Source organism: Suttonella indologenes (genome assembly GCF_900460215.1).
GTDB classification, from domain to species: Bacteria; Pseudomonadota; Gammaproteobacteria; order Cardiobacteriales; family Cardiobacteriaceae; genus Suttonella; species Suttonella indologenes.
The window spans coordinates 1-57,671 of sequence record NZ_UHIA01000004.1 but is presented as its reverse complement, the minus strand read 5'-3'; the positions used below and the strand labels follow the sequence as shown (position 1 = coordinate 57,671).

Below are 57,671 nucleotides of genomic sequence, written 5' to 3'. Positions count from 1 at the left end.
GCCGTAAGCGGCGTACTGACCCAGCCCGACCGCCCCGCAGGACGCGGACGCAAACTCAGTCCCAGCGCCGTCAAAAGCCTTGCGCTAACGCATCAAATTCCGATTGCGCAGCCCGAAAAACTGCAAGCCGATACGCCGCCTTTTCCCGAACTGCCGCGCCCCGATTTAGTAATCGTGGCGGCTTACGGACTACTCCTGCCGCAATGGTTTTTGGATTATCCGCGCTTGGGCTGCATCAATATCCACGCCTCCTTGCTGCCGCGTTGGCGCGGTGCGGCGCCGATTCAGCGCGCGATAGAAGCCGGCGATAAAGAAACGGGCATCGGCATCATGCAAATGGACAAAGGCTTGGATACCGGCGCCGTATGGTTGGAAAAACGCCTTGAGATAGGCGATGACGACGCCGTCGGACTGCACCGCCGCCTGATGCAGCTCGGCGCAGAAGCCCTGTTGGAAGCGCTGCCCCTCGTGTTGACACAAGCGCAGCAGCCGATTGCGCAAAGCGACGAAGGCATCAGCTATGCGCACAAACTCAGCAAAAGCGAAGCCGAGATTAACTGGCAAGACGACGCCCGCCATATCCTGCAAAAAATCCGCGCCTTTAATCTCTTCCCCGTCGCTTACAGCGCCTTGGAAGGGGAAAACATCCGCATCTATGCGGCGGAATTGATCGAGGGCAGCGCCGCCGCTCCTGCCGGCAGCATTATCGCCCACAGCAAAGCAGGAATTGACGTCGTTTGCGGCAAAGGCATCCTGCGCCTGCAATTGCTGCAATTTCCGGGCAAACAAGCGATAAGCGCCGCGCAACTGCGCAACGGCCGCGATTTAAGCGGCAAACAATTTCAAATCAAATCATAATATTGCCGCCTAGCGGCAAGTATTGAAGGAAACAATTCATGAATAAAAAAACTGCTTTTGGTAAAGCGCGCCAATTTGGCGGCAAAAGCAAAGCCGCCCACGGCAAGGGCGGCGCAGGCAATGCAAAACCCGCCCGCCCTTTTAACAGCGAACGTAAACCGCGCCGCGAATTTGACAGCGAACGTCCTGCACGTCCTTTCAACGGCGAACGCAAACCGCGTCGTGAGTTTGATGGCGAACGTCCTGCACGTCCTTTCAACGGCGAACGCAAACCGCGCCGCGAGTTTGATGGCGATCGTCCTGCACGTCCTTTCAACGGCGAACGCAAACCGCGTCGTGAATTTGATGGTGAACGTCCTGCACGTCCGTTTAGCGGGGAACGCAAACCGCGTCGTGAATTTGATGGCGATCGTCCTGTACGTCCTTTCAACGGCGAACGCAAACCGCGTCGTGAATTTGATGGCGATCGTCCTGCGCGTCCGTTTAGCGGCGAACGCAAACCGCGTCGTGAATTTGACGGCGAGCGTCCTGCACGTCCTTTCAATGGCGAACGCAAACCGCGCCGCGAGTTTGATGACGATCGTCCTGCACGTCCTTTCAACGGCGAACGCAAGCCGCGCCGCGAGTTTGATGGCGAGCGTCCTGCGCGTCCGTTTAGCGGCGAACGCAAACCGCGTCGTGAGTTTGATGGCGAACGTCCTGCACGTCCTTTCAACGGCGAACGCAAACCGCGCCGCGAGTTTGATGGCGATCGTCCTGCACGTCCTTTCAACGGCGAACGCAAACCGCGTCGTGAATTTGATGGCGATCGCCCTGCACGTCCTTTTAACAGCGAACGTAAACCGCGTCGTGAATTTGATAGTGAACGTCCTGCACGTCCGTTTAGCGGCGAACGCAAACCGCGTCGTGAATTTGATAGCGATCGTCCTGCGCGTCCGTTTAGCGGCGAACGCAAGCCGCGTCGTGAATTTGATGGCGATCGTCCTGCACGTCCGTTTAGCGGCGAACGCAAACCGCGCCGCGACTTCGATTCAGCACGCAAAGCGCCGCGCGAAACCGTGCGCATTGATTGGAGCGAACCGCTGAACGCCCGCCAAGCGGCGGTGCAAACCTTGCACGCGGTAGTCTTTGAACAGCAATCTTTAAACGGCTTATTGGAAAGCACCAAAGCGCAGGTACGCGAACCCGATCAAGCCTTGTATCAAGCGCTGGTCTACGGCGTATTGCGCGAATATCCCGCGCTGTCCAAGCTGCGCGACAGCTTCTTAAAAGAGCCGCCCAGCGAAGAACAGGCCTTTTTGGGCATTATCTTAAATGTGGGCATTTATCAGCTGCTGCGTCTTTCTTTGGGCGATCACGGCGTCTTAAATGAAACGGTCGAACTGGCGAAAAGCAACGGTATCGGCAATGCCACAGGCTTAATCAATGCGATTTTGCGCAATGTGCAGCGCGAACGCGAAGCCAGCCGCCATTTGTTGGACAAATTCCGCATTTACAATGTGCCGGCATGGCTGGCAAGCGTGCAGCGCAACGCCCTTGTCGCTTTGGCGGAAATTAACCGCTTACAACCGCCGCTGACACTGCGTATTCGCGGCGAGCGCGCGCAATGGCTGGCGGAAAACCCCGAACTAGGCGCGGAAAACCCGCTGCACGCCCAAGCCGTGACCTTGCACAGCGGCATGAATGTGCAAGACATTGCCGGCTTTAATGCAGGGCAAATCAGCGTGCAGGACGCTTCCGCCCAATGCGCCGCCACACTGCTCAATCCGCAAAACGGCGAACGCATTCTCGATGCCTGCGCCGCTCCCGGCGGCAAAACCGGACATCTGCTAGAGCTTGCCCCGCAAGCACAAGTGCTGGCATTGGACGTATCCGAGACGCGCCTGCAGAAAGTACAAAACAATCTGTCGCGCCTAGGTTTGACGGCACAATGCCTTGCCGCCGATGCCGCCGAAATCGAGCAATGGTGGGACGGTGAAGCCTTCGATGCCGTCCTGCTCGACGCGCCTTGCTCCGGCAGCGGCGTCTTGCGCCGCCATCCCGACATCGCCTTTGTCCGCAGCGCGGAAGACCTCAAGCAATTGCCGAAAACGCAAATGCGGCTGCTGCGCCAAATCTGGCAAACCTTGAAACCCAAAGGGCGACTGCTATACACCACCTGCTCGATTCTGCCGCGCGAAAACCAGCAATTAATCGAGCAATTTTTGATGCTGCAAAGCGACGCCCGCCTGCGCCCGACGGAACTGCCGCATTGCCAAGACACGGGCTTCGGCATGCTGCATTTGCCCGATGCGGACGGCGACGGCTTTTTCTACGCCCTGCTTGAGAAAACGGAAGGCTGATGCGTTATTGCACATTGCTCTGCCTATGCCTTGCCGCCTATCCGGCGGCGGCGCAAATCAGCCTGCAAAGCAGCCGCTGCTATGTGCTTGATGCCCAATGGCAGACAGATGCGCAATTTCATATCCGCCTGCCCGAAGAACCGCTGGCGGCATTGCGCAGCGGTATCAGCCTGTTTTTCCGCCTAAGCATCGAAGAAGCCGGCGCACAGTGGTGGCAAAGCCCGCGCCGCCTTGCCGTGCAGGAATGGCATTTGGATTACAACCATCTCAGCCAATCCTATACCCTGCAACAAGGCGCGCAAACGCCGCTGCCCTTCGGCGATGTGGACAGCGCCTTAAAAGCCTTGGGCAGCATCGAACAATTGCCCCTAGACAAAAGAGAAAGAGACACGCCGATTATGCTGCGCATGCAATTATCCCAAGCGCAACTGCCCTTCGCCCTGCGTTTGAATGCCTTATTTTTCGCCCAATGGACGCTGGACAGCGGGAGCCTGCCATGTCAGCTCTAAAACCGCGCAGCCTCGGCAAAGGCTCGACCAAGCGCCTGCTTTTTTTCAGCTTCAGCGGCGCAATCGGCATCTTAACCACCCTCTTTGCCATCTTCCATCTCAGCCAAGCGGCGACCAATCCCGGCTTTTCCACCCCGCATTACACGCGCCTGCTCGTGCTGACCCTCATCGGCATCATCTTGCTGACCGCTGCCGCCATCTGGCAGACCGTCAATCTCGTCAAACGCCTGCGCAAGCACCAAAGCGGCGCACGTCTCTCCCTGTCTTTCGCCCTGCGCATGCTCTTTACCAGTCTGATACCGGTAGGCATTATCGCGGGCTTTACTTGGCTATTCTTATCCTATGATTTGGGACAAATTTTCAACCGCCAAATCAGCGTTGCCCTGCAAGACGCTCTGCAAATCACGCGCTCGGCGGTCGGCATGCGAGCGCGCCAAGCTCTTGCCCAATCGGAAAGTCTCGCGGCATTCATGCAGCCCATGGACTATGCGCAATTGGTAGCGGCAATTGAGCCGATGCGGCGCAATGCCAATGCTTTGGAACTCTCCGTCTTCGATCAACAAGGCAATCTGGTCGCCTTCGCTCACCAAGACTTAGCCGTTATGACCGTCGAAGCGCCCAGCTCGCTCGCCCTCCTGCAAGTGGACAATGCGCAGGAATATTTTGAATTCGCCAATAACGATGCCGACGGCTACACCATCAAAGTCGTCACCGACATCAGCAAAGCCAACCGCGAACCCTACTATCTGCAAGCCATATTCTCCCTGCCCGACAGCTTTAACCGCTTGGCGGAAAACGTACGCGCCAGCTATGAAGAACATCAAAGCTTTCTCTATCTGCAACCGCACATCACCGCCAGCCTGCTCTTTGTATTAGGACTGATTCTGACCCTGACCGTCCTAAGCGCGCTGTGGATCAGCGCTCTCTTCGGCGACACCATGACCCGCCCCGTGCGCCAATTAATCGAAGCCACCAAACAAGTCATCCAAGGCGATTTCTCCACCCCCATCACGGACATGCCGAACAACGACCTCGGCACCTTAGGCAATAACTTCAACGCCATGCTCCTGACCCTGCGCGATGCCGAAAGCATGAATTACCGCATACAAGACGAACTCAGCGACCAAAACAACTTCCTCAACGCCCTCTTGGACAACCTCAGCGCCGGCGTGCTGACGCTGGACTGGCACGGACGCTTGCAACGCTTCAATCCCGTTGCCGCGCAACTCTTAGACAGTCCGCTCAGCGACTATCAGGGACAAAAACCGCCGCGTCACGACACGCAAGCTCATGATGCCTACGGCGAACTCATGCTCGGTCTGCAAGACATCCTGCTCAACTCAAAAGACAGCTGGCGTACGGAAATCACCCTTAGCCGCTTTAGCACGCGCAAGACCCTGATTTGCCATGGTGCGCCGCTGCCTCTGCAAAACCGCAAACAGCGCGGCGGACAAGTCATCGTCTTTGAAGACGTGACCGAATTCCAGCACAACCAACGCAATGCCGCTTGGGAAGAAGTCGCACGCCGCCTCGCCCATGAAATCAAAAATCCGCTGACTCCCATCCGCCTGCAAGGCGAACGCCTGCAACGCAAATTAAACGACAAACTCGCCGATGAAGAACGCCGCATTTTAGAACGCGCCACTTCAACCATCATCAACCAAGTCGATGCCATGCAGCAAATGGTGGCGGACTTCAGCCAATTTGCCAAACCGCTGGAGCTGCGCCGCCAAGCCGTCGATATGAACCATCTGATTCGCGAAATTGCCGACATGTACCCCGAAACGCCGATTTCTCTGGACTTAGACAGCGATTTGCCGCGCATTTTCGCCGACGCCGTGCAAATGCGCCAAGTCTTGCACAACCTGATGAAAAACGCCGTCGAAGCCATGAGCGAAGAAAACATGCCCGCCATCCGCTGGCAAAGCAGCCGCCAAGACAAACAGACCGCTTTCAGCATCGAAGATGCCGGCACAGGTTTTACCAATTTGCACCAAGACCCCTTTGAACCCTATGTAACCGGCAAAAGCAAAGGCACGGGGCTAGGTTTGGCAATCGTGAAAAAAATCATCAACGAACACGGCGGCAGCATCCAAGCAGGACATGCCAAAACCCTAAAAGGTGCTAAAATAAGCTTCATATTACCGATTGAGAACCACAATGAATAAAACATCCGCCACGATTCTCATCGTTGATGATGAAGAAATGATCCGCGAAAGCCTCATCGACATCTTGGAAGACGAAGATTATCGCTGCCTCAGCGCCGAAAATGCCGACAGCGCGCGCCAACAATACAGCGCCCATCTGCCCGATTTGGTCTTGCTCGACATCTGGATGCCCGACACCGACGGCATCAGCCTCCTGCGCGAATGGCAGCAACAAAGTCATTTCAACAGCTCCGTCATTATGATGAGCGGACACGGCAACATCGAAACCGCCGTCGAAGCCACCAAACTCGGCGCCTATTACTTTCTGGAAAAACCCCTCTCCACCTCCAAACTCCTGCTCACGATAGAACGCGCCCTGCAAACCCAGCAACTGCTCAGCCAAAACGCCGCGCTGAAAGCGCAAATCGACCCGCCGGTCGAATGGATAGGCAAAACCGCCGACATGCAGCAATTGCAGGAACAGGCGCGGGAACTTGCCGGCAAAAACGTACCCCTGCTCATTACCGGCAAAGCAGGGGCGGGCAAACAGCATCTGGCGCGCCTCATACATCAGCACAGCCATTGGCGCGACGGCAAATTTATTCACGCGCCGCTTGCCGGCATGGACGAACACGGCATGCTCAACGCCCTCATCGGCAGCGCCCAGCAAATCGGGCTGATTGCCCAAGCCGAGCAAGGCACGCTGTTTTTAGACGAAATCGCCCACATTCCCGCCGCCCTGCAAAACCTGCTGCTCAACCTCATCACCGAGCAGCAATACTTCTCCGGACACAGCGGCACGCAGCAGCATTGCCAAATCCGCATCATCGCCGCCTCGAGAGCGGAAGCCGCGCAACTCAAAGACAGCCTCGACAGCGCTTTGTACGACCAACTCACCGTCGCGCATCTGCACATCCCCGCTCTCAGCGAACACAGCAACGACGTACCCGAATTATTGGAATATTTCAGCAAACATTTTGCCGACTACGAACAACTGCCCTACCGCCACTTCAGCCTCGCCGCGCAAAACACCCTGCGCCAGCACAGTTGGCCGGGCAACGTCCGCGAACTGCGCAACCTCGTCCAACGCCTGCTGATACAAAACGAAGACGCGGAAATCTCCAGCGAAGAAGCACAAACCGCATTGGTGCCGCTCGGCAATGCCGACAATGCCGGCGATTGGCTGCTCGGCAATCTCGGCTATCTGCTGGACTTAAGCCTGCGCGAAGCGCGCGAAGAATTCGAGCGCCAATTTTTCCTCGCGCAATTCCGCCTCTGCGAAGGCAATATCGCCAAATTGGCGGGACGCGTCGGCATGGATCGCACCAATTTATACCGCAAACTGCGCTCCGTCGGCATAGAACCTACTGATAAAGCGCAATAATTATGGCTCTTTTCCTGCATTCCAAACCGCCGCCGCGAACCGATGCCGTCTATCGGGGGGAAATCGTGCATTGGAATGATATGAAAGGCTTCGGCTTTATCAAAACCACAGAAGACGAACCGAATATTTTCTTCCACATCTCGAATTTCGCCTATGAGCAACGCCGCCCGCAAAAAGGCGACCGCATTGCTTTTTTACTGGAAAAAAATAAAAACAAAATCCAAGCCAGTCGCATCGTATTGGAAGGACATGAAGCCACTTTGTTTAAAAACACCACCCACGATGCACGCAAAACAGGACCTTATCTCTTTGAAGCGGCGATTTACGCCATCTTGGTCTGCCTGTTTTACATCAGCCTTTCCACCATCTCCGCCCCTATTGCGGTAGCGTCCTTTATTATCTCTTTGATGACCGTCTCGCTTTACAGTTTGGACAAACACGCCGCCTTGACCGACCAACAGCGGGTGCCGGAAGCCAGTCTGCATATTGCCGCCCTGCTCGGCGGCTGGCCGGGCGCTCTCATCGCCCGTCCGCTCTTGCGCCACAAAACCAGCAAAAACCGTTTTATTATTTTCTTCTGGATGAGCGTAGTGGTGAATTTCGCCTGTCTCTACGTCATCACATGGAAGTTCACACCGATTGTGTTGTATTAACAACAGGCATAAAAAAGGCGGCATTGCAGCCGCCTTTTTGCTGTGCGCGCGCTTAGTTTTGCAAAGCGCGCAGAATGCCTTCAACCGTGGTTTTGGCATCGCCAAAGCACATGAAGGTGTTTTCATTAAAGAACAGCGGGTTTTGCACGCCGGCATAGCCTGCGTTCATCGAGCGTTTAAAGCCCACGACTTGACGCGCCTTCCACACTTCCAAGACCGGCATGCCGGCAATCGGGCTGTTAGGGTCGGTTTGCGCGGATGGATTGACAGTGTCGTTCGCACCAATGACTAAGACAACATCCGTATCAGGGAAATCTTCATTGATTTCTTCCATTTCCAGCACGATGTCATAAGGCACTTTGGCTTCTGCCAAGAGGACGTTCATATGCCCCGGCAGGCGTCCTGCCACCGGATGAATACCGAAGCGGACGTTTTTACCTTTGGCACGTAGAATGCGCGTGATTTCCGCTACAGGATATTGCGCCTGTGCCACCGCCATACCGTATCCCGGTGTGATGATGATGGAATCCGCCTCGTTCAGCGCTTCGGCGACCTCTTCCACCGTCCATTCGCGGTATTCGCCGCCGCTTTCTTCTGCCGCCGCCGCGGTATTGCCGAAGCCGCCCAAAATCACGGATAAGAAGGAGCGGTTCATGGCTTTACACATAATGTAAGACAATATCGCACCGCTTGAGCCGACCAAGGCACCGGTAACAATCAGCAAATCATTATTGAGCATAAAGCCTGCCGCCGCCGCCGCCCAACCGGAGTAGGAATTGAGCATGGAGACCACTACCGGCATATCCGCGCCGCCGATAGACATGACCAAATGCCAGCCGAAAGCAAAGGCAATCAGCGTCATCAGAATCAGCAGGAACATCGAGCCGTCTTTGGCGATAAAAATCAGCATCAATAAGAAAGATACGGCAACGGCGGCAATATTCCATTTATGTTTATGCGGCAGCACTAAGGCGGCGGATTTGACCTTGCCTTCGAGTTTTCCCCAAGCCACCAGCGAGCCGGTAAAGGTAATCGCGCCGATAAAGACGCCTAAAAATACTTCCGCCAAATGAATGGTGTGCATTTCCGCAGGCAGGTCGGCATGCAACAGCAGGCTGTTGTAGCCCACAAAGACCGCCGCCAAGCCGACAAAGCTGTGCAAGAGCGCAATCAACTGCGGCATGCCGGTCATCTCGACTTTTTTCGCGCGTTGCAAACCGATGACCGCACCAATCGCCATTGCCAGCAACAGCCAGAATTTGCCATGCACTTCGGAATTAAACAAAGTGGCGACTAAGGCAATACTCATACCGATAATGCCGAAGAGATTACCGCGTTTTGCGCTTTCCTGCTTGGAAAGCCCTGCCAAACTCAAGATAAATAAAACCGCCGCAGCGATATAAGCAACTGTGGTAAAACCTGTCATGACATTCTCCTTAATCTTTGCGGAACATAGCGAGCATACGGCGCGTTACCGCAAAGCCGCCAAAAATATTGATGCTTACCAGCAAAATCGCCACAAAGGCTAAAAAGCTCGCCATCGCGCTGCCATGCCCGATTTGCAGCATCGCCCCGACCACGATAATTCCCGAAATGGCATTAGTTACCGACATCAGCGGCGTATGCAGAGAATGGCTCACATTCCACACCACATAATAGCCAATCACAATCGAGAGCACGAAGACCATCATATTGGCAAGGAAAGGCGCAGGCGCACCGCCGATAAATAGAAACGCCATAAACGCCAAACAAGCCAGCGTCACTTGGCGGAAAATTTTCGGCGAAGCCGGTTTTTCGACAGCCGCCGTTTCAGGTGCTTTTGCCGCCTCGGCTTTTGCCTGCGGCACAGCGGAAACGGAAATCTCCGGCGGCGGGAAAGTCAGCTCGCCATCGCGGATAACCGTCATATTGCGCAAAATCGAGTCTTCAAAATTGACATGAATCTGCCCGTCTTTCTGCGGCGATAACAGTTTGCTTAAATTGACTAAATTCGTGGCATACAACTGGGAAGACTGCCCCGCCAAGCGGTTCGCCAAATCGGTATAACCCAGCACAATCACGCCGTTTTCTGTGACATGACGTTTGCCGGCAACTGTCGCCTCGCAATTGCCGCCGGTCGCTGCCGCCAAATCGACAATCACAGAGCCGCGCTTCATGCTCGCCACCATCTCATTGGTAATCAATTTAGGCGCGGGTTTGCCGGGAATTGCCGCCGTCGTAATAATAATATCCACCTGCTTGGCCTGCTCGGCAAAGAGTTTCATCTCCGCCTCGATAAACTCCTTGCTCATCACTTTGGCATAGCCCGTATTGACGCTGCCGCCGTCCTTTTCCTCGAAATCCACGCGCAGAAACTCGCCGCCCATCGACTCGATTTGCTCGGCAACCTCCTCGCGCGTATCAAAAGCACGCACAATCGCGCCTAAAGACTTCGCCGCACCAATCGCCGCTAAACCGGCAACACCGGCACCAATCACCAAGACCTGCGCAGGCGGTACTTTGCCCGCCGCCGTAATCTGACCGGTAAAGAAACGCCCGAACTCATGCGCCGCTTCCACCACCGCACGATAACCGCTGATATTCGCCATAGAAGACAAAGCGTCCATCGACTGCGCACGCGAAATCCGCGGCACCATATCCATTGCCAAGACCGTAATCTTGCGCTGCGCCAGCTTATCGACCAAAGCCTGATCTTGGCGCGGCCACACAAAGCTCACTAAAGTCGTGCCGTCCTTAATCTTGGCAAGCTCGGCATCAGTCGGCGGATTAATCTGATAAATCAAATCGCTGTTATACACCGCATCGCCCTGAACAATCTCCGCACCCGCCTCGCGATAAGCCGCATCATCAAACTGCGAAGCCAAGCCCGCATTAGCCTCCACCGCTACGGCAAAACCTAATTTTTTTAATTCCTTCACTGTTTTCGGCGTTGCGGCGACACGCGCCTCGCCTGCCAGCGACTCTTTTGGGATACCAATTTGCATAAGTATTCTTCTCCAATATGTCAATCAAGCGAACCGCCCAAAGACGATTCGACATAGCCGCTCTGATTCAAAGCAAAACCGCAGCGCTAAACCGATACGGTGGCATAATCTATCGCTTTGAAATAAAACGGCTATACTCCTTCTTAAAGAGGTTGCCCTCCCCGTGCCTTTACCCTTGGCTCGCCTAAGCGGCACAGTAATTGCCGCCGGCTGCTCAAAGGAAAAACAGCACGCTAACATGACAGCTTTTTAAAAATATTGCAATCATTGCTAGCATTTTTTTGCAATTATCTGCTAAACTCATGAAATAACATGAAAAAGGATTTCTTTTGGAGAATTGCTTTTGAGGGTAAAAAAGATTGGCAGGTATAGGCAGAAAAAGCGGTAAAGATGCTGCAACATTTCTTTATTTTCTCCTGCTTTGGACTAAATATAGAGTGAATATGAGATAAACCAAAAGCTTCTTAAAAATTTTGGGACTGACGTAGATTAGCAATCGGTTTATACTCAAAAAATGAAGATAACTCATTGCAAATTAAGTAAATCTACACAGAAAAAATTACTTCAATTTTTTGTACTGGAAGTAACAGTTCGTGCAGCCGCCGATATCCTCGATATTCAGCCTAATTCTGCTATGCTGTTCTATCGCAAAATCCGACAGGTTATTGCTTACTGTTTAGAACAGCAAGCTGATGAATTCTTCGACGGCTCTATCGAATTGGATGAAAGCTACTTTGGCGGACAACGCAAAGGCAAACGCGGTCGTGGTGCAGCAAGTAAAGTGGCTGTTTTCGGTATTTTAAAACGACATGGTAAGATTTATATCCTTATTGTTGAAAACACCAAGCAAGATACATTACTTCCTGTTATTAGAAGAAAAATCATGCCTGACAGTATGGTTTATACCGATTGCTGCAAAAGCTGCGACGTGTTTGATGTGAGTGAGTGAGTTTGCCCATCATCGTATCAACCACAGTACGTATTTTGCACAACGGCAAAACCATATTAATGGGATTGAAAACTGAAAATTTTTGGAATCAGGCAAAACGTGTTCTGAGAAAATACAATGGAATTGAGCGTAAATCTTTTCCGTTATTCTTGAAGGAATGCGAATTCCGGTTTAACTTTGGTACACCAAAAGAGCAGCTGAGAATCTTGCGAATTTGGTGTGGTATTTAGGGCTAATCTACGTCAGCCCCGATAAAAATATATTCAAAGCAAGAGTGAGTTATCATCAGATAAATCAAATTTTTTTACCATTTTTAAAAGACCATATCAGTATTAGAGGAGATAAGTTGTAATACTTATTTTATAGTCTCTTAATGTCAAAATGAGATTATTTTAGGCGCTCCTCGTGATGAAATACGCATCTCTAAATTTCATTTTGAGAGCAAAGGGACATTTTAGGTGCTGTTTTCGAGTTCTTTAGCCCTAAGGGACAAAATAGGTGCTATCTAGCGTTTTTTAAGCAAAATAATCTTTTATAAACTTAACCTTATTGTCCTTTCCCATGCCGCAATGACAAGCTAAAAGTCTTTTCAGATCACCAAATTTTCCTTCAAGCAAATTGGTGGTTTTTGGCAGGTTTAACTCCGGATAATCTTCAAAGGTAAAAAGCCAATGCAGATTGCGCCTCAGACTGTTATAAGCACTTCTTAAACGTTTGTGCCTATAGTGTGATTTACCTGTTTCGGGATTTGAGCTACGTTCGTTGAGAAAGTCTTTATGCTGCTTATGCCAGTTATTCAAATGCTCTTCAAATGCCGCTTTGCTGCTGTTTTTTAGGCTTAAGGCAAGTTGTTTTAAATCTACTGCCACTGCTGTTTGAGGTTTTCTTGTCAGATAACGGTTAATGGTTTTGACTTGGTGGAATTGACAAAGCTGTATGGGAATATCGGGAAATAATGAGGTTAATCCTCTTCTGCCATCGCAGATAATACTCTGAATATGTATTCCTTTTTCTTGTAGCTCTCGTATGGCTTGTCGATACAATGCATTGCTTTCTGATTTAACCTCGCTGACCGATAAGGCTTGTCGGCTGATGCTGTCATACAGCACCATCACACCAAATTTACGTCCAAAGTAGGTAGTATCCATGATGATATTGACTGATGAAAAATGCCGTTGTTCAGGCTCTCTAAGTTGGGCTTGTTTGAGATATCTAGCAATGGTTTTACGGCTGCAGGAAAAACGTTGGACGAGCTCTTGCATGCTTTGTTTGCCGCTACTATAAAGTGTCCACAACTCTTGAGGGTTAAGACGCTTTTTGCTGCTAAAACGCTTACCGCATTGCCGGCATTTGTATCGTTGCTGATGATTTTGTCTGCCGTCTTTTTTGACCTGTTTTGAGCCACAGAAAAAGCATTTTTTGTGTTCAAAGCTTTTGACCTCGCTAAAAGCCTTACAGAATAAGGTTTTTCAAACTTTTTAGCACCTAAAATGTCCCTTTCCCCCATTTTGACGTTAAGGTACTATAATTTAGCAGTGATGTCGGATACAAGTATCCGACATCACTGATTGAAAAATAATTAATTTTGCTATGAATGGACTGTAAATATTCTCTTAGCGGATCTATGCAGGGATAGTTATTCCTTTCTCAGCAGGGTTTTCAGTGTTTCGTAGTGTTTGGCTAATTGTTCTGTCGGGTTGTCGCTGCTAAGACGCGGCAGGATAAGGATTTTCACACCTGCCGCTTCTGCTTGGGCGGCGGTGTTTTCATCGGCTTCGTTTTCGCTGATGATGAGTGTGATGCCTTGTGTGTTGATGAGTTCGGCGATGTCGCTGTCGGGGCTTGCCGTGATGCTGCCCAGTTGCAGTCCTTGCGTGAAGTAGCTGAGTTCAGGGTTGAGCAGGAGGACGACGGGTTCTGCTTCTTGTTCGTTGAGGAAGGTTTCCATGTCGTTTTTCAGCGCAATGAGGCGTTTTTGCTCTTGATGGAGGGCGTTTTCCAGTTGTAGCGCGGGGTCGTAGGCTTGCAGTTCTTGTGCCAGCGTGCTGTACATGAGGCTGAGGTTGTAGGGGTCGAGCCAGACAGGGTGTTGCAGGAAGTCTTGTGCCTGTTTGCTAACGCCGGCGCGTTCGCCGTCAATCGGGGTCGCAAGGTCTATGGGGATGATGCGGATGTTGTGGCGGCGGCTGAAGGGGTAGAGGTAGTCTTGGGCGAAAATGCTGCGTACGGTCAGCACGATGTCGGCTTCTTGGCTGAGGTTTTTGAGATTGTCTTTGCCGCGTCCTTGCAAGTAGTTGAGTTGTCGGGTGGCGGGCAGGGTTTTGGGTGCGGCGGGGAGAATGCGTATGCGCTGGGCGGCGATTTCTTCGGCAAGCAGGGTTTCGGCGATACCGGTGGTAATAGGGTGGGCGGTGAGGATGTCGAACGCGGCAGCTTGGCAGCTCAGGCTGATGAGCAGGCTGTGTAATAGCAGTTTTTTCATTTGATTCTCGCAAGTTGTTTAACGATGACTAGAAGCATAAAGCAGCTTCCGGCAATGAGTATGATTGAGCCGCCTGAGGGGGCAGGGATATCGTAGGCGATAGGAAGGTAGACGCCGGCAAGGGTGGCGGCGGTCGCCAACCCTACGGAGATGAAGAAGAATTGGCGCATGGAGTTGGCGACAAGTCTTGCCGCCGCCGCAGGTATGACGAGCAGCGCGCCGACAAGTATTGCGCCGATGATTTTCAGGGCGGAGATGGTTGCCAATGTGATGAGCAGAATGAAGAGGTAGTCTAGGAGCAGGACTTTGATTTTGCGGACTTTGGCGAGTTGCGGATTAAAGCTGATAAGCATGAGTTGGTTGTAGTTGCCTGAGATGATGAGGACGGTGATGCAGGCGGTGGCGAGTAGAATATATAAGTCGCGGTCGTTTACGGTGAGCAGTGAGCCGAAAAGTACGCTTTCCAAGATGTGGATGTTGATTTTGGTCGCCAATATCAGCAGGACAGATGAGCCTAGTGCTAGGGAGACGGAGAGGAATACGCCGATGAGGGTGTCGGAGGAAAGGGCGGTGCGATTGCGAATGTAGTTGAGCAGCAGGGCGAAGAGCATGCAGTAGGCGAAGAGTCCGCCATAGGGGCTGTGATAGGGTTCGCCGAGCAAGATGCCGATGGCAACGCCGGTAAGGGCGGCATGTCCTGTGGCTTCGGAGAAGAAGGCGAAGCGTTTGACGACGACGAGGGTGCCGAATCCGCCGAGCAGCGGGCCTAGTAGAATGCCTGCCATGAGGGCGTTGACAACAAAATGGTAGGTGAATATGTCGGGCAGTTGTCCTGCTTGCGCCAGTCCGACGATGTAGTTTCTGATGATTTCAAACATGCGGGCTTTCCTGCTTGTGGGAGAAGATGTTAAGCAGCAGTTCGCTGTCGGAGAGGGCGGCGGCATCGCCTTGGTAGATGATTTGGCGGTTGATGGCGACGATGTCTTGCGCGTATTCACGCACGGCGAGCAGGTCGTGCTCGACCCAAATGACGGTTTTGTTCATGGCTTGGAGTTCGCGAATCAGTTCTTTAAACAGGGCGATGCCCGATTCGTCGAGGGAGGCGAGGGGTTCGTCGAATAAAAACAGTCCCGCTTCGGGATAAAGGGCTTGAATGAGCAGCATGCGTTTGAGTTCGCCGCCCGACAGTCGCCCGATTTTGGTTTTCCTTTTTTCAAACATTTGCACTTTGTGCAATAGGAAATGAATCATCGCTTTTTGTTGTTTCGCCAAGCCTAGGAAGATGGGGCGTTTTTGCAGGAGCATGCCCATGAAGTCTTCTTCGTTCATCGGCAGTTCGCGGTCAAAATCAATGTGCTGCGGCACATAGGCGATGTGGCGCTGAGCCGCATTTTGCCAGTGTAAGGCGATTTCGCCTTCATGGGTGAATTGTCCCAATAAGGTTTTGAGCAGGGTGCTTTTGCCGCTGCCGTTCGGCCCGATAATGGCGGTGGTTTTGCCGGCGGCAAAGCGGAGGTTGAGATTGTTCAGCACGGTGCTTTTTTGGAATTGTACGCTGAGGTTTTTCAGTACGATTTCCGGTCCTGCATAGGGCAGATAGTGCAGATGGCGTTGATAGTCCTCAAGGCTGATCATGGTTTTTGGCTTTCCAGTATGGCGTTGACGACTTCATCCAGATTTTCTTTCATAGCCTGTTCGAATAATTCCGGAGAGTAAGCGCCGTGCGTGATGTGGCTTAAGCTGCCTAAGCGTACGTCGGCTTCTTTGGCGATGGTGGCGGTGTAGGGACTGGGATTGTCTTTTTCGGCAAAGAGGATATGCACGCCTTGCGATTTGATTAAGTCCACGACTTTTTTCAATTGGGCGGGGCTGGGTTCGATGCCGTGTGCGGCTTCGACAACCGCCGTAACTTCCAAACCGAATTCGCGCAAAAGATAGTCGTAGCCGCTATGCACGGTGGCGATTTTTAAGACGGGATTTTCCACATCACGGATTTTCGCCAGCGCTTCGGCACGCAGTTTGCGCAGCCGTTTATTGTATTCGCGCGCATTTTTCAGGTAAAAGGCGGCGTTGTCGGGATCGAGTTTGCCCAGTTCCTGCGCAATGGTATTGACTTGAATCATAGAGGCGCTGATGGAAATAAAGCTGTGGGAATTGATGACGCCTTCGCGGTTGTTTTGGTCTAAGCCCATGGCGCTTAAGAGCGGCACGTCTTTATTGGCTTGAATGATGGCAACGTCTTTATTTTCGCTGGCGGCAATCATTTTGCGGGCGAAATCGTCGTGTCCGATGTCGTTTAACACCACGGCATCCAATCCGCTAATGTTTTTAATGTCTTGCGCGCGCGGCTCGTAGGCATGCGGATTAAAGCCTTCGGGAATCAGCGGCACGACTTTGATTTTATCCTGACCGATATTCGCCACGAAGCTGTAATAAGGGTGCAGGGTCACGCCGACTTGGATTTGGGCAAAGGCATGACAGCTGAGAAGGGCAAATAGGGCAAGCCATGGTTTGAGTTTCATAAAAAATTCCTGTGTTAAAAGCGGTTAAGAGCGGCACGTCTTTATTGGCTTGAATGGTGGTAACGTCTTTATTTTCGCTGGCGGCAATCATTTTGCGGGCGAAATCGTCGTGTCCGATGTCGTTTAACACCACGGCATCCAAGCCGCTAATGTTTTTGGAGTACCTGTTTTACAAAGATTTGTTGTTGGAGCTTTATAAGTTGGAATGCCAGCTGATGCTCCGTCATATACCATTTACAGGTGGAGTTTCTGGTTCAACTTTTTTGGTACAATCAGTAGATGCATATCCTGGTTTTCCATTGTTAGGACCATCATCATATTTTTCACCAAACTGAGTATCAACTACACCATCACCACACCAAGCAGCTTTGAAAAACCCATGGTGCTTATGAACAGAAGGCGAAGTAAAGTTAATAACTCCTTTTTTATCCTTAATAGCCGCAAATACACGAGTTGTATATGTAAGACTCATTACTGGGAGGTCTTTATTAGTATTTTTTGCAACCTTATGGATAGAAAAATAAGAATCATCTACTGTTTCAGCAATAAGAGTCTTCCCTGAATTTGCTGGAATAATCTGAGCGTTATATTTAGATCCATTAATAGTATAAGCAGTATCAATTCCAGTGTATTTAAACATTCCTGTCTTAGGTACTGCATATACAACACCATTCTGACGAGGCTTAAACTCATAAGTAAAACCTGGTCCAAGCTTTGTATTTTCAAAAAGAGCTACATCAAAATTATTTTTATTTGTAAAATAATTTGCCATATATGGAACTGATAAAGCTTCTGATACATACAAAGTTCCCCCAATAGAACACTGATCATTATTAGGATCAATATCAGCATATTGAGAATAATTAGAACAAGAAGTCTCCTCATAATCGAAGGTCACCACGCCGACTTGGATTTGGGCAAAGGCATGACAGCTGAGAAGGGCAAATAGGGCAAGCCATGGTTTGAGTTTCATAAAAAATTCCTGTGTTAAAAGCGGTTAAGAGCGGGCAATGTCGGCATTGCGGTTAATCCGTTTCCAGCCGGCGGCGCGCAGATGTTCGCCGTCAAGACGATGCGGCAATGCCGACGGGCTGCCTTTATGATGCCAGACTTCAAAATGCTGCATATCGCTGCCTTGCCGCTGCGCCGGCAAAAGCCAGAGCAGACTGCCGGCGGTTGCCACATCTTGGCTTTGTCCCCAATAAGCGGCTTGTCCTTCCTGATGCAGCAGCGTCCATTGATGATTGCCGCGTTGTCCGGCTTCCGCTTGGTCGTTAAAAGGCGGAAAATCATTGGCAATCCAATCGGCAACGCTGGGCGGCGGTTCGTTTTCATCTTGCAATAGCCAATCGTCAAAGGCGACTTGTAAATCCGCAAACACACCTTGCTCCGCCGCGCTCAAATCGTAGCGCAGGCTGATTTCATCGGCGCCCAGGCTTTGCTGAAGTTGGCTGTCTTTCTGATTGATACGCACAATGCCTGCCGCCACAACAATGCTCAGCACACACACCGCCAGCACATATAGCGTTTCTTTAGTGGCACGCGCCGGCGGCACGATTTCTACAAAACGATGCTCAGCATTCATTCTTCAATGTCTTGATAATCCAGCTCTAATTGATGGCCGCTGCCGCCGTCAAAACGTACATAGTATTCACCTTCGGGTTTGGCGAAACTAAAGCGGCTGTCTTTGTCGAAGCGTCCTTCATGCAGAACCTTATCGCCGTAATCCAAGACTTTGACTTCCACGCCGAAAGCCGAAGAACCGTCGGAAAATCCGCCCGTGCAAAGCACGTTTTCCGCCTCGATTTTGCAGCTTAATTGCGGGGAATGGGCATAGGCAAGCGGGCTGAGAATGAAGAGGCAAAGCCATTTTTTCATCTGTTAACTCCTGTAAAAATGTGCATAAACAAAAGCACTTTGTCAGACAAAGTGCTTTTGCTGGGATTAATGTTTGTGTTCGCCGCTATGTTTGGCGCGGAAAGTTAAAGAACTATTTTGCACCAAACCTTCAAAAGGATCTTTGGGATCTTCAATTTCATGCTCAACATCTAAGATATTGAACTCATTGGTGGCGACAGGAATACTCGCGAAACCTTCTTTATCGGTGCTATAGGTTTTGGCCTCTGCATCAAAGTAATAGCTGTTCACTTGCGCGTCCGCCAATGCCTTGCCGTCTAAAAGTACTTGCACTTTCAGCATCTCGCCTTGTTTCAAAGAAGCGGGATTCACGCTCGGCAGAATTTCCAAGCCCAAACCCAAAGCCTGCGGCTTAATGCGCGGATTTTGATAAGCAACCGTATAATTTAACACGCGGAAAGAAGAAGTAGCGCCTTTTACTTGATCGCCGCGCTTATTGATTTCTTCGCCGGTTTTAGGGTCTTCCGTCATATAGCCCTCGTCAAGCGTCGCCGTCACAATGCCCAAACCTTCCAAACTCTCAAAGACTACAAAATCTTCTTTCGCAATCGCCTTCAATTCCGCTTTGCTGCCGTCGGCTTTAAGCGCGAAAGTGTTTTTAATGCCGCCGACATCATAGGCATCGGTATTAGTACCGGTATGACCAAAACTCACCGTCGGCGCACCGTTGACTTGGGCAATCCATAAAGCATGGGCGGAAACTTCAACCGCCAACAAACCTAAACTCAGCGCAAGAAGCGTTTTTTTCATAGCAGTATCCTTTGATAAAAATGGAAAATGAAACAAAATAGTATTCTTAAGTTTCGGAGAAAATAATAAAACAAATGGGAATGTCTATCAAGCCTATTATAAAAATTTTCTGTTTGCCTGCCGATGAGATATGGCAGGCTGAGTAGGCTGCTTAAGCTAAGATGTTAGATATTGATAAATCTATTTTTTTTGATTATCGAACTAAAAAAATGACTCTAGAACAACAGAAATATTCCCTTTGTCTAGAGTCAAGAAGTATTGTTTGTGCCGAAATTAGGCAATCGGCGGTGTGTATGTACCGGCTGCGATGCTGTCTTTAATCCGCAGCGCTTCGTTTTGCACTTGCTGCAAGAGTTTTTGTACGTTTTCCAATGTGGCAATCGGGCTGAGCAGGGTCATTTTCAGGGACTGTACCGCACCGACTTTGGTCACGCCGATATTGGCTTCGCCTTTGGCAAAGAGTTCGTCCGCCACATTTTGATTGAGGCTGTCAATCAAATGCGCAGGGTAGTCTTCGGGCGCAAGGCGGAAGAGTACGGAGGCGAATTGCGGGGCAACCAGCATTTCCAAGCCTTCTGTTTCTTCGATATAGGCGGCGACTTGCTGCGTGAGGCTGATGCCGTGGTCAATGATAGAGGCATATAGCTCTTCTCCTAGGGCTTCGATGGTAAGCCACAGTTTCAGGGCATCGAAGCGGCGCGTGGTTTGCAGGGATTTGGATACCAGATTCGGCACACCGTGCGCTTCGTCGTAAGCGGAATTGAGGTATTCGGCTTCGTAGTGCATGAAGCGGAAATTGGCTTTGTCTTTGAGCAGGAATGCGCCGCAGGAAATGCTTTGGAAATAATGTTTATGGAAGTCCAAGGTAACGGAATCGGCTTTTTCAATGCCGGAAAGCAAATGGCGGTATTGCTTGGATAAGAGCAAGGCGCCGCCCCAAGCGGCATCGATGTGCAGCCATGCGCCGTATTGGTCGCAGAGTTGGCGGATTGTCGTGAAGTCGTCAATTGCACCGGCATCGGTGGTGCCGGCGGTGGCGACGACGCAGGCGACGTGTTTGCCTTCAGTGGCAAGGGTTTCTAGGGTTTGACGTAGGGCGGCAAGGTCCATTTGTGCAGTTTGCGTGCAAGGCACGGCAATCACGGATTGGAAGCCCATGCCCATCATCGCCATGTTTTTTTGTACGGAAAAATGCGCGTTTTCCGAGCAGATGACTTTGACTGTGCTTAAGGCTTCGGGCGGTATGCCGTCTTGTTGCACCGACCATTCGTCGCCTGCGCTGTTTTTCCAATGTTTGGCAATGCAGGCATCGCGCGCCAACAGCACGCCCATGAGATTGGATTGTGTGCCGCCGGAGGTAAAGACACCTGCCGTGCCTGCACCATAACCCGTTTTTTGTCTTAACCAGTCAATGAGTTGCTCTTCCATGAGTGAGGCGGCAGGGCTTTGATCCCAAGAATCCATCGATTGGTTGGTGGCATTGATTAGGACTTCCGCAATTTGGCTGCTGACCAAGGTCGGGCAGTGCAGATGGGCGAGAGAGTGCGGGTGGTGTACTTTCAAGCTGTTGTTTAAAAATAAATCAATCGCGCGTTGCAGGGCTTTGTCCAAGCCTAAGCCTGCTTTGTCGGCTTGAAAGGCGATTTGCGCGCGCAGATGTTTGATGCTGCCGCCGGTGTACATTTTATCTTGTTGCAGCCAATCGCTAACCGCATTGACGGCGGTGTGCATGGCTTGCTGATAATCTTGGATTGCCGTTTCTTCTTGGCATAATAAGGCGCGACGATGCGCGAATAATTCCGACATATATATTCTCCGAAAAATGCTTGATGGCGTATTTTACGCCGCTAAAAAATACCACAGCCCATACAATAAATTGAGCAAATAGCTCAGCCCGAATAAATTAAAAAAACTATGCGCCAACATAAAGGGCGGCAGTGCTTTATGCTTTAAGCGCAGCAGACAAAATACTAAGCCTAAAAGCGTAATCGTCAGCGCGGCATCAATGCCTTGATAAGTGTGAAATGAAAAGCGCACGAATAAGCTGAATATCAATACCAGACGGAAAATCTTTTTCTCCGCGCAAAAAATCAGACCTAAGAAATACAGCTCTTCAAAAAAGCCGTTCAATAAGGCAAAGAGTATGAAAGGCGGCGATAAATAGGCGGTATATGCCGCCAAAAAACCCCAAAAGCCGTAGCTTTCCGCGCTTTGCTCGGCGCCCTCGACGGCTTCGGCTTCCATGCCCGGCTCAAGCAGGAATAATTGTATGCCGTCAAATGCAGCAGCAATCACGCCTACCAGCAAAATAAAAGCCAGTGTTTTTACAGGCGTATAGCGATTCAGCTTGAAATTTAATTGCGAAAAATCAAAGCGCCGCCAGTGCAGATAGGCAAAGGCTACAAGCAGCGTTATGCCTTTAAATAGGATGCTGCGCCAATTGTCGTGGGCACTAAATTGCAGGGCTTGCTGTGCCGCTTGGTTTCCCACCGTTTCTGCGGCAGTGAAATATAAGCCTGTGGAAGCAAGAATGGGATAGCCGAAAAAAATCAGGGTTAAGACCAAAATATCCCATGCATTTAAGGCGCTTAATTTCATCTGGACGGGGGCTTAAAAAGAGTGTTTGAACTTAGGCAAACGACAGACATTATCTGTCTGCCGCCCTACCCTTGCCTGTTAGCCTTGGCGACTTTGTACGGCTTCGCCGATGGCTTGCGAGAAACGCTTAATCATTTCCTCACATTCGCTTTGCTTGATATTGACCGCACACAAAACGCGCAGTACGTTGCCGCCGCGTCCGCCGCGCTCAATCAAGAGTTTGTGCTTAAAGCAGGCTTTTTGAATCGCTGCCGCCAGTTCGCCGTCATTGGGATAAGCGCCAATGCCGTCTTTTGCTTGACGTTCGTCAACGATTTCAATGCCCAGCATCAGACCGCGACCGCGCACATCGCCGATGCAGGGATAAGTTTTGCTTAATTCTTGCAGGGCTTCTTTGAGATAGGCGCCGCGTTCGGCGGCATTTTGGGCGAGGTTTTCGCTTTGCATGATTTCCAAGGCGGTATAGCCGGCTGCCATTGCCATTTGGTTGCCGCGGAAAGTGCCGGTGTGTCCGGCCGGTTGCCATGCGTCGAATTGCTTATTAATCGCCAGAACCGCCAAAGGCAGGCTGCCGCCGACAGCTTTGGACATCACGACAATATCGGGCTCGATACCGGCATGCTCAAAGGCGAACATTTTGCCTGAGCGGCAGAAGCCGGCTTGGATTTCGTCCACAATCATGACGATGCCGTGTTTTTGCGTGACTTGGCGGATTTTCTGCAAAAATTCCGCCGGCGCAGGCACTACGCCGCCTTCGCCCTGAATGGCTTCCAAGATGACCGCTGCCGGTTTGACGACGCCGCTTTCCACGTCTTCGATGAAGTTTTCAAAATAATGGCTGATGGCTTTTGCGCCCGCTTCGCCGCCGATGCCTAATGGGCAGCGGTAGTCGTGCGGGTAGGGCATAAATTGCACGCCTGCCATGAGGTTTTGCACTGCGTTTTTGGCGTGCAGATTACCGGTTAGGGACAATGCGCCGTGCGTCATGCCGTGGAAGCCGCCGGAGAAGGCGATGACATTACCGCGACCGGTGTAGGTTTTGGCGAGTTTGATGGCCGCTTCGTTGGCATCGGCGCCGGAAGGACCGGTGAATTGCAGCACATATTGATCTTTAGGGAAGAAAGACAGCAGTTTTTCGGTAAAGGCGTCTTTCATCGGCGTGGTTAAATCCAAGGTGTGCAGGGGCAAACCGCTGCTCAGCACCTCTTGAATCGCTTGGATAATCGCCGGATGATTGTGTCCCAGCGCCAAAGTGCCGGCGCCGGCTAAGAAATCAAGGTATTCATTGCCCTCTACATCGCTTACCCAGCAGCCTTGCGCTTTGGCAATCGCCAAAGGAAGTTTACGCGGATAACTGCGGACATTAGATTCCATCGCATTTTGGCGAGTTAAATAATAGTCGTTTGTTGCATTCGCAATAGGATTGACAGGAGTTACGCTCATATCGGATTACCATCTCTGATAAAAAGTGAAAAGAAAGAAGTCTGGTGACTTGTGGTCCTTTGACTCGGCGCTTTGGGGAAGCTCCCCAGGGGCAAAATGCCCACCCTTGTCAGCAAGCTGACCGCATTGCAAGCAATGCCAAAGCAGACGGCGAGACGCTGATTACAGCGGAAGAAATGATTAAGCCGTCTTTGAAAGCCTGAGAATCCTAGCCTTTACTAGGGAGGCTGTTCAGGCGGCGCGCATTGTAAAGACTTTTACCCCCCTTGCCTAGCCCAAACAGCAAAATTTTTGGTAATAATGGCTTCATTTGCCTAAAGAAAAATACCTAAGCCAGTGCTTTTTTGGGCAATTTGTCCACCTCTGCCCGGCAAAAAAGCGCTATGGATTTATCATCCTAGCGCCAGTCTTCCTGCAGATTTAATTGCGGGTCTAAATAGATGATGTCTTGGCTATCGCGGTTTTCAATGCCGGCTAAATCCGGTCGATGCAGATAGTAAGCAGGGCTGCTGACCGCCATTTGCAAGGCGCTTTTGATGTCGGCGTGCATGTAGCGGACGGCGTTTTGCAGACATTGCAGCATATTGATGTGCGCGCCTGCCAGAGAGCCGTGTTCATTGACCAGACTTTGCTCGCGCACATAGACTTTAATGCCCATGAGGTCGAATTCGCTGATGTGCGGCGCGCCGATGGTGTGCATGGAGTCGGTGACGAGTAAGAGTTTGTCCGCACCGAGTGCGCGGTAGGCATGGGCTAGGGCAAAGGGGTGGGAATGGATGCCGTCGGCGATGATGCCGCAATATAAGCCCAGTTCCGCCGCGCTGCCAATCGGCCCGGGGTCGCGTCCGCTCATAGGCGCCATGGCATTGTAGAGATGCGTGATGCCGGTCAGTCCTTCGGCGCGGGCGGTAATGAGGTCTTGATGATTTGCCATGCTGTGCGCCATGTTGATGTGCGGAATGAAGGGTTTGATGCGGGCGATGCTGCCTTTGGGCTGCCGTTCCGGCGCCAGGGAGAGAATGCTGTGTTGCAGGTATTCGCCGTATTGCGCGTAGCAGGTATAGTCGCTTTCGTCAGGCTGACGGATGTAGCGCGGATTATGCGTGCCTTTTTTTTCGAGATTTAGAAATGGGCCTTCAAAATGTCCGCCGATGATGCCGGGCATTTTGTTTTTCACCGCTTCGGCGATGTTGGCGATGGCTTGATGATATTTGCTTTGGCTGTCGGTGATGAAGGTGGGCAGCATGGCGACGGTGCCGAATTGGCGGTGCGCTTTGATGACGGTTTCCAGTCCTTGCGGGCTGCTATCTTCATTAACTAAGACACCGCCGCCGCCGTTGGCTTGGGTTTCGACAAAGCCGGGGCTTAAGATGCCGCCTTTGAGTTCGCGTACGGGCGCGCCTTCGGGAATGGCGGCTTCGGGCAGCAGGCGGCTGCGGTTTTTTTCGATGTGCAGGGCAAAGCCTGAGAGCAATTGTCCGCGGTCAAAGATGTCCGCGCCGCGATAAAACATGCTGTTCATCATTTATCCTTTGTTTTCGCTGTCTAAGAACCAACGCAGTGCGCCGAGCATATTGGCGGCATTGCCTAGGGTGGCGCAGCTGATATGGCGCGGCATGAAATAGGGCGGTAGGCGTTTGGCAATGGCGGCTTTAAGCCGCGGTTCGATGTATTCACGCTGCGCGGAGATACCGCCGCCGACGATGATGGCTTGCGGTGCAAAGAGGAAAATAATCGGCATCAGGCTTTGTGCGAGCTGCTCCATAAGTTCTTGAAAGCTGGCTTCTGCCTGCGCTTCGCCTTGTTTTAGGCGGTGGAAAAATTCGCGTCCGTTGATTTTTTCGCCGCTTTGTTCTTGATAATGTTGCAATAAGGCGGTGGTAGAGACGATTTCTTCTACGCGTTTGCCTTGGGCGAGCGGCATTTGCCCGATTTCGCCGGCGGTATAGTTCGCGCCGTGCCAGAGTTTTCCGTCAATGAGAATCGCGCCGCCCAGACCTGTACCTAAGGTCAGGCAGAAGGCGGAGCTTCGCCCCTTGGCGGCGCCCAGCCATGCTTCGCCCAAAGCCATGGCATTGACGTCGTTTTCAATGCTGCAAGGCAGTCGGCAATGTTGTTCGACGGCGGTTTTGAGATTGGTACCGGTGTAATTGGGAATGGTCGGGCCGGCAAATTCAATCCGTCCTGTGTGGGGATTGATGACGGCGGAGCTGGAAATGGCAACGCCTTGCACATCATGCTCGGCTTGCACCGCTTGGCAAATGGCAAGGATTTGCGTTTCGATTTGATTGTTATCGGCACTGATGGCGCTGGCTTGAGCGGGAAATTCTTGCAGGCATTGTCCTTCGCGGCTGTAGAGGGCGGATTTGATTTCGCTGCCGCCGATATCAATGGTCAAAATAGGCATGTTTACTCCTTGTTAAGCTGAATGGCATCGTAGGTGCGCTGCCAGATATTTTCGTGCTGCTGCTGATTGATACTCATATAGTCGGCATAGAGCATGTCCAGTACCACTAAGGCGGGGAATTGCGGCGAGATCATGCGCCCGTATTCTAAATTATTTTTGACGGCGAAACTTTGTACTTCGTCGAAGCGGTATTGGAAGTCAGCGGCGATATTGGCGGTCAGCAGCACGACCGATGCGCCCTGTTTTTTCGCGCTATCGAGGGCGGAGAGTACGATTTGGCTGCGACCGCTGATGCTGATGCCGATGACCAGACAATGGCTGTCGGTCAGCACGGCATTCATGCGCATCATGTCGTCGTCTGTGAAGGCGTCGCAAATCAGCCCGACGCGCATAAAGCGCAATTTCATTTCCTGCGCGACCAAGCCCGAGCTGCCTTTGCCGTAGAAATAGACGCGTTTTTTGCGCAAGAGCAGCTGCGTGATGCGGTGGATTTGCGCGGTATCGACCAAAGAATAGGTTTTATTGAGCAGTTCTTGATAGCTGGCTAACACGGGTTGGACGAAATTTTTTTCCGCATCGGGGCTGTCTTGGCTGAAGGCGAAGATAAATTCGCGAAAGCCGCGAAAGCCGCATTTCTGCGCAAAGCGCGTGAGCGCGGCTTCCGAGACGCCCAAACGTTGCGCAATTTGTCGGGCGTTCGAGGGCATTTCATTGTCGGCATCGCTTAAGAAATAATCGGCGATTTTGCGCTCGGCAGGGGTAAATTGCTGCGCTTGGCTTTCAATCAGCGGCGTGATGCTTTTTTGAAAATGCTTCATCGTCTTGCCTTTTGCAGGCTCAAAGCCGCAATTTGAACACCGCTTTGCGGATGTTTTCGGCGATGTTGTTGACCATTAAGCCGGTTTGATGCACGTCTTCAGGGTAAAAGACCGCCACATTGCCGCTGTCGAGCGTGGCGCTGACATGGGGCACCGTACTGGCGATTTCCACATAGTCTTTCTCGGCATGGTATTGCAGTACCAGGCTTTTATCCAAAGGTGCGCAGCGTACCACTTCGCTGCCCTCAATCAGGACATGCACATCTAAATACTCGCGGTGTGCTTCCCAAATCCGCTCTTCGGCGACGGTGGTGGTATAGCCGAAGATATTCACATAGAAGTCTTCGCCCTCAATCGCATGTTCTCCGTTGTCCATTTTCGCCAAATCATGCTCAGCGAGAAAGGCTTTGATTTTTTCGATAGCGCGCGAAGGCGCGCTGCAATTGCTGTGTAGAGAGACAAATTCCATACAAAACTCCTTTATTCGCCCATAATCAAATTAGGCAAAAACGTAATAATGCTTGGGAAAATGGTAATTAAGACCAAGGTTAAGGCAATCGGGATAAGGAAAGGCAATACGCCTTTGGTTACTGTGCTGACGGACATATTACCCGCTCTTGCCACGACGAATAATGCCATGCCCATCGGCGGCGTGAGGATGCCGATCATCATGTTTAAGGTGGTCATGACGCCGAAAAAGACAAGGTCGATATTGTAATACTGGGCGATAGGAATCAGCATCGGCAAGACAAGGAATTGCAATGCCAGCGCATCGATAAACATGCCCAAGAACAAGAGCAGCAGATTGATGAGCAGCAAGACCATCAAGGCGCTGTCAGCAAATGCCACAAAGCCTTCCGCCACTTGAATCGCTACGCGTTCGCGCGCAATCATATCGCCGAAGAAAGTAACCGTCATCACCATCAAAATGGTGACGCCGCTCATCGCCATGGCTTCGACGCAGCTTTTAAACAGCCCCGCCATATTCAGCTCGCGATAGACAAATCCCAAGACGGTGGAATACAGGGCGGCAATGACCGCCGCTTCGGTGGGTGTGAAAAAGCCGGAGAAAATACCGCCGATAATCAGCAGCGGCGTCAGCAATGCCCAGAAAGAGCTTTTGAAAGAGGATATGCGTTCGCTGCGCGTAGCTTTAACCGCTTTGCGGTAGCCGCGTTTTTTGCAGATATAGGCATTCATGAGCATCAGCGCAATCGTGAGCAAGACCCCTGGTACAAAGCCGGCTAAAAACAATTTGGCAATCGAGACGTTGGCAATAACGCCGTAAATAATCATGGTAATGCTCGGCGGCACTAAAGGTCCGATGATGCAGGATGCAGCCGTGATACCGCCACATAAATCGTCATGATAGCCCTCGTCGCGCATGGCTTTGATTTCCAGCTGTCCCAGTCCGCCGGCATCTGCTAGAGCGGAACCCGACATGCCGGAGAAAATCAGGCTTGCGCCGATATTCACATGCCCCATACCGCCCGTCCAATGTCCGAGCATGGCGCGGGCGAAATTGAAAATCCGTGTGGTAACGCCGGCGCTGTTCATCAAAATGCCGGTGAGGATAAAGAACGGCACGCTGAGCAGGCTGAAACTGTTAACGCTGTCAACCAATTTGGCGGCGGCGAAATTGCCGGTATTCCAGCGCGTCATAGAGAAAAACAAAACGGTAGTAATAAAGAGCGACCAGCCGACCGGCATACCCAAGAACATCAGCACCAGCCAGATAAGCAAGACGATATACACCGAGTCTTTGCCGAATTTGACGTAATCGCTGATGCGCAGATATTTAAACCATTCGGGCGCGAAGAAGAGAATCGCAAAAAAGGCAACCGCCAAAGCGATATATAGCCATGCGGGAAACCACGCGGCTTTATTGGCGAAGTTTTCCTGCTGGGTTTGGAAAAAACGCAGCAGCATCAAGCCGGCAATCAGCGGCAGGCCAAGATATAAATATTTGGTGGAGATGCCCAAGGCGACCAATTGATCGGGCGGGCGTTTCATTAAGACAATGCCGTAGTGGATAAAGAGCAGGAGGCAGGAAAAAATCAGCAATTGGATGATGCTGAAGACCGCGACTTTAATTTTAGGCGGCAGGCGGTTGCTGATGAAATCAATCTGCACATGCTGCTGGCTGCGAATGCCCATGGAAATCCCCAACATGCCCACATAGACGAAAATCAGCCGCGCGGCTTCTTCAGACCAAATCAGCGGCGAGTCTAAGATTTCGCGCGCAATGATTTGGAAAATCAAAATGCCAAATATCAGTAAAAATAGGGAACCGCCAATCCATTCTTCTAATTTATTTAGGGCTTTCATCAAAATTTCCTTACCGGTTGAAACCCCTCCCTTTAGGGAGGATAATCTTGTGGGAGAGGTGTAACCTCTTCCAATTCAGAGCAACACGTAGAGCGACGCTCTATGTGTCGCTCTGTGTGTTGAAACAAACATGCTTACTCCTCACTTAACAATAAAGGCAGCCGCCGCTGCGGCCGCCTTTGTCGGACTTATTTCGCCAATGCCGAAAAATCCGCGATGGCTTTTTTGCCTTCTTCGCCGGTTTTGCTGACGAATTCATCATAATAAGGCTTCATCGCCTCTTTAAAGGCGCTCAAATCAGGCGTGGTTACGTTCATGCCTTTGCTTTTGAATTCTTCAACCAGTTTGGCTTCGCCGTCTTGGAAGAGTTTGGTGTGATAAGCCGCCGCATTGACCGCGGCTTCTTTCACGACTTTTTGCAAGTCTTCGGGTAAATCGTTAAAAACATCACGGTTTATCAAATACAATTGGTCGTTGAGAATATGGTTGGTCATCGCCAAATGTTTTTGTACTTCGTAGAATTTTTGCGCGTCGATGGTCGGCAGCGGATTTTCCTGCGCATCTACGGAATTGGTTTGCAATGCCAGATAGACTTCGGAAAACGCCATCGGCGTGGGCGCAGCGCCGACGTGTTTGGCATAGGCGAGGTTGGTGGCGGCATTAGGCACGCGCAGCTTCAGACCTTTCATATCCGCAATGCTGTTAATGGCGCGATTTGAAGTGGTTTGGCGGGTGCCGTTATAAGCCTGCGCCAAGACCAGCATATTTTTCTCGTTTTCGATTTTTGCTAATAAATCCTTGCCGAAATCGGTTTCAAACAGAGCTTTTTGCGCCACCGAGAAATCGCTGATCATATAAGGCAAAGCGAACACTTCCGCTACAGGATAGTAGATTTGAAAACGCGCACTTTCGGAAAAGGCAAAATCCAAAGCGCCGCCGGTCACTTGTTCCATCATCGAGCGGTCGTCGCCCAATTGGGAATTGCCGAAGAGTTCGATTTCGATTTTGCCGCCGGATTTTTCTTTCACTTCTTGAGCGAAATGTTCTGCGGCTTTGTATTCGTTGGCGGTATTGCCGGCGACCAGTCCGAAGCTGAATTCATAATCCGCCGCTTGGGCGTTCAGAGCGGTCAATCCAATCAAGATGCTAAGGCTGAGTTTTTTCATCATAGTCTCCTATTTATTGCCGAAATGGCGTTTGTAAATTTCTTTGGCATTCGCAATTTGTGCTTCAGTGGCTGAAGCCATCGGTTTGCGCGACAAGAAAGGTCCGGCGTCGCAGCCCGAGAGAACCAGCAATTGCTTAATCGTCGGATACAGACCGTTGTCTATAATGTCGCTAATCAGCGCATTGCTGGCGTTTTGCGCTTTCAGGGCTTCTTCGTATTTGCCGGCTTTTGCCAATTCCATGGTTTCGCGCGCGCGCAAGCCGTTGACGTTGTAAGTCGAGCCGATGGCGCCGTCCACATTATTTATCAGAGCAGGTAGCAGCATTTCGTCAAAGCCCGAGTAAATCAGCACGTCGGGATAAGTGCTGCGCAGACGCTCTAAGAGATAGAAATCCGCCGCGGTAAATTTCACGCCGACGATTTTCGGATGCGCGAAGAGTTCGCCGAATTGCGATAAGCCGATATCCACGCCGGTTAAAAACGGAATGGAATAGACAATCATGCGGTTATCCACCGCGTCTAAAATGTCGAAATAATATTGCTTGATTTCCGCGAAAGAGAATTTGTAATAAAAAGGCGTGACGGCGGAAATAGCATCATAGCCCAGATCGGTGGCGTATTGTCCCAATTCAATCGCTTCATAGAGATTGGGGCTGCCGATTTGGGCAATCAAAGATACTTGCTCTTTGGCTTCGTCTTTGGCGATTTGGAAAATCTGTTTTTTGGTGACGGTATCGAGCATAAAGTTCTCGCCGGTCGAGCCGCCCACATACAGACCGTCGATTTTCATCTTGTCGATATTGTGGCGGATGACTTGGCGCAGACCTTTTTCATTGACCTTGCCTTGTTCGTCAAAAGGCACAATCAGTGCGCTCATGAGTCCTTTGATTTCACGGGTTTGAGACATGTTTTCTCCTTGCTTTATTTTCGCGTTGCCGCAACAAATTGTTCTGTAATCCATTTCGGGCGCGTAATGGCAGAACCGACCACTACGCCGAAGACGCCGATATCCAAAACGCGGCGCACCTTCTCAGGCGTATTGATATTGCCTTCGGCAATAATCGGCGCTTTGAGGGTGGCGACCGCGCGGCGGATGAGGGCAAAATCGTCGCTTTCAATCAATTGTCCTTGAGAAGCGGGGGTGTAGCCGACTAAAGTCGTGCCGATAAAATCAAAGCCCAAATCATCCGCCGTCTGCATTTCTTTCCAAGTGGCGCAATCTGCCATCAGCAGCACCTGCGGATATTTCGCGCGCACGGCTTGCACGAATGCCGATAGGCTTTGCCCATTGGGACGCAGGGCATCGCGGGCGTCAAGGGCAATGATTTCGGGGGAAACGCTCATCAATTCATCTACTTCCGCCATCGAAGCGGTGATAAAGACTTCGCTGTCGGGATAATCGCGCTTAATGATGCCGATAATCGGCAAATCGACATTGCGGCGGATTTCTTCGATATCGACGACGGAATTGGCACGAATGCCGACCGCGCCGCCCTGCTGCGCCGCCAATGCCATGCGTCCCATAATGAAAGCGGAATGCAAAGGCTCATGCGGCAAAGCTTGGCAGGAAACAATCAGCCCGCCTTGCAAGGCGGCAATGTTAGGGGGGGAATTCATATCCATTCTCCTTGCTTGTGCATCGAGTATAAAATGCTTTGAAAGAAATTTCAAACTATATTATGATTTGCAAAAATTTATTTCAATAAGCAGAAGGAGTGAAAAGTGAAACTTTATTCTAAGACTCTGTTATCCCTTGCATTGACTGGTTTGACTGCCGCGGCATGGGCGGGCGTTTATCCTGATTTGCCGAAAGCATTTGCAGACGGCGGCGGCGCTTTGATTGACAACACCGCCTATATTGGCTTGGGCAGCGCGGGCGAGCAGTTTTTCAGCCTCGATTTGAGCAAGCAGCAGGCGCAATGGCAAACCTTGCCCGATTTTCCTGCCGGCACGCGCAGCCAGCCCGTCGTCGCCGCCCTTGAGGGCAAACTGTATGTATTCGGTGGTTTGCAGAAAGACGCGCAGGGCGTCTTGCAACTCGTCAATGACGCGCATGTGTTTGATCCCGCCAGTCAAACATGGCAACGCCTGCCCACGCGTTCGCCTCTGGGCTTGGTCGGCGCGCAAGCCTTTGCGCATCAGGGCAAAATCTATTTTGTCGGCGGCAGCAATCTCTCGATTTTTAACGGCTATTTCCAAGACTACAGCGCCGCCGGAGAAGACAAAGACAAGCAAGCGGCAGTGATGAAGGCTTATTTTAATCAGCCTAGCCAAGATTATTTCTTTAACAATCAAGTTTTCAGCTATGAACCTGCCACGAATCAATGGCATAACGAAGGCATCACGCCTTTTGCCGGACGCGCGGGCGCGGCGGTAAAAATCCATGAGGGAAAAGTCTATGTCGCCAACGGCGAACTCAAGCCGGGCTTGCGCAGCGACAGCGTTGAGCTAGGCACATTTGATGATAAAGGACAATTGGCATGGCAAAGTTTGCCGGTTTTGATTGCCGGCGAAGGACAGGCGCGGCAGGAAGGCTTGGCAGGCGCCTACTCGGGACATAGCCACGGCTATTATCTGCTCGGCGGCGGCGCGAATTTCACCGGCGCGCGGGCGCAATATGAAAGCGGCAAATACTATGCCCATGAAGGCTTGACGCGCTATTACGACCCCAATGTTTATGCCTTAAAAGACGGCAAATGGCAGCTGGCGGGACAATTGCCGAGCGCCGGCGGCTACGGCGTATCGCTCAATTATGAAGATGCCGTGATTTTATTCGGCGGCAAAGGCGACGGCGGCGAAATCGGCAGCGTGCAGCGTCTGCGTTTTGACGGCAAAAACTTGAACATTGATTAAGGAGAACATCATGGCTCAAAGCCTTATGGAACAAGAGATTCTGCAAAGCGCGGCGGTGCTTGCCGCGCAGGCGGACAATACCGCGATTAGCGATATGGCGGCGAAATTAGCCGCCGAGCCGCCGGCATTGTGGCTGACGGTGGCGCGCGGCACCTCCGATCATGCAGCGGAATATCTCAGCTATTGGCTGATGCGCTATTGCGGTATTCCCGCCTTATCCGTGCCGCTGTCTTTGAATACGATTTATCAAAGCTCTTGGCAGCTGGAAAAAGCGCAGCTACTTGCCATCTCGCAATCGGGCGGCAGTCAAGATTTGCTGGAAAGCGTGAAAAATATGCGCCGCGCCAAAGATGTGCGCAGTCTGGCATTGGTGAATGTCATCGATTCGCCGCTGGCGCATGCCTGCGAACATGCTATTGATATTGGCGCAGGTAAGGAAAAAAGCGTGGCGGCGACCAAGAGTTTTATCGCCACGCTCGGCGCCGGCCTGCGTCTGCTCTCGCCTTTGCTCAAAGACAAAGACTTGGATGTCGCGATTGCCGCCTTGCCGGAGAAAATCCGCCAAGCCGAAGCCTTGGACTGGAGTAAAGCTCTGGACAGCCTGCAAGACATCTCGCGTTTGTATGTGGTGGGGCGCGGTGCCGGCATGTCGATTGCCAAAGAAGCGGCGTTGAAATTCAAAGAAACCTGCTTGGTACAAGGCGAAGGCTTCAGCGGTGCGGAAGTGCAACACGGCCCGATGGCATTGATGAATAAGGAACAAGTCGCGCTCTTCCTTGCCCCGCCCGATGAAACCCAAGCGGGATTATTGGAAACCGCCGCGCGCTTCCGCCAAATGGGAGCAAAGGTCTTGGTTGCCGCCGATGACAGCGTGGCAGAACGCGATTTGCCGCTGATTGACGCCGGACATCCCGCCCTGCAAGGACTGTGCAGCATTCAAAGTTTCTACCGCATGGTGGAAAAACTCTCCAAAGTCCGCGGCATCAATACCGACAATCCGCCGAATTTGCAGAAAGTGACCAGTACACAGTAATTTCATTCCTCAATCATTTGCCGCGCCCTATTCGCGCGGCTTTTTTATCGCCTTTAACTATGCTAATTTCTCGCAAACCCCTCCCCGCTAACAATACGAAGGAAAATCTATGCATGCCGACAACCAAGACCGCTATGGCAGCGTCAGCCGTTTTTTGCATTGGAGCATGGCGCTCTGCCTGCTGTTTATGTTTGCCAGCGCCCTGCTCTGGCAATGGGATGAGGCTTGGCGCCGTCTGCTGCCTTGGCATAAAGGCGGCGGCATGTTGCTGCTGATGTTGGCAGCCTTTCGCATATTATGGGCAATCAGCGTGGATAAGCGGCCTGCTGCGGCAAATATCGCCGTGCGCTTGGGGCATTCGGCACTATACGTTTTTATGATTGCGGTGCCGACCGCCGCCCTCATCCGCGAAGCCGCCGCCAATGCTTCTGCCGATAATTGGGGCATGCGCTTCGGCGATATTTGGCACGCCAGATTGGCTTATGCCTTTTTGTTCTTGATTGTCGGACACATCTTTATGGCGTTTTATCACCAATGGCGCGGCGAAAAATTATTACAGCGCATGATAGGCTAATCTATAGGTCGGAAAAGTGAAAATTAGCATATTCAGCTCACAACAAAGACGAACATTATATTTTTAGCCTTAGTTTAGGTATTTATGCCTGAAAGCACACATCATGACAAATCGCGTTAGGTGTAAACACCTAATTTGCTAATTTATAGAGAATTAGGTCGAATTCTTGAATCCGACAAATTTATGTTTTGAGTAATGTCGGATACAAGCATCCGACCTACCCGATTGAAAAAAATGATTAACTTTGTCATGAATTGACTATAGTACAAGGCAGCAAGCCGCAGATAGTACAATAGCGTAAGGCAAGATGAGCCAAGATCATCATACGTTTTCAATTCTTCGATGATAGCCGCAGAGCTTATTTCTTCCAATGCCCTGCCATATCGATCAGCACACAGCCTTGCTTATCCAGCAATTGCCGCCGTTTGCCGCGAGATGTCAAAATGTAATTCGGCTCAATACTGGTGACGTAATCGTACTGCGGTTTAATCAACACTTCGCCTTTCTCATCGATATAGCCCAAGCGATCGTTTTTGCTCACTTCCAGCATGCCGTCTAAGCCCTCGACGATATAATCCCAAGTATCATCAGACACTGCTTTGCCGGCAGCATCAAATAAACGATAACCTCCTTTTGTGTAAACAGCATAATTCTTAGCGCCCGGCAGCGGCTTAACATTTTCATATTGCGGAGGAATCAGTTCTTTTCCCTGACCGTCTAAAATGCCAGAATAACGCACAGTGGCATTATTTTTAATCGATTGCTCGTTCGGCAAACGCTTATCCATCATAAATATGCCTTCGGCATAACTCAGCCACTCATATTCAAAGGGAATGATGACCTTGCCTTGACGGTCGATCACGCCTTCTTTGCCGTCCTTGGCGGCAATCAGCCAGCCATTATCCAATAAAGACAAACGCTCGTATTCAAAAGGCAGAATCTCCTTACCCTGCTCGTCAATTACACCCCAATACTCATTTTTCAGCGCTATCGTTATGCCTTTAATAAAAAGTCTAAATTCCATAGAACTTTCTTCTTCATATTCACTGATCATAGAATATTCCGCCGGCAACACTTGCTCGCCTTTCCGATTAAACACCGCCATGGTGGATTCTTGATGATCTACCGGTATAAAATAACCGTCTTGGCTGCGCATAATATAATAATAGCGCAGCGGAATAATTTCTCGCCCCGTCTTATCGATGATGCCCGAAAGATTATCGATGCCGACCTCTGCAAAGCCCTCATAAAAACTCGAGATACGATCATATTTAGCTTCAATGACGAGTTCGCCCGCCGTATTCGCATAGCCGTATTTATCGCCAACTTTTACACCGACCATACCTTCGCCGATATTATCGATGCTATCCACATTATCAGGCAGCGGCAGCGTTTTGCCCCTCAAGTCAATTAACTGATTCGGCTCTTTTTCTTTATCAGATCCGACCGCCACCATACCGTCTTGAACAGACCAAAAAATGGCAAACTGCGGTGCTATCACCTCCTTGCCCTCGCGATCGATAAATCCCCATTTGCCCTCTTTTTGTACCGGCAAGATACCTTCATGCCAATAATCAATGATCTCCTCATAGACAGGCTCAATCATGCGCTTGCCGTCCGTACTGATAAAACCTGTTTTTCCGCCTTTTGATACCGCCAGCCATTGATTGTCTGTAAAATAAGTGTCTTTTTCCGCATCAAAAATAACCATTGAACTTAAATCCGAATACTGCGTCGGCAAGACCATCGGCACGGGGCAATCCTTCGCCGAAACCGCCGTTGCAGCTATTACCGCCGTCGCTAACATACTATTTCGTATTACATATTTCATATTCACCACTCCAATGATTCATTACTTCAATAGTATGAACATCATGCCTGTTTAAATGGCATTATGCAACATCATCTTTACTCTGGGGTTCTGCAAAATACCCCCCATCAACAGTCGAGATTTTACAAAAGAAAACTTGCAAAATTCGGAAGCGTGAGTGAAAATCTGAAACAGTATTTGAAAGCATGTGATGACAATAGAAATAGGCATTGATGATTTAAGCAAATGCTGTGTTTAATTTCGCAACAAATTTCCTTAACTATTCTGTTCGTTCAAAATTTTGCAAAAATCAAATCCATATAATTTTTCTTACCTTTATCCTATATATCCTTAAATTCGATACCAATCATCGAAAAAGCAAATATAAAAACCGACTTAATGAATAAACATCATGTCTAAACCTTTCCTAAAATGGGCGGGCGGCAAATCGAAACTGGCGCCATTTATTGAAAGCCATCTGCCAAAGCAAGCCTCTAAGCGTTTAATTGAGCCTTTTGCAGGATCTGCGGCTGTATCTCTGGCATTGGATTTTGATGCCTATCTGCTTAACGACAGTAATGTCGATTTGATGCGTTTATATCAGGCTTTACAAGAGGAAAAACAGTCATTTATTGACTATATCAAATCATTTTTCACGCCTGAAAATAATCAGGAAACCCGTTTTTACGAACTGCGGGAGCAATTTAATCACAGCCAAGAAAGTATAGAACGCTCTGCTTTATTTGTTTATTTAAATCGCCATGCTTTCAACGGATTATGCCGTTACAATAGCAAAGGCGCATTTAATGTGCCTTTTGGTCGCTATGCCGCGCCGTATTTTCCGGAAACGGAAATGCAAGCATTTATCGCTAAATCGGCACGTCTCGATTTTATGTGCGGCGATTTTCAAGCCGCAATGGAGCAATCTGGCGAAGATGATGTGGTGTATTGTGATCCGCCTTACGTACCCTTGAGCGAAACAGCCTCATTTACCGCTTATGCAAAAGGCGGTTTTCATTTAGACGACCAACAACGTTTAGCAGAAATCGCCAAACAAGTTTCTAAACAATCACAAGGCGTGTTAATTTCTAATCACGACACGGCATTTACTCGCGATTTGTATAAAGATGCACGATTAGAAACGGTTGAAGTGCGGCGCAATATTGCAGCCAAAGGCAGCAGCAGACAAAAAGTAGGCGAACTATTGGCAATCTATGGAAAATGATTTCAATATATTAAAAGAAGAGGCGGCTATTTATCATAGCAACCTGAAAAAACAGGTCTCAGACGGCATGGTTATCTATAATGAAAACGCGCTGAGCCTTATGCGCCGCATTTTAGATAAACATCCGAACGGCTGCTTTGATATGATTTTCGTCGATCCGCCGTATTTTCTTTCTAATGACGGCTTTACTTGTCAAAACGGACAAATGGTTTCAGTCAATAAAGGCTGCTGGGATAAATCGAAAGGTTTGGCAGGTAATCTGGAATTTTACGAAGAATGGCTGCGTTTGTGTTATGCATTGTTGAAGCCCAAGGGCACGATTTGGGTGTGTGGTACGCATCATAATATTTATTTAATTGGTTATTTAATGCAAAGCATCGGCTATCATATATTGAATAATATTACATGGGAAAAACCTAATCCGCCGCCGAATTTATCCTGCCGCTTTTTTACTCATTCTACCGAAACTTTGCTATGGGCAAAAAAAGATAAAAAAGCCAAACATATCTTCCATTATGATGTCATGAAAGCACAAAACGGCGACAAGCAAATGAAATGCGTATGGAAAATCGCTCCGCCAAACAAAAAGGAAAAACTATTCGGCAAACACCCGACACAAAAACCGCTGGCATTGGTCGAGCGTTGCATTCAAGCCGCTTCTCATGCGGGCGATTTGATTTTTGATCCCTTTATGGGCAGCGGTACGACGGGAGTAGCCGCCTTGCAAAATGGGCGAAAATTTTGCGGTTGCGAAATGGAAAAAACGTTTTTTGAATTAGCAGAAAAAAGATTGGGAATTAAAAATGTCTAGATTTGAAGATTTTTTAGAACAGCTTGCAGAGACAAATGCAACATTGGATTCTTTTACGGATTTTGCAAAAATTCGTGCCAATATCAAACCGATTATGGTCAAACTCAATCAATTGAACTACCTAATTGGCAAAGAAAATATTCAAGAAGCGGTTTGTGATATTTACAATGAAAACCCTAAATCATTTGAAATATTGGATATCTTAATTGCTGTCCGTAAAAGTATGGCGCAAAAATCCAGAACAGGCGCAATTTGCCGCAGAAGACAGTCAATTGCATAAAGACGCACCTTTGTCTTTTGCCACAAAAGCAATTGTTTTAGCGATGATTATGCTGATTATGGCATTGTCCAACTGGATGGGCAGCAAGGCTTCGGTCAATCCGATTGAAGCATTCGGCGGTTTATTGATTATAAAAAAGCAAAAGTATTAAATCGGGATTTGCAAATTATAGACATAAACAGCTATTTTACTTCTCCAGATAAAATTGCCGAATATATTGAACAAACAGGTTTGGCGGAAGTTTTTCGCAATAAAGATATTGGCAATTTAGTAGATTATGTGTTTGGAATAGAAGTCGGCTTGGATACTAATGCAAGAAAAAATCGCGGCGGCAATAATATGAGTCTTTCGGTCGCCAATCAATTTAGAACAGCTGGAATTACATTTGATAGCGAAGTTGTCAATACTGTTTTTCCAGAGATTAAAAGTTTGGGGATGGATATAAAGCGATTTGATTTTGTAATCAAATCGCCGGTAAAAACCTATCTTATAGAAACGAATTTTTATAATGTCGGCGGATCAAAATTAAATGAAGTTGCGCGGGCTTATTCTGATATTGCGCCAAAAATTAATCAATACCCGAATTACGAATTTGTTTGGATTACCGACGGGCAGGGTTGGCTTTCTGCTAAAAACAAATTAGAAGAAGCTTTCAGTATTATTCCCAGTATTTATAATTTAACAACTCTGGCTATTTTTATTCAAAAGATTAAAGACGAGCAAGTAATAAACCTGCCAAATTAAGCCTTAAAAACAAGGGATAAATAAACGTATGCTAAAATTTTTTCTTTAGCTGTCGATTTACAGCAAGCCTAAGCTCAAGAATAAGCCGAAGACTATCAACCACAGCCATAACAGTGCGGCTAAGAGCAGAGGTTTGCTGCCGGCTTTTTTCAGCACCGTCCAATGCGTGCTCAAGCCCAAAGCTGCCATTGCCGCTGCCAGCAGCCAAGTGTCCAGCAGTCGGATTGCCGCCATAAGCTGAAGCGGCAGTACGAATATCGAGGCGAAGACTGCCGCCGCAATAAAGCCGAAGGCAAAATAAGGTATGGCGATTTTTTGCTTTTCAGTTCCTGTCAGCTGCTGTTTTTGCCAAAGATAAGAAAGTATTAACAAAAACGGTGCCAGCAGCATGACGCGGATCATTTTCATCGTTACCGCTTCTGCCAGCAGTTGCTCGTCGATGATTTCCGCCGCCACATATACTTGCGCGACTTCATGCACGGATAAGCCGATATATTTTGCAAATGCCGATGCGGATAATCCGCCCCAATGCCAAGCGAATAGTTGCGGATATAAGAATATCGACAGCGTGCCGAAAATCACGACGGTCGCCACCGCTACGGCGGTTTTTTCAGGACGGTTTTTCAGCACGTTTTCCGTTGCCATGACCGCCGCCGCGCCGCAAATGCCCGCTCCTGCGCCGATTAAGACGGCGCTTTCCTTATCCAAGCCCAGACATTTTTTTCCTAAGAGATAGGCGAGCAAGACGGTTGAGGCAATCATCAAGATATCCGCCAGCACTGCCGACCAACCCAAGCCGATGATTTCTTGCAGACTCAGATTTAAGCCGTAGAGAATAATGCCGGTGCGCAGCAGATAGGCTTTGGCGAAATTAACCCCTTTTTGGCAGGGTGCGGCAATACGCGGATAGAGCGTGTTACCCAGCAGCATGCCGAGAACAATCGCCACGATCAGCGGGGATACGCCTTTAAAAAACCACGGCTGCCCCGCCAGCATTATGCTTAATCCTGCCAAGCCCAAACTGAGCAAAAGCCCTTGTCCATAGTGTTTGATTGCATTCATTGTTTTTCCACGCTTGATAGTCTCTTAACTTCAAAATGAGCTTATTATAAGCGCTTCTCCTGACAAAATGTGTATATCTAAGTCTCATTTTGAAGTTAAGGTACTATAGTCAAAGAATTGAAAAAGTATTACGGCGTTGGCTCGCCTTGCCGTACGCTCTTGTACTGTCTGCGGCTCGCCGCCTTGTACTACTTTTTCACTTCTCCGACTATATAAAAAGAGTTTGCCAAAACGCACAAGACCGACAATTATCGGTCTTGTTTTTTGCTGTACGGGCTTTTATTCCGCCGCTTTGTCGAGATTAAAGGCTTCGTGCAGGGTACGTACCGCCAGTTCGAGGAATTTCTCATCGATACCGACCGAGATTTTGATTTCGCTGGTGGTAATGATGCGGATGTTCACGCCTACTTCCGACAGGGCTTTGAACATGGTGCTGGCAACCGCTGCATGCGAACGCATCCCCACGCCGACAACCGATACTTTTGCTACGTCCGAACTGCTGATTTTCACGCCTTCCCAAGAGCTTAACTGCGCATTGAAGATTTCCAGCGATTGCTCGACGTCGTCGCGCGGCACGGTAAAGGTAAAGTCGGTTTTGCCATTTTCGCCGATATTTTGCACGATCATGTCCACATTCACATTGGCTTCGCCGATCGGGCCGAGAATTTTATAGGCGATACCCGGCTCGTCAGGCACGTCGAATACATTGATTTGCGCTTCATCGCGACTGAAGGCGATACCGGTAATAACTGCTGCTTCCATAGCATTTTCCTCTAAAGTAATTAATGTTCCTTCGCTGTCGTCGTCTTCAAAAGAAGATAATACGCGTAGCGGCACTTTATATTTGCCTGCAAATTCCACAGAGCGGATTTGCAATACTTTTGAACCCAAGCTCGCCATTTCCAGCATTTCGTCAAAGGTAATGCGATCGAGTTTGCGCGCTTTCGGCTCAACGCGCGGATCGGTGGTATATACGCCGTCCACATCGGTGTAAATCTGGCATTCCGCCGCGTCCAAAGCCGCCGCCAATGCCACGCCGGTGGTATCGGAGCCGCCGCGTCCCAGCGTGGTGATGTCGCCGTCGGGATTGATGCCTTGGAAGCCTGCCACCACCACTACTTTGCCTTGTTTTAAAGCTTCATGAATGCGGTCTTTGTCGATATTGGTGATGCGGGCTTTCATGTAGGCATTGTCGGTTTGCATGCCCGCCTGCCAGCCCGTCATAGATACCGCAGGATAGCCGCGCTTATTCAAAGCGATTGCCAAAAGCGCGATAGAGACTTGCTCGCCCGTGCTCATCAACACGTCCATCTCGCGCGGACTGGGGCGCTTGCTGATTTCATGCGCCAAAGCAATGAGACGGTTGGTTTCGCCGCTCATCGCCGATACGGTTACCACCACATCATGCCCCGCTTTTCGCACACGAATAATGCGCTCCGCCACATTTTCGATACGCTCGATCGAGCCCATCGAAGTGCCGCCATATTTTTGTACAATTAACGCCATTTCCTTTCTTTCCTCTTTAAAACACCGCAGACTGCTGCGGATTGCCCCAATGCCATGCGAAGGCACGGCAAATCCTCTTTATGCGCTTATTGCGGCAAAACTTCCGCCAAAGCCGCCAATGCTTTGTCCATACCGGCAATATTCTTGCCGCCGGCTTGGGCGAAATCGGGACGACCGCCGCCTTTGCCGCCGATATGCGCCGCCAATTGGCGGATAATATCGCCTGCATGCAAGCCTCTGGCAACCGCCGCTTTGCTGACGCTGATCACCAGACGCGCCGTATCGCCATCCACGCCGCCGATCACCACCGCATCCAATTGCTGCTGATCGCGTAATTGGTCGGCGCTGTCGCGCAGGGTTGCATTGTCAAAGCCGTCGCGCTGCAATGCCAAGACTTTCCATTGTCCGATGCTTTGCGCCGCCGCTTCGTTTTGCGCGCCGCCGCTGGCTAATTCGCGCTTCAATTGCTGGACTTGTTTTTCCGCCGCTTTCAATTGCTGCTGCAAATGCTCCACACGTTCCGGTAATTGCGCCGCATCGGTTTTCAGTTGTGCCGCCAATTGCTGCAAGACGGCGCTTTGCTCGCGCATCGCCGCCAATAAAGCCTCGCCCGCCACGCATTCGATGCGGCGAACTCCCGCCGATACCGCGCCTTGGCTCATCACTTTCACCAAGCCGATATCGCCGGTCTGACTTACATGCGTACCGCCGCACAGCTCAATCGAATAATCCTCGTCGCCCATGCTGACCACGCGCACCACATCGCCGTATTTCTCGCCGAACAACGCCATCGCACCTTTTTCGCGTGCCGCGTCATAAGACATTTCTTCGATGCTGACCGCCATATTCGCCATCACTTGCTTATTGATGGCTTGCTCCACCGCCTCGATTTCTTCGGCGCTTAATGCCGCCTCATGCGAAAAGTCGAAACGTGTTTTAAATTCATCGACCAAAGAGCCTTTTTGCTGCACATGGCTGCCGAGGGTATCGCGCAAAGCGCGGTGCAATAAATGCGTGGCGCTGTGATGACGCTTGATTTGGCGGCGGCGCGAACGCGAAATTCTGGCATCGACCGTATCGCCGGCAAACAATTGTCCGCTTTGCAAAGTACCGAAATGCAGGAAATTATCGCCTTGTTTTTGCGTATCGCTGACTAAAAATTCCCCGTTTGCGCTGTAAATCACGCCGGTATCGCCGACCTGACCGCCCGACTCGCCGTAAAAAGGCGTTTCCGCCAGCACAATTACCGCCTCGTCGCCGTGGTTCAGATTATCCACCGCCCGACCGTCCACAAAAATCGCGCGAATCGTGCTGCGCAGTTTTTCCTGCGTATAGCCGCGGAACATCGTTTTACCCTCAATGGCGTACTGCGTATCGGCATGGAATTTGCCCGCCGCTTTGGCTTGCTCGCGCTGACGGTTCATCGCCGCTTCATAACCCGCCATATCCAGCGTTAAATTGCGCTCGCGGGCAATATCGGCGGTCAAATCCACAGGGAAACCGAAAGTGTCATAGAGTTTGAACACGGTTTCGCCCGAAATTTCCGTGCCTTGCAAAGTCGCCAAATCTTTTTCCAAGACCTGCATGCCGCCGTCAAGGGTTTGGGCAAAACGCTGCTCTTCGCGCAAAATCGCCTCACGCACGCGCTTTTCCGCCTCGGCAATCTCGGGATAAGCCGCGCCCATTTCTTTAACCAGCGGCGCAACCAATTGATGGAAGAAAGGCTGCGTCTGCCCCAATTTATAGCCATGACGAATGGCGCGGCGCATAATGCGGCGCAGCACATAGCCGCGTCCTTCATTGCCGGGCAATACGCCGTCCGTCATTAAAAATACGGTGGCGCGGATATGGTCGGCAATCACTTTTAAAGAAGCTTGCCCCTCATTGGCGCAGCCTACCGCCTCCGCCACCGCATTAAGCAGATTCACAAACAAATCAATCTCGTAATTGGAATGCACGCCCTGCATCACCGCCGTCATGCGCTCCAAGCCCATGCCGGTATCAATCGAAGGCTTGGGCAGAGGTTTCATATTACCCGCCGCATCGCGCTCAAACTGCATGAACACAATGTTCCAAATCTCAATAAAGCGGTCGCCGTCTTCTTCGGCAGAACCCGGAGGACCGCCCCAAACCTGCGGACCGTGGTCGTAGAAAATTTCCGTACAAGGACCGCAAGGGCCGGTGTCGCCCATCGCCCAGAAATTGTCCGACTCATACTTGGCCTTGCCCGGCTTGTCACCGATGCGGATAATCCGTTCTTCCGGCAAACCGATAACATCGCGCCAAATGCCGAAAGCCTCTTCGTCTTCATGATAGACGGTCGCCAAAAGTTTCTCGGCAGGAATTTCAAATACTTTGGTCAGCAAATTCCAGGCAAAAGGAATGGCGTCGGCTTTGAAATAATCGCCGAAACTGAAATTGCCCATCATCTCAAAGAAGGTATGATGCCGCGCGGTATAGCCCACGTTTTCCAAATCATTATGTTTGCCGCCGGCGCGTACGCATTTTTGCGCGGTGGTGGCGCGTTTGTAGTCGCGGCTTTCCGCGCCGATGAAAATGTCTTTAAACGGCACCATGCCGGCATTGGTAAACAGCAAAGTAGGATCGTTGCCCGGCACGAGAGAAGCGGAATGAAGAATCTTATGCTCTTGTTCGGCAAAATAATTCAAAAAAGCGCTGCGGATTTCCGCTGTGGTCATTTTTTTCATTGTGAATGTACTAAGGTTGAAAAAAGAGAAGGAGAAATGCCGAGAATCGCCAAAGTGGCTTGGCAAGGCTCGGCATCGAATTTTTGTTTCAATACCGCCAAAAAGGGCATAGCAATATCGGGATTGGCAAGGCTGAATAGAGTCATGCAGGAACGCAACTTCAGCGCATCGGTCGCGCCGAAAATATTTTCCGCCGACAATTGGCTGTGCGTGAGCACGGCGGCGACAAGGTTTTCCAAGCGCGCCGCCAAAATAGGATTCTGCAAATACGCCTGCGCTTCTTCTAAATCGGCGATGGCATAGCTTTGCGCCATGGCGCTGCGTCCCAGTCCTTGGATTTGCGGAAACATAAACCACATCCAATGACCGGCTTTTTTTCCGGCGCGAATTTCCGCCAAAGCCTGCATATAAACCTTTTCTTGAGCTTGTAAAAAACGCTGCACATCAGCCATCTTCGTGCTCCGCACAAGATTCGGCATGTCGGATTTCTTCAAAAGAGAAACCGCGCTGCACCATAAAGCGTTGCCGCTTGGCGCGCTCGGCGCGGTCTTTTGTCGTTTGCGGATATTTTTTGGCATAGACTTGGGCAGCAAGGGCGAACCAGTCGATTTCCTCTAATGCCTCGCGCAGCATCTCGGCAGAAATGCCGCTGCGCTGCAAGCCTTGTTTGATTTTCAGTGCGCCGTTGCCGCTATTGCTTTTACTGCGCACATAGCTTTGGCAATAACGCCAATCGCTTTGCCAGCCGCGCTCCGCCAAGCCTTCAATCACGGCGACGGCGCTTTCTTCGTCCAATTCCGCCGCTTTTTTCGCCAGCAGTTCGCCTTTGCTGTGCTCGCGCCGCGATAGGGCTTGCAGGCATTGCGCTTCAAAAGCACTTGCTAAATCACTCGTTGTCAAAATCCTCTCCGCTGCCGTCGCTTTCCTCGCGCGACTCCGGCAGGCTGGCTTCGCCGCCGATGAATTTCTCACGGATTTGCGCTTCGATTTTCTGCGCCAATTGCGGATTTTCTTTCAGATACGTGCGGACTTTTTCCTTGCCCTGTCCGATTTTTTCATTATTGTAGCTATACCAAGCGCCTGATTTTTGAATGATATCGGTATCTACGCCCAATTTGATAATCTCGCCTTCGCGCGATACGCCTTCGCCGTATAAAATCTCGAATTCCGCCTGCTTAAACGGCGGCGAGACTTTGTTTTTCACGACTTTGACGCGGGTTTCGTTGCCCAAGACTTCTTCACCGTCTTTCACCGAGCCGATGCGGCGGATATCCATACGCACGGAGGCATAGAATTTCAGCGCATTGCCGCCGGTGGTGGTTTCCGGCGAACCGAACATCACGCCGATTTTCATGCGGATTTGGTTGATGAAAACGACTAAGGTATTGGCTTTTTTGATATTCGCCGTCAGTTTGCGCAGGGCTTGGCTCATCAAACGCGCCTGCAAGCCCATATGGGAATCGCCCATTTCGCCTTCGATTTCCGCTTTGGGTGTGAGGGCGGCGACCGAATCCACCACAATCACGTCAAATGCGCCGGAGCGCACCAAAGCATCGGTAATTTCCAAGGCTTGTTCGCCGTTATCGGGCTGAGTAACGTATAAATCATCGGTATTTACGCCTAATTTGCGTGCATAGACGGGGTCGAGCGCGTGTTCGGCATCAATAAATGCCGCCGAGCCGCCCGCCCGCTGCGCTTGGGCAATCACTTGCAGCATCATGGTGGTTTTGCCCGAAGATTCGGGGCCGTAGATTTCTACAATCCGCCCTTTGGGCAAACCGCCGATGCCGAGCGCAATATCCAAGCCTAAAGAACCGGTAGAGATGGCTTGAATATCGTGTTGCGCGGCTTGTTCGCCTAAGCGCATGACCGTGCCTTTGCCGAATTGTTTGTCTAATTGGGCAAGCACCGCGCCGAGGGCTTTTTTCTGTTCATCATTCATTGATTGCGTTCCTATTTTTGTAAAGCATCGAGTTGCTGTAATTTTTGCATAATCATAGCATCTTTGGGTTTGTTTTTGAGGGCGGCTTCGTATTGCCGGCGCGCCAGACGTAGATGCACGTTCGCCAGATTCAGCCGCGCATTATGATGGTTCGGCTCAATCGCCAATAAGGCTTCCAGCACCTGCTGCGCCGCCGCCCAATCGTTGCGTCCCGAATAAATGACCGCCAAGGCATTATAAGGCTGCGGCAGTTTGGGGAAATTGCTGCGCATCATGTTGAACCAGCGTTCGGCATCTTCGCTGCGTCCCAATTGCATCAGAATTAAGCCTTTGAGATAGGCTGCTTTCGCATCATCGGGCGCTGTCGCCAAACGCGCTTCCAATTGCTTGAGTGCCAAATCGGGATTGCCGTTTGCCGCCAAAGATTCCGCCGCCTGATAGCCCGACCACGGCGGCGCAGCCTGCGTGCTTGCCAACGGCGCGCTGGAAATCGTGCCTTGCGGCAGTACCATTGTTTGTGCCCTTGCCTGCGGCGCAGGATTTGCCGCAGGATTGGCAAGCGCGCCCACGCCCTGCTGCGCATCTTGCAGCAATTGCTCGCCTGTGCCGACATTGCCTTGGCTGGGCAGCAATGCCACCGGCGGTTCATCATTACTTTGCTGCGCCCATGCCGCTGCCGTTATCAAATACAGCCAAATCCCTATTTGTTTTCTCATTCCCGCCACCGTAAAGCGTATTTTTCCACCAAGCCGATTAACCAAGCCCCCAAGACGCCCAATAAAGATAAAAGCACCACTCCTGCCAAGAGCTGATCCAAGCGGAACAAAGCTCCGGCATTGAGAATATAGGTGCCGATGCCGTTTTGCGCGCCAATCATTTCCGCGGCAATCAGCATCGTGATGCCGATGGAGAAAGAAATGCGAAAGCCCGCCAAAATGCCCGGCAAGGCGCCCGGCAGCAGAATTTTGCGAATCAGCGCCCATGTGGATAAGCCGAAGGATTGTCCCATGCGGATTAAGCCTCTGTCCACACCATCGATGGCGGCATAAGTGGCGATGACGGTAGGGAAAAAGACGCCGAATAAAATAGTGGCGATTTTTGAGCCTTCGCCGGTGCCGAACCAGACGATAAACAGCGGTAAGAGCGCGATTTTCGGCACGGGAAAGAGAGCGGAAACCAAGGGCAGCAAGCCGGCGCGGGCATAAATCCACAAACCGATGACCAAGCCCACCGCCACGCCCAAAAGGCTGCCCAAGCTCCAACCCAGCAATAAACGGCGCAGACTCGCGCCCACATGCTCCTGCAAACCGCCGCTTTGCCACAGATAGTGCAATTGCTGCCACACTTCATAAGGCGAAGCCAAAGCCAGCGGATTGACCCAGTCCAAGCTGCTGCACAGCTGCCAGAGCGCAATTAAGACGATAAATACTGCCGGCGCGACCCAGCGCGGCACAAAGCGGCTGAACACCTTGGCTTTTAAAGGCACAGGCTGTAATTGTGTGATTGTATCAGCCATCGACCAACTCCCATTCCGCTGCTTCCGCCTCTTGCCGCATCGACGCCCATAAAGCCTGTTCGATTTCCAATAAATCGGCGGCATGGGCTTGTCGCTCCTGCAAAGGTTTGTCAATGCTGACAATCTCGCGAATTTTGCCGGGGCAGCGCGTCAGCACTACGATTTTATGCCCCAAGCGCACCGCCTCGTTCAGATTATGCGTAACATAGACGGCGGAAAAAGGCGCGCTATGCCATAAATTAACAAAATCATCGAGCAATAATTCTTTAGTTTGGCTGTCTAAAGCCGACAGCGGCTCGTCCATCAGCAAGACGGCGGGATTAACCGCCAAAGCGCGCGCAATCGCCACGCGCTGCTTCATGCCGCCGGATAATTGCCGCGGCCAAGCCTTGGCAAAATCGCTTAAACGCGTGCGCGCCAGCACATCGGCAATCCGCGCCTGCTTATCGGCACGGCTTAAGCCATGTCCTTCCAAGACCAAGGCGATATTGCCCGCCACCGTTCGCCAAGGCAAAAGGGCAAAATCCTGAAAAATATAGGTTAAAGGATTCAGTGTGCCGCTAGGCAGTTCGCCGCCGCACAACACTTCGCCGCGGCTCGGGCGTTCCAAGCCGCCCATCATGCGCAATAAAGTCGATTTGCCGCAGCCGGACGGCCCGATAATGCAGACGATTTCGCCGGCATTTACCTCAAGATGAATATCTTGCAAAATCGGACGCCCTTGATAGAAATGATGTAAACCGCGAATGCTTAATTGCATTACTGCGCCGCCTCGTGTGCATCGGACGTGAGAATTTTTTCGCCTTTAAGATTAGCCGGCACCGAGCCTTCCGCCTTAAACCATTCGATTTGCTTGAGCGCATCGGTGCGGTTTAATGCCGCCCCTTCGGATAGTTTCATATTATTTTGCAAAATCAACTCTCTGGCTTTTTCTAGCGGCTCATCGCTGTGCACATATTTATGCACCGCCGCAACGACTGCATCAATTTCCGCCGCCTCGCCCTGATGCTCGACCAGCACCTTATTGTAATCGGCGATGGCGCGCGCATAAGCCGTTTTAAAACCTTTGACCTGATTAGGTTTTTCCTGCACGTTCTTGGTAGAAGTAAATAAGACCGTAACTTGATAATCCGGCAAATAATCCGCCACTTTGCCGATTACCTTTGCCTCGCCCTTGTCAATCAAGCGCTGCGCAATCGCCGGCTGAATAGACCAAGCGTCCACCTGACCGGTGGAAAGCGCTGCAGTAATCGTCGGAATGCCGTTAAAAGGAATCATCTTCAGCGATTTGGCATCTGCGCCCGCCGCGGCGGCAATTTGCCCGCCCATATAGCTGAAAGAAGAGCCGGCGGTGGTAACCGCCCAACGTTTGCCTGCCAAATCCTTAGGCGATTGCAAACCCTCTTCATAAGCCTGATTGGAAGCCAAAATCACTTGACCTTCCACGGAAGGATCTTCCATCAAAGAACCGCCGAAAATCCGCACCGCATCGCCGCGCGCCGCCAAATTGAGCAAACCGCCGGTAATCGAAGTAATACCGTAATCCACATCGCCGGAAGCAATAGCCACCGCCATTTGCTGTGCGGACTGAAAGCGCACCATTTCCGCTTCCAAACCTTGCTCGGCGAAATAGCCGCGCTCTTTGGCAATGAAATTCGCCCCATGCGCAGGCAGACTGATATAGCCTACCTTAATCGCTTCCGCCCAGACTTGCACACTGAGCAAAGCCGCTGCTAATGCAAGCATTTTTCCTGTTTTCATCTCTTCCCCCTGTGAAATTAAGCAAAACGCGCATCATAACACCATCTTTCCCAAATCGTGGCGAAAAAACAGCCGCTTTCTCAAGCTCAAAGCAAATAAGAGTAAGACTGAAATTGCTAACAATTATCATCTTGAAATAATATTTTATTTCTTTACACACAGTCTCTGTTTGAAATCGATTATTTTTAGCCTTATCTTATGCTCTGCCTGCAATGGCGCAAATTGCCCTTGAGTCCGTTACGGTGGAAGGCGAGAAATCTCAAGCCAAAGAAGCCGTTTATTTCGCATAGCATTGCTTTGATTCTTGAGTTGCCGGTTGCACTTTCCTAAACAAGGACGGCCTTTGTGGGAATAGCCGTAAGCTCTGTTGTCATGAGATTTAAAGCCGCTTTCATCTAAGTAAATCAGGGTTCTGCCTTCAGCTTCAAATGCCGCTAACTGCTTAAGAAATAATATAGTCGGAGAAGTGAAAAAGTAGTACAAGGCGGCGAGCCGCAGACAGTACAAGAGCGTACGGCAAGGCGAGCCAACGCTGTAATACTTTTTCAATTCTTTGACTATATCATTTGTCTGTAATCTTTTGACTATGCCATAAGTTTTAGTGTAACTGTTTTTTTGATTCCTCGACTATGGTGTTCGTCTTACCATGAATTGGCTGTACCAATAAAAAACCGCAGCGGAAATCCGCTACGGTTGCTTTTAAAAAGCTATCAGATGAAATCGGATAACTTTTCAGGCTGCTTAGATAATGGTAATGCCGTTTTGGATATATACCAAGCTATCTTCATTGCTACCATCCCAATAAGCAGTATAGCCTGCTTTTGCGGACGCCTGACCTTTTAAAGCCGCATGATTAAAATCAGCCTGCTCAAAACCGCCATACCTTGGATTGCGTACAGAACCGCCATTATCGCCCAAATCAACAGTTGTGCCGGATACGCCGTCAATGGTCAAATAGCTATTCGTATTATGATCGGTATTTTGCATCACATCACTAATAGTCAAATTAAGTTCAAAACCTGATTTAGTCATCTGGACTTTTTCAAAATTTCTCACCTGGCTCATATTAGAGGAGCTATTACTTTTAAAAATCAGCGTATCATAGCCCGTTCCACCATTAATATCGATTCTATTATTATTGGCAATCCAGGTGCCGATAATCAAGGTATCATCGCCTGAGCCCATATCAATCGCTATCTTACCAGATTTGATTAAACTAGTTATCGTAATATGCCCGCCAACATCCAATATATCATTGCCGGCTCCCATATCGATATTTAGATCTCCTCTACCCGTTTTTGCAATATACGAACTTAAAACAATACTGTCATTGCCGTCTCCCATTTTAACATTTGTCGTCAAGCCAGTAGCTTGTTGAATAGTGGAGGCTACTAGGACATCATTTCCGCCTCCCATATCAAATATGGTATCGCCATATATACTAGCACCAATATCACCATAACCACCGCCTGCACCGACTAAAATAATATTATTATCTTTATTGCCAATTTTATTAATCTCGGAAGCTTTGGCTTCTTTGCTTCTACTCGTCATACCTCTGGCATTATTACCATAAATACTGGATACTTGATCAACAGTATAAGTGGTAGCAGTAGCAGATTTGTTTGTATTTCCAGCAATATCGGTTGCTTTAACAGTAAATCTTCTGCCTTGACCGATATTATTGGTCTGCAAATCAATCTTAAATATACCCTTGTCATTGGCCTTACCGGTAAAGGTTTGGCTACCATTACTTACCTCTACTGTTGCACCCGGCTCGGTTTTGCCGGTAAAGGCATAATTTTTACCTGAGGTATTCATATTTACCTGATGAATTTCAGGATTTATGTTGTCATAAGTAGCTTCCAAAGGATCGCTAGTCGTTTGATTCGGATAATCTTTCAATCTGGCCAATACAGTTTGCTTTTTACCGGTAGCAATACTTTTTTCATTGATCAAATTAAATGATGTACCACTACCCTCTTGCCAATTTGAACCATCATCCAAACTATATTCCCATTTCTCGTTCTGAATGTTTTTAACCTCCACCTTCGGATTATTAGTAATGTTGTCTGATTTACTGCCGGTATTCTCGGCAAGCTCCAAGGTCAGTTTTTTCGGTGTGAATGGCTCAAAGGTACTCTTGTTTTCTACCGAAGTTTTAGGCAAATCGGCAGCATCGTTGCCTGCTTTGTCCTGAATGGCTTTAGCATCATTGTTTGCGCTCGGATCTTTGTACTCTACGGTCACAGGTTTACCTTTGCCTACTTTTTCAGGCAGCGTCAGGGTGACTTTGTCGCCCGATACGCTGACGTCTGTCGGGATAACCCGCTTACCGTCTACGGTGACGGTGAAGTCGCTTACTGACGGCGGGTTGCTTTCATCCAGGTCTTCATCATAGGTCAGGACGACTTTGCCGCCTGATGTTGGCACTTCTGCTGAAGAGAATGTAGGTGGCGTGATGTCTGCTTGGGTGGCTGTATCTGAGGCAGGACCACTTGTGTTGTTGCCGTCTTTGATGGTTGCTGTTGCGGTGAATTCTTTACCTTGACCATCTTTTGAGACTGGGACTTTCACATCAACTTTACCTGCTTCGATGTGTTTGTCGGTTAATGTTGTTTCTTCGCCATTGACCACCAAGGTGTTGCCTGCTTTGGCATCATCTGGCAGTTCAACGGTGACGGTGACCTTGCCATCTTGGTCAATTTCGTTTGCTGTGATCGTGTCATCGCCGTCGCCTATCGTCACACCGGTGGGTGCGCTTGGGGCTTTGACTGGTGGCGTGGTGTCTGCTTGGGTGGCTGTATCTGAGGCAGGACCACTTGTGTTGTTGCCGTCTTTGATGGTTGCTGTTGCGGTGAATTCTTTACCTTGACCATCTTTTGAGACTGGGACTTTCACATCAACTTTACCTGCTTCGATGTGTTTGTCGGTTAATGTTGTTTCTTCGCCATTGACCACCAAGGTGTTGCCTGCTTTGGCATCATCTGGCAGTTCAACGGTGACGGTGACCTTGCCATCTTGGTCAATTTCGTTTGCTGTGATCGTGTCATCGCCGTCGCCTATCGTCACACCGGTGGGTGCGCTTGGGGCTTTGACTGGTGGCGTGGTGTCTGCTTGGGTGGCTGTATCTGAGGCAGGACCACTTGTGTTGTTGCCGTCTTTGATGGTTGCTGTTGCGGTGAATTCTTTACCTTGACCATCTTTTGAGACTGGGACTTTCACATCAACTTTACCTGCTTCGATGTGTTTGTCGGTTAATGTTGTTTCTTCGCCATTGACCACCAAGGTGTTGCCTGCTTTGGCATCATCTGGCAGTTCAACGGTGACGGTGACCTTGCCATCTTGGTCAATTTCGTTTGCTGTGATCGTGTCATCGCCGTCGCCTATCGTCACACCGGTGGGTGCGCTTGGGGCTTTGACTGGTGGCGTGGTGTCTGCTTGGGTGGCTGTATCTGAGGCAGGACCACTTGTGTTGTTGCCGTCTTTGATGGTTGCTGTTGCGGTGAATTCTTTACCTTGACCATCTTTTGAGACTGGGACTTTCACATCAACTTTACCTGCTTCGATGTGTTTGTCGGTTAATGTTGTTTCTTCGCCATTGACCACCAAGGTGTTGCCTGCTTTGGCATCATCTGGCAGTTCAACGGTGACGGTGACCTTGCCATCTTGGTCAATTTCGTTTGCTGTGATCGTGTCATCGCCGTCGCCTATCGTCACACCGGTGGGTGCGCTTGGGGCTTTGACTGGTGGCGTGGTGTCTGCTTGGGTGGCTGTATCTGAGGCAGGACCACTTGTGTTGTTGCCGTCTTTGATGGTTGCTGTTGCGGTGAATTCTTTACCTTGACCATCTTTTGAGACTGGGACTTTCACATCAACTTTACCTGCTTCGATGTGTTTGTCGGTTAATGTTGTTTCTTCGCCATTGACCACCAAGGTGTTGCCTGCTTTGGCATCATCTGGCAGTTCAACGGTGACGGTGACCTTGCCATCTTGGTCAATTTCGTTTGCTGTGATCGTGTCATCGCCGTCGCCTATCGTCACACCGGTGGGTGCGCTTGGGGCTTTGACTGGTGGCGTGGTGTCTGCTTGGGTGGCTGTATCTGAGGCAGGACCACTTGTGTTGTTGCCGTCTTTGATGGTTGCTGTTGCGGTGAATTCTTTACCTTGACCATCTTTTGAGACTGGGACTTTCACATCAACTTTACCTGCTTCGATGTGTTTGTCGGTTAATGTTGTTTCTTCGCCATTGACCACCAAGGTGTTGCCTGCTTTGGCATCATCTGGCAGTTCAACGGTGACGGTGACCTTGCCATCTTGGTCAATTTCGTTTGCTGTGATCGTGTCATCGCCGTCGCCTATCGTCACACCGGTGGGTGCGCTTGGGGCTTTGACTGGTGGCGTGGTGTCTGCTTGGGTGGCTGTATCTGAGGCAGGACCACTTGTGTTGTTGCCGTCTTTGATGGTTGCTGTTGCGGTGAATTCTTTACCTTGACCATCTTTTGAGACTGGGACTTTCACATCAACTTTACCTGCTTCGATGTGTTTGTCGGTTAATGTTGTTTCTTCGCCATTGACCACCAAGGTGTTGCCTGCTTTGGCATCATCTGGCAGTTCAACGGTGACGGTGACCTTGCCATCTTGGTCAATTTCGTTTGCTGTGATCGTGTCATCGCCGTCGCCTATCGTCACACCGGTGGGTGCGCTTGGGGCTTTGACTGGTGGCGTGGTGTCTGCTTGGGTGGCTGTATCTGAGGCAGGACCACTTGTGTTGTTGCCGTCTTTGATGGTTGCTGTTGCGGTGAATTCTTTACCTTGACCATCTTTTGAGACTGGGACTTTCACATCAACTTTACCTGCTTCGATGTGTTTGTCGGTTAATGTTGTTTCTTCGCCATTGACCACCAAGGTGTTGCCTGCTTTGGCATCATCTGGCAGTTCAACGGTGACGGTGACCTTGCCATCTTGGTCAATTTCGTTTGCTGTGATCGTGTCATCGCCGTCGCCTATCGTCACACCGGTGGGTGCGCTTGGGGCTTTGACTGGTGGCGTGGTGTCTGCTTGGGTGGCTGTATCTGAGGCAGGACCACTTGTGTTGTTGCCGTCTTTGATGGTTGCTGTTGCGGTGAATTCTTTACCTTGACCATCTTTTGAGACTGGGACTTTCACATCAACTTTACCTGCTTCGATGTGTTTGTCGGTTAATGTTGTTTCTTCGCCATTGACCACCAAGGTGTTGCCTGCTTTGGCATCATCTGGCAGTTCAACGGTGACGGTGACCTTGCCATCTTGGTCAATTTCGTTTGCTGTGATCGTGTCATCGCCGTCGCCTATCGTCACACCGGTGGGTGCGCTTGGGGCTTTGACTGGTGGCGTGGTGTCTGCTTGGGTGGCTGTATCTGAGGCAGGACCACTTGTGTTGTTGCCGTCTTTGATGGTTGCTGTTGCGGTGAATTCTTTACCTTGACCATCTTTTGAGACTGGGACTTTCACATCAACTTTACCTGCTTCGATGTGTTTGTCGGTTAATGTTGTTTCTTCGCCATTGACCACCAAGGTGTTGCCTGCTTTGGCATCATCTGGCAGTTCAACGGTGACGGTGACCTTGCCATCTTGGTCAATTTCGTTTGCTGTGATCGTGTCATCGCCGTCGCCTATCGTCACACCGGTGGGTGCGCTTGGGGCTTTGACTGGTGGCGTGGTGTCTGCTTGGGTGGCTGTATCTGAGGCAGGACCACTTGTGTTGTTGCCGTCTTTGATGGTTGCTGTTGCGGTGAATTCTTTACCTTGACCATCTTTTGAGACTGGGACTTTCACATCAACTTTACCTGCTTCGATGTGTTTGTCGGTTAATGTTGTTTCTTCGCCATTGACCACCAAGGTGTTGCCTGCTTTGGCATCATCTGGCAGTTCAACGGTGACGGTGACCTTGCCATCTTGGTCAATTTCGTTTGCTGTGATCGTGTCATCGCCGTCGCCTATCGTCACACCGGTGGGTGCGCTTGGGGCTTTGACTGGTGGCGTGGTGTCTGCTTGGGTGGCTGTATCTGAGGCAGGACCACTTGTGTTGTTGCCGTCTTTGATGGTTGCTGTTGCGGTGAATTCTTTACCTTGACCATCTTTTGAGACTGGGACTTTCACATCAACTTTACCTGCTTCGATGTGTTTGTCGGTTAATGTTGTTTCTTCGCCATTGACCACCAAGGTGTTGCCTGCTTTGGCATCATCTGGCAGTTCAACGGTGACGGTGACCTTGCCATCTTGGTCAATTTCGTTTGCTGTGATCGTGTCATCGCCGTCGCCTATCGTCACACCGGTGGGTGCGCTTGGGGCTTTGACTGGTGGCGTGGTGTCTGCTTGGGTGGCTGTATCTGAGGCAGGACCACTTGTGTTGTTGCCGTCTTTGATGGTTGCTGTTGCGGTGAATTCTTTACCTTGACCATCTTTTGAGACTGGGACTTTCACATCAACTTTACCTGCTTCGATGTGTTTGTCGGTTAATGTTGTTTCTTCGCCATTGACCACCAAGGTGTTGCCTGCTTTGGCATCATCTGGCAGTTCAACGGTGACGGTGACCTTGCCATCTTGGTCAATTTCGTTTGCTGTGATCGTGTCATCGCCGTCGCCTATCGTCACACCGGTGGGTGCGCTTGGGGCTTTGACTGGTGGCGTGGTGTCTGCTTGGGTGGCTGTATCTGAGGCAGGACCACTTGTGTTGTTGCCGTCTTTGATGGTTGCTGTTGCGGTGAATTCTTTACCTTGACCATCTTTTGAGACTGGGACTTTCACATCAACTTTACCTGCTTCGATGTGTTTGTCGGTTAATGTTGTTTCTTCGCCATTGACCACCAAGGTGTTGCCTGCTTTGGCATCATCTGGCAGTTCAACGGTGACGGTGACCTTGCCATCTTGGTCAATTTCGTTTGCTGTGATCGTGTCATCGCCGTCGCCTATCGTCACACCGGTGGGTGCGCTTGGGGCTTTGACTGGTGGCGTGGTGTCTGCTTGGGTGGCTGTATCTGAGGCAGGACCACTTGTGTTGTTGCCGTCTTTGATGGTTGCTGTTGCGGTGAATTCTTTACCTTGACCATCTTTTGAGACTGGGACTTTCACATCAACTTTACCTGCTTCGATGTGTTTGTCGGTTAATGTTGTTTCTTCGCCATTGACCACCAAGGTGTTGCCTGCTTTGGCATCATCTGGCAGTTCAACGGTGACGGTGACCTTGCCATCTTGGTCAATTTCGTTTGCTGTGATCGTGTCATCGCCGTCGCCTATCGTCACACCGGTGGGTGCGCTTGGGGCTTTGACTGGTGGCGTGGTGTCTGCTTGGGTGGCTGTATCTGAGGCAGGACCACTTGTGTTGTTGCCGTCTTTGATGGTTGCTGTTGCGGTGAATTCTTTACCTTGACCATCTTTTGAGACTGGGACTTTCACATCAACTTTTACCTGCTTCGATGTGTTTGTCGGTTAATGTTGTTTCTTCGCCATTGACCACCAAGGTGTTGCCTGCTTTGGCATCATCTGGCAGTTCAACGGTGACGGTGACCTTGCCATCTTGGTCAATTTCGTTTGCTGTGATCGTGT

Annotated in this window: 47 protein-coding genes and 4 pseudogenes (1 of these 51 running past the window's edge); 17 read left to right on the top strand and 34 right to left on the bottom strand. The window is 50.3% G+C overall.

All coding sequences use genetic code 11. The features are described 5' to 3' along the window. The 6 genes in view from fmt to DYC63_RS04170 are tightly spaced (at most 38 nt apart) and all read left to right on the top strand, a layout consistent with a single transcriptional unit that may run on beyond the window. A protein-coding gene (fmt, locus tag DYC63_RS04195; RefSeq protein WP_115218094.1) for a methionyl-tRNA formyltransferase crosses the window boundary here: on the top strand, positions 1-858 show its 3' portion. 81 nt of this gene lie to the left of the window's left edge; the window shows 858 of its 939 coding nt (coding positions 82-939); its start codon lies beyond the left edge, outside the window; its stop codon occupies positions 856-858. A 38-nt stretch (positions 859-896) separates the two neighbouring features. After that, positions 897-3,200: a 16S rRNA (cytosine(967)-C(5))-methyltransferase RsmB gene (rsmB, locus tag DYC63_RS13110; protein WP_245888026.1), complete on the top strand. Its 2,304-nt coding sequence runs from the start codon at positions 897-899 to the stop codon at positions 3,198-3,200. Next, the gene (locus DYC63_RS04185; RefSeq protein WP_115218093.1) at positions 3,200-3,709 is read left to right on the top strand and encodes a DUF4390 domain-containing protein; all 510 of its coding nucleotides are present in this window, start codon (positions 3,200-3,202) and stop codon (positions 3,707-3,709) included. The genes rsmB and DYC63_RS04185 overlap by 1 nt, the downstream gene beginning before the upstream one ends. Further along, positions 3,697-5,877 carry a sensor histidine kinase gene (locus DYC63_RS04180; protein ID WP_172459414.1) on the top strand — a complete coding sequence of 727 codons (2,181 nt, stop codon included), beginning with the start codon at positions 3,697-3,699 and terminating at the stop codon, positions 5,875-5,877. The genes DYC63_RS04185 and DYC63_RS04180 overlap by 13 nt, the downstream gene beginning before the upstream one ends. Beyond that, positions 5,870-7,240 (top strand): sigma-54-dependent transcriptional regulator, encoded by a 1,371-nt coding sequence (locus DYC63_RS04175; RefSeq protein WP_115218091.1) that lies wholly within the window; start codon positions 5,870-5,872, stop codon positions 7,238-7,240. Before DYC63_RS04180 ends, DYC63_RS04175 begins: the two co-directional genes overlap by 8 nt. A gap of 2 nt (positions 7,241-7,242) precedes the next feature. Beyond that, positions 7,243-7,893, top strand: a complete 651-nt coding sequence (locus tag DYC63_RS04170; protein ID WP_115218090.1) for a DUF1294 domain-containing protein — start codon at positions 7,243-7,245, stop codon at positions 7,891-7,893. A 52-nt stretch (positions 7,894-7,945) separates the two neighbouring features. Here DYC63_RS04170 and pntB read toward each other — a convergent pair whose 3' ends face one another. Both pntB and DYC63_RS04160 read right to left on the bottom strand, forming a co-directional pair. After that, positions 7,946-9,319, bottom strand: coding sequence for a Re/Si-specific NAD(P)(+) transhydrogenase subunit beta (pntB, locus tag DYC63_RS04165; protein WP_115218089.1), 1,374 nt, complete (start codon positions 9,317-9,319; stop codon positions 7,946-7,948). Positions 9,320-9,329: 10 nt separating this feature from the next. Then, a complete protein-coding gene (locus DYC63_RS04160) occupies positions 9,330-10,877 on the bottom strand; it encodes a Re/Si-specific NAD(P)(+) transhydrogenase subunit alpha (RefSeq protein ID WP_115218088.1) in 1,548 nt (515 codons plus the stop codon). A gap of 514 nt (positions 10,878-11,391) precedes the next feature. On the opposite strand from DYC63_RS04160, the pseudogene DYC63_RS04155 reads away from it, so the two are divergent. Continuing rightward, positions 11,392-12,056: pseudogene (locus tag DYC63_RS04155) on the top strand (IS1595 family transposase). Between the two features lie 285 nt (positions 12,057-12,341). Here DYC63_RS04155 and DYC63_RS04150 read toward each other — a convergent pair. The 12 genes and pseudogenes from DYC63_RS04150 to DYC63_RS04090 all read right to left on the bottom strand — a co-directional run. Continuing rightward, positions 12,342-13,232 (bottom strand): annotated as a pseudogene (locus DYC63_RS04150) (IS256 family transposase, variant Zn-binding type); the annotation flags it as partial. Between the two features lie 230 nt (positions 13,233-13,462). Next, positions 13,463-14,308: a metal ABC transporter solute-binding protein, Zn/Mn family gene (locus DYC63_RS04140; RefSeq protein ID WP_115218086.1), complete on the bottom strand. Its 846-nt coding sequence runs from the start codon at positions 14,306-14,308 to the stop codon at positions 13,463-13,465. Beyond that, positions 14,305-15,186 carry a metal ABC transporter permease gene (locus tag DYC63_RS04135; protein WP_115218085.1) on the bottom strand — a complete coding sequence of 294 codons (882 nt, stop codon included), beginning with the start codon at positions 15,184-15,186 and terminating at the stop codon, positions 14,305-14,307. Before DYC63_RS04135 ends, DYC63_RS04140 begins: the two co-directional genes overlap by 4 nt. Then, positions 15,179-15,943, bottom strand: a complete 765-nt coding sequence (locus DYC63_RS04130) for a metal ABC transporter ATP-binding protein (protein ID WP_115218084.1) — start codon at positions 15,941-15,943, stop codon at positions 15,179-15,181. Before DYC63_RS04130 ends, DYC63_RS04135 begins: the two co-directional genes overlap by 8 nt. Next, positions 15,940-16,830, bottom strand: a complete 891-nt coding sequence (locus DYC63_RS04125; RefSeq protein ID WP_115218083.1) for a metal ABC transporter solute-binding protein, Zn/Mn family — start codon at positions 16,828-16,830, stop codon at positions 15,940-15,942. The genes DYC63_RS04130 and DYC63_RS04125 overlap by 4 nt, the downstream gene beginning before the upstream one ends. A 223-nt stretch (positions 16,831-17,053) precedes the next feature. Beyond that, entirely contained in the window at positions 17,054-17,803 is a 750-nt protein-coding gene (locus DYC63_RS04120) for a hypothetical protein (RefSeq protein WP_115218082.1), read from the bottom strand. 24 nt (positions 17,804-17,827) lie between these two features. Next, positions 17,828-18,415: a DUF6162 family protein gene (locus DYC63_RS04115; RefSeq protein ID WP_115218081.1), complete on the bottom strand. Its 588-nt coding sequence runs from the start codon at positions 18,413-18,415 to the stop codon at positions 17,828-17,830. Beyond that, positions 18,412-18,708 carry a hypothetical protein gene (locus DYC63_RS04110; protein ID WP_115218080.1) on the bottom strand — a complete coding sequence of 99 codons (297 nt, stop codon included), beginning with the start codon at positions 18,706-18,708 and terminating at the stop codon, positions 18,412-18,414. The genes DYC63_RS04115 and DYC63_RS04110 overlap by 4 nt, the downstream gene beginning before the upstream one ends. A 66-nt stretch (positions 18,709-18,774) precedes the next feature. After that, a complete protein-coding gene (locus DYC63_RS04105; RefSeq protein ID WP_115218079.1) occupies positions 18,775-19,497 on the bottom strand; it encodes a DUF4198 domain-containing protein in 723 nt (240 codons plus the stop codon). Positions 19,498-19,770: 273 nt separating this feature from the next. Next, positions 19,771-21,303 (bottom strand): pyridoxal phosphate-dependent decarboxylase family protein, encoded by a 1,533-nt coding sequence (locus DYC63_RS04100; RefSeq protein WP_115218078.1) that lies wholly within the window; start codon positions 21,301-21,303, stop codon positions 19,771-19,773. 33 nt (positions 21,304-21,336) lie between these two features. Beyond that, positions 21,337-22,095, bottom strand: coding sequence for a CPBP family intramembrane glutamic endopeptidase (locus DYC63_RS04095; protein WP_115218077.1), 759 nt, complete (start codon positions 22,093-22,095; stop codon positions 21,337-21,339). 78 nt (positions 22,096-22,173) lie between these two features. Continuing rightward, complete coding sequence (locus tag DYC63_RS04090) at positions 22,174-23,538, bottom strand: diaminobutyrate--2-oxoglutarate transaminase (RefSeq protein WP_115218076.1); 1,365 nt, start codon at positions 23,536-23,538, stop codon at positions 22,174-22,176. 44 nt (positions 23,539-23,582) lie between these two features. Between DYC63_RS04090 and DYC63_RS12585 the strand changes: the two genes are divergently transcribed. Then, positions 23,583-23,741, top strand: coding sequence for a hypothetical protein (locus DYC63_RS12585; RefSeq protein WP_172459413.1), 159 nt, complete (start codon positions 23,583-23,585; stop codon positions 23,739-23,741). Positions 23,742-23,935: 194 nt separating this feature from the next. On the opposite strand, the gene nagA is transcribed toward DYC63_RS12585, so the two are convergent. The 8 genes from nagA to DYC63_RS04050 form a co-directional block, all read right to left on the bottom strand. Continuing rightward, positions 23,936-25,060, bottom strand: a complete 1,125-nt coding sequence (nagA, locus tag DYC63_RS04085) for an N-acetylglucosamine-6-phosphate deacetylase (RefSeq protein WP_115218075.1) — start codon at positions 25,058-25,060, stop codon at positions 23,936-23,938. A gap of 3 nt (positions 25,061-25,063) precedes the next feature. Continuing rightward, positions 25,064-25,945: an ROK family protein gene (locus tag DYC63_RS04080; protein ID WP_115218074.1), complete on the bottom strand. Its 882-nt coding sequence runs from the start codon at positions 25,943-25,945 to the stop codon at positions 25,064-25,066. A 2-nt stretch (positions 25,946-25,947) separates the two neighbouring features. Continuing rightward, complete coding sequence (locus DYC63_RS04075; protein WP_115218073.1) at positions 25,948-26,763, bottom strand: MurR/RpiR family transcriptional regulator; 816 nt, start codon at positions 26,761-26,763, stop codon at positions 25,948-25,950. Positions 26,764-26,782: 19 nt separating this feature from the next. Continuing rightward, on the bottom strand, positions 26,783-27,232 hold the full coding sequence (locus tag DYC63_RS04070; RefSeq protein WP_115218072.1) for a NanQ anomerase/TabA/YiaL family protein: 450 nt from the start codon (positions 27,230-27,232) through the stop codon (positions 26,783-26,785). An 11-nt stretch (positions 27,233-27,243) separates the two neighbouring features. After that, positions 27,244-29,091 (bottom strand): TRAP transporter large permease, encoded by a 1,848-nt coding sequence (locus DYC63_RS04065; RefSeq protein WP_115218071.1) that lies wholly within the window; start codon positions 29,089-29,091, stop codon positions 27,244-27,246. A gap of 188 nt (positions 29,092-29,279) precedes the next feature. Next, the gene (locus tag DYC63_RS04060) at positions 29,280-30,260 is read right to left on the bottom strand and encodes a sialic acid TRAP transporter substrate-binding protein SiaP (RefSeq protein ID WP_174892110.1); all 981 of its coding nucleotides are present in this window, start codon (positions 30,258-30,260) and stop codon (positions 29,280-29,282) included. A 6-nt stretch (positions 30,261-30,266) separates the two neighbouring features. Further along, positions 30,267-31,166 (bottom strand): N-acetylneuraminate lyase, encoded by a 900-nt coding sequence (locus tag DYC63_RS04055; RefSeq protein ID WP_115218069.1) that lies wholly within the window; start codon positions 31,164-31,166, stop codon positions 30,267-30,269. A gap of 14 nt (positions 31,167-31,180) precedes the next feature. Next, positions 31,181-31,876 (bottom strand): N-acetylmannosamine-6-phosphate 2-epimerase, encoded by a 696-nt coding sequence (locus tag DYC63_RS04050; protein WP_115218068.1) that lies wholly within the window; start codon positions 31,874-31,876, stop codon positions 31,181-31,183. A 105-nt stretch (positions 31,877-31,981) separates the two neighbouring features. Here DYC63_RS04050 and DYC63_RS04045 point away from each other — a divergent pair, with 105 nt between their 5' ends. The 3 genes from DYC63_RS04045 to DYC63_RS04035 all read left to right on the top strand — a co-directional run bounded on the left by DYC63_RS04045 (position 31,982) and on the right by DYC63_RS04035 (position 34,719). Further along, positions 31,982-33,112, top strand: coding sequence for an N-acetylneuraminate epimerase (locus tag DYC63_RS04045; protein ID WP_172459412.1), 1,131 nt, complete (start codon positions 31,982-31,984; stop codon positions 33,110-33,112). A gap of 10 nt (positions 33,113-33,122) precedes the next feature. After that, positions 33,123-34,145 (top strand): SIS domain-containing protein, encoded by a 1,023-nt coding sequence (locus tag DYC63_RS04040; protein WP_115218067.1) that lies wholly within the window; start codon positions 33,123-33,125, stop codon positions 34,143-34,145. A gap of 109 nt (positions 34,146-34,254) precedes the next feature. Continuing rightward, entirely contained in the window at positions 34,255-34,719 is a 465-nt protein-coding gene (locus tag DYC63_RS04035) for a cytochrome b (protein WP_115218066.1), read from the top strand. A gap of 358 nt (positions 34,720-35,077) precedes the next feature. On the opposite strand, the gene DYC63_RS04030 is transcribed toward DYC63_RS04035, so the two are convergent. Continuing rightward, positions 35,078-36,550, bottom strand: a complete 1,473-nt coding sequence (locus DYC63_RS04030; RefSeq protein WP_115218065.1) for a WG repeat-containing protein — start codon at positions 36,548-36,550, stop codon at positions 35,078-35,080. A 388-nt stretch (positions 36,551-36,938) separates the two neighbouring features. On the opposite strand from DYC63_RS04030, the gene DYC63_RS04025 reads away from it, so the two are divergent. The 5 genes and pseudogenes from DYC63_RS04025 to DYC63_RS04010 all read left to right on the top strand — a co-directional run. Continuing rightward, positions 36,939-37,754: a DNA adenine methylase gene (locus DYC63_RS04025; protein ID WP_425452128.1), complete on the top strand. Its 816-nt coding sequence runs from the start codon at positions 36,939-36,941 to the stop codon at positions 37,752-37,754. Next, the gene (locus tag DYC63_RS04020; protein WP_115218063.1) at positions 37,744-38,565 is read left to right on the top strand and encodes a DNA-methyltransferase; all 822 of its coding nucleotides are present in this window, start codon (positions 37,744-37,746) and stop codon (positions 38,563-38,565) included. Before DYC63_RS04025 ends, DYC63_RS04020 begins: the two co-directional genes overlap by 11 nt. After that, positions 38,558-38,845, top strand: a complete 288-nt coding sequence (locus DYC63_RS04015; protein ID WP_115218062.1) for a DpnII family type II restriction endonuclease — start codon at positions 38,558-38,560, stop codon at positions 38,843-38,845. Before DYC63_RS04020 ends, DYC63_RS04015 begins: the two co-directional genes overlap by 8 nt. After that, positions 38,838-38,996: a hypothetical protein gene (locus tag DYC63_RS12370; RefSeq protein WP_172459411.1), complete on the top strand. Its 159-nt coding sequence runs from the start codon at positions 38,838-38,840 to the stop codon at positions 38,994-38,996. The genes DYC63_RS04015 and DYC63_RS12370 overlap by 8 nt, the downstream gene beginning before the upstream one ends. After that, positions 38,978-39,589, top strand: a pseudogene (locus DYC63_RS04010) (DpnII family type II restriction endonuclease); the annotation flags it as partial. The gene DYC63_RS12370 and the pseudogene DYC63_RS04010, both read left to right, overlap by 19 nt. Before the next feature lie 57 nt (positions 39,590-39,646). On the opposite strand, the gene DYC63_RS04005 reads toward DYC63_RS04010, so the two are convergent. The 10 genes from DYC63_RS04005 to DYC63_RS03960 form a co-directional block, all read right to left on the bottom strand. Next, positions 39,647-40,651 carry a putative sulfate exporter family transporter gene (locus DYC63_RS04005; RefSeq protein ID WP_115218060.1) on the bottom strand — a complete coding sequence of 335 codons (1,005 nt, stop codon included), beginning with the start codon at positions 40,649-40,651 and terminating at the stop codon, positions 39,647-39,649. Positions 40,652-40,930: 279 nt separating this feature from the next. After that, the gene (locus DYC63_RS04000; RefSeq protein ID WP_115218059.1) at positions 40,931-42,157 is read right to left on the bottom strand and encodes an aspartate kinase; all 1,227 of its coding nucleotides are present in this window, start codon (positions 42,155-42,157) and stop codon (positions 40,931-40,933) included. Positions 42,158-42,243: 86 nt separating this feature from the next. After that, the gene (alaS, locus tag DYC63_RS03995; RefSeq protein WP_115218058.1) at positions 42,244-44,856 is read right to left on the bottom strand and encodes an alanine--tRNA ligase; all 2,613 of its coding nucleotides are present in this window, start codon (positions 44,854-44,856) and stop codon (positions 42,244-42,246) included. Between the two features lie 5 nt (positions 44,857-44,861). Further along, positions 44,862-45,317 carry a DUF1810 domain-containing protein gene (locus tag DYC63_RS03990; RefSeq protein ID WP_115218057.1) on the bottom strand — a complete coding sequence of 152 codons (456 nt, stop codon included), beginning with the start codon at positions 45,315-45,317 and terminating at the stop codon, positions 44,862-44,864. After that, positions 45,310-45,765: a regulatory protein RecX gene (locus tag DYC63_RS03985; protein WP_245888025.1), complete on the bottom strand. Its 456-nt coding sequence runs from the start codon at positions 45,763-45,765 to the stop codon at positions 45,310-45,312. Before DYC63_RS03985 ends, DYC63_RS03990 begins: the two co-directional genes overlap by 8 nt. Beyond that, entirely contained in the window at positions 45,752-46,807 is a 1,056-nt protein-coding gene (recA, locus tag DYC63_RS03980; RefSeq protein ID WP_115218056.1) for a recombinase RecA, read from the bottom strand. The genes DYC63_RS03985 and recA overlap by 14 nt, the downstream gene beginning before the upstream one ends. A gap of 11 nt (positions 46,808-46,818) precedes the next feature. Then, entirely contained in the window at positions 46,819-47,523 is a 705-nt protein-coding gene (locus DYC63_RS03975) for a tetratricopeptide repeat protein (protein ID WP_115218055.1), read from the bottom strand. Further along, positions 47,520-48,323, bottom strand: coding sequence for an ABC transporter permease (locus tag DYC63_RS03970; protein WP_115218054.1), 804 nt, complete (start codon positions 48,321-48,323; stop codon positions 47,520-47,522). The genes DYC63_RS03975 and DYC63_RS03970 overlap by 4 nt, the downstream gene beginning before the upstream one ends. Then, entirely contained in the window at positions 48,316-49,083 is a 768-nt protein-coding gene (locus DYC63_RS03965) for an ABC transporter ATP-binding protein (protein ID WP_115218053.1), read from the bottom strand. Before DYC63_RS03965 ends, DYC63_RS03970 begins: the two co-directional genes overlap by 8 nt. Then, positions 49,083-50,084, bottom strand: a complete 1,002-nt coding sequence (locus DYC63_RS03960; protein ID WP_115218052.1) for an ABC transporter substrate-binding protein — start codon at positions 50,082-50,084, stop codon at positions 49,083-49,085. The genes DYC63_RS03965 and DYC63_RS03960 overlap by 1 nt, the downstream gene beginning before the upstream one ends. 453 nt (positions 50,085-50,537) lie before the next feature. Here DYC63_RS03960 and DYC63_RS13705 point away from each other — a divergent pair. Beyond that, positions 50,538-50,651 (top strand): annotated as a pseudogene (locus DYC63_RS13705) (IS30 family transposase); the annotation flags it as partial. 174 nt (positions 50,652-50,825) lie between these two features. On the opposite strand, the gene DYC63_RS03955 reads toward DYC63_RS13705, so the two are convergent. Continuing rightward, positions 50,826-57,521: a SwmB domain-containing protein gene (locus tag DYC63_RS03955; protein ID WP_115218051.1), complete on the bottom strand. Its 6,696-nt coding sequence runs from the start codon at positions 57,519-57,521 to the stop codon at positions 50,826-50,828. Between the last annotated feature and the right edge of the window lie 150 nt (positions 57,522-57,671).

Bases quoted from the DNA above. Each gene is read 5' to 3' on its own strand.
- rsmB (WP_245888026.1), top strand. From the start codon at position 897: ATGAATAAAAAAACTGCTTTTGGTAAAGCGCGCCAATTTGGCGGCAAA.
- DYC63_RS04185 (WP_115218093.1), top strand. From the start codon at position 3,200: ATGCGTTATTGCACATTGCTCTGCCTATGCCTTGCCGCCTATCCGGCG.
- DYC63_RS04180 (WP_172459414.1), top strand. From the start codon at position 3,697: ATGTCAGCTCTAAAACCGCGCAGCCTCGGCAAAGGCTCGACCAAGCGC.
- DYC63_RS04175 (WP_115218091.1), top strand. From the start codon at position 5,870: ATGAATAAAACATCCGCCACGATTCTCATCGTTGATGATGAAGAAATG.
- DYC63_RS04170 (WP_115218090.1), top strand. From the start codon at position 7,243: ATGGCTCTTTTCCTGCATTCCAAACCGCCGCCGCGAACCGATGCCGTC.
- pntB (WP_115218089.1), bottom strand. From the start codon at position 9,319: ATGACAGGTTTTACCACAGTTGCTTATATCGCTGCGGCGGTTTTATTT.
- DYC63_RS04160 (WP_115218088.1), bottom strand. From the start codon at position 10,877: ATGCAAATTGGTATCCCAAAAGAGTCGCTGGCAGGCGAGGCGCGTGTC.
- DYC63_RS04140 (WP_115218086.1), bottom strand. From the start codon at position 14,308: ATGAAAAAACTGCTATTACACAGCCTGCTCATCAGCCTGAGCTGCCAA.
- DYC63_RS04135 (WP_115218085.1), bottom strand. From the start codon at position 15,186: ATGTTTGAAATCATCAGAAACTACATCGTCGGACTGGCGCAAGCAGGA.
- DYC63_RS04130 (WP_115218084.1), bottom strand. From the start codon at position 15,943: ATGATCAGCCTTGAGGACTATCAACGCCATCTGCACTATCTGCCCTAT.
- DYC63_RS04125 (WP_115218083.1), bottom strand. From the start codon at position 16,830: ATGAAACTCAAACCATGGCTTGCCCTATTTGCCCTTCTCAGCTGTCAT.
- DYC63_RS04120 (WP_115218082.1), bottom strand. From the start codon at position 17,803: ATGAAACTCAAACCATGGCTTGCCCTATTTGCCCTTCTCAGCTGTCAT.
- DYC63_RS04115 (WP_115218081.1), bottom strand. From the start codon at position 18,415: ATGAATGCTGAGCATCGTTTTGTAGAAATCGTGCCGCCGGCGCGTGCC.
- DYC63_RS04110 (WP_115218080.1), bottom strand. From the start codon at position 18,708: ATGAAAAAATGGCTTTGCCTCTTCATTCTCAGCCCGCTTGCCTATGCC.
- DYC63_RS04105 (WP_115218079.1), bottom strand. From the start codon at position 19,497: ATGAAAAAAACGCTTCTTGCGCTGAGTTTAGGTTTGTTGGCGGTTGAA.
- DYC63_RS04100 (WP_115218078.1), bottom strand. From the start codon at position 21,303: ATGTCGGAATTATTCGCGCATCGTCGCGCCTTATTATGCCAAGAAGAA.
- DYC63_RS04095 (WP_115218077.1), bottom strand. From the start codon at position 22,095: ATGAAATTAAGCGCCTTAAATGCATGGGATATTTTGGTCTTAACCCTG.
- DYC63_RS04090 (WP_115218076.1), bottom strand. From the start codon at position 23,538: ATGAGCGTAACTCCTGTCAATCCTATTGCGAATGCAACAAACGACTAT.
- nagA (WP_115218075.1), bottom strand. From the start codon at position 25,060: ATGAACAGCATGTTTTATCGCGGCGCGGACATCTTTGACCGCGGACAA.
- DYC63_RS04080 (WP_115218074.1), bottom strand. From the start codon at position 25,945: ATGCCTATTTTGACCATTGATATCGGCGGCAGCGAAATCAAATCCGCC.
- DYC63_RS04075 (WP_115218073.1), bottom strand. From the start codon at position 26,763: ATGAAGCATTTTCAAAAAAGCATCACGCCGCTGATTGAAAGCCAAGCG.
- DYC63_RS04070 (WP_115218072.1), bottom strand. From the start codon at position 27,232: ATGGAATTTGTCTCTCTACACAGCAATTGCAGCGCGCCTTCGCGCGCT.
- DYC63_RS04065 (WP_115218071.1), bottom strand. From the start codon at position 29,091: ATGAAAGCCCTAAATAAATTAGAAGAATGGATTGGCGGTTCCCTATTT.
- DYC63_RS04060 (WP_174892110.1), bottom strand. From the start codon at position 30,260: ATGATGAAAAAACTCAGCCTTAGCATCTTGATTGGATTGACCGCTCTG.
- DYC63_RS04055 (WP_115218069.1), bottom strand. From the start codon at position 31,166: ATGTCTCAAACCCGTGAAATCAAAGGACTCATGAGCGCACTGATTGTG.
- DYC63_RS04050 (WP_115218068.1), bottom strand. From the start codon at position 31,876: ATGAATTCCCCCCCTAACATTGCCGCCTTGCAAGGCGGGCTGATTGTT.
- DYC63_RS04040 (WP_115218067.1), top strand. From the start codon at position 33,123: ATGGCTCAAAGCCTTATGGAACAAGAGATTCTGCAAAGCGCGGCGGTG.
- DYC63_RS04035 (WP_115218066.1), top strand. From the start codon at position 34,255: ATGCATGCCGACAACCAAGACCGCTATGGCAGCGTCAGCCGTTTTTTG.
- DYC63_RS04030 (WP_115218065.1), bottom strand. From the start codon at position 36,550: ATGAAATATGTAATACGAAATAGTATGTTAGCGACGGCGGTAATAGCT.
- DYC63_RS04020 (WP_115218063.1), top strand. From the start codon at position 37,744: ATGGAAAATGATTTCAATATATTAAAAGAAGAGGCGGCTATTTATCAT.
- DYC63_RS04015 (WP_115218062.1), top strand. From the start codon at position 38,558: ATGTCTAGATTTGAAGATTTTTTAGAACAGCTTGCAGAGACAAATGCA.
- DYC63_RS04005 (WP_115218060.1), bottom strand. From the start codon at position 40,651: ATGAATGCAATCAAACACTATGGACAAGGGCTTTTGCTCAGTTTGGGC.
- DYC63_RS04000 (WP_115218059.1), bottom strand. From the start codon at position 42,157: ATGGCGTTAATTGTACAAAAATATGGCGGCACTTCGATGGGCTCGATC.
- alaS (WP_115218058.1), bottom strand. From the start codon at position 44,856: ATGACCACAGCGGAAATCCGCAGCGCTTTTTTGAATTATTTTGCCGAA.
- DYC63_RS03990 (WP_115218057.1), bottom strand. From the start codon at position 45,317: ATGGCTGATGTGCAGCGTTTTTTACAAGCTCAAGAAAAGGTTTATATG.
- recA (WP_115218056.1), bottom strand. From the start codon at position 46,807: ATGAATGATGAACAGAAAAAAGCCCTCGGCGCGGTGCTTGCCCAATTA.
- DYC63_RS03975 (WP_115218055.1), bottom strand. From the start codon at position 47,523: ATGAGAAAACAAATAGGGATTTGGCTGTATTTGATAACGGCAGCGGCA.
- DYC63_RS03970 (WP_115218054.1), bottom strand. From the start codon at position 48,323: ATGGCTGATACAATCACACAATTACAGCCTGTGCCTTTAAAAGCCAAG.
- DYC63_RS03965 (WP_115218053.1), bottom strand. From the start codon at position 49,083: ATGCAATTAAGCATTCGCGGTTTACATCATTTCTATCAAGGGCGTCCG.
- DYC63_RS03960 (WP_115218052.1), bottom strand. From the start codon at position 50,084: ATGAAAACAGGAAAAATGCTTGCATTAGCAGCGGCTTTGCTCAGTGTG.